Origin of the sequence: Vibrio cyclitrophicus, assembly GCA_023206055.1 — a bacterium.
Taxonomy (GTDB): Bacteria; Pseudomonadota; Gammaproteobacteria; order Enterobacterales; family Vibrionaceae; genus Vibrio; species Vibrio cyclitrophicus_A.
Genome location: CP065366.1, coordinates 2,422,198 through 2,479,868 on the forward strand (window position 1 = coordinate 2,422,198; position 57,671 = coordinate 2,479,868).

Annotated in this window: 45 protein-coding genes and 1 riboswitch (2 of these 46 only partly in view); of the genes, 30 read left to right on the top strand and 15 right to left on the bottom strand. The window is 43.4% G+C overall.

Features of this window, described 5'->3' with window-relative positions; all coding sequences use genetic code 11:
* Window positions 1-1,723 carry the 5' portion of a type I DNA topoisomerase gene (gene topA, locus ITG09_10630; protein UPR51162.1) on the bottom strand. Its footprint begins 908 nt before the window's first position, so the window shows 1,723 of its 2,631 coding nt (coding positions 1-1,723); its start codon is at window positions 1,721-1,723; the stop codon falls past the left edge of the window.
* Between the two features lie 438 nt (window positions 1,724-2,161).
* On the opposite strand from topA, the gene ITG09_10635 reads away from it, so the two are divergent.
* A complete protein-coding gene (locus ITG09_10635; protein UPR51163.1) occupies window positions 2,162-2,407 on the top strand; it encodes a YciN family protein in 246 nt (81 codons plus the stop codon).
* Window positions 2,408-2,468: 61 nt separating this feature from the next.
* On the opposite strand, the gene aroA is transcribed toward ITG09_10635, so the two are convergent.
* Together aroA and ITG09_10645 are read right to left on the bottom strand one after the other, a co-directional pair.
* On the bottom strand, window positions 2,469-3,749 hold the full coding sequence (gene aroA / locus ITG09_10640; protein UPR51164.1) for a 3-phosphoshikimate 1-carboxyvinyltransferase: 1,281 nt from the start codon (window positions 3,747-3,749) through the stop codon (window positions 2,469-2,471).
* Window positions 3,750-3,911: 162 nt separating this feature from the next.
* Window positions 3,912-4,367: a glycine zipper 2TM domain-containing protein gene (locus ITG09_10645; protein ID UPR51165.1), complete on the bottom strand. Its 456-nt coding sequence runs from the start codon at window positions 4,365-4,367 to the stop codon at window positions 3,912-3,914.
* Between the two features lie 53 nt (window positions 4,368-4,420).
* Between ITG09_10645 and aat the strand changes: the two genes are divergently transcribed.
* The 4 genes from aat to ITG09_10665 all read left to right on the top strand — a co-directional run bounded on the left by aat (window position 4,421) and on the right by ITG09_10665 (window position 7,452).
* Window positions 4,421-5,131: a leucyl/phenylalanyl-tRNA--protein transferase gene (gene aat / locus ITG09_10650; GenBank protein ID UPR51166.1), complete on the top strand. Its 711-nt coding sequence runs from the start codon at window positions 4,421-4,423 to the stop codon at window positions 5,129-5,131.
* Entirely contained in the window at window positions 5,131-5,829 is a 699-nt protein-coding gene (locus tag ITG09_10655; protein ID UPR51167.1) for an arginyltransferase, read from the top strand. Before aat ends, ITG09_10655 begins: the two co-directional genes overlap by 1 nt.
* Window positions 5,830-5,910: 81 nt before the next feature.
* Complete coding sequence (infA, locus tag ITG09_10660) at window positions 5,911-6,129, top strand: translation initiation factor IF-1 (GenBank protein UPR51168.1); 219 nt, start codon at window positions 5,911-5,913, stop codon at window positions 6,127-6,129.
* A gap of 148 nt (window positions 6,130-6,277) precedes the next feature.
* Window positions 6,278-7,452, top strand: a protein-coding gene (locus ITG09_10665; GenBank protein ID UPR51169.1) for an IS3 family transposase whose coding sequence is annotated in 2 segments (ribosomal slippage) — window positions 6,278-6,563 and window positions 6,563-7,452 — 1,176 coding nt in all. Because the reading frame shifts where the segments join, the coding sequence is not laid out codon by codon here.
* A gap of 179 nt (window positions 7,453-7,631) precedes the next feature.
* On the opposite strand, the gene clpA is transcribed toward ITG09_10665, so the two are convergent.
* Both clpA and clpS read right to left on the bottom strand, forming a co-directional pair.
* Window positions 7,632-9,905 carry an ATP-dependent Clp protease ATP-binding subunit ClpA gene (gene clpA, locus ITG09_10670; GenBank protein UPR51170.1) on the bottom strand — a complete coding sequence of 758 codons (2,274 nt, stop codon included), beginning with the start codon at window positions 9,903-9,905 and terminating at the stop codon, window positions 7,632-7,634.
* Between the two features lie 39 nt (window positions 9,906-9,944).
* Window positions 9,945-10,265, bottom strand: coding sequence for an ATP-dependent Clp protease adapter ClpS (gene clpS / locus ITG09_10675; GenBank protein UPR51171.1), 321 nt, complete (start codon window positions 10,263-10,265; stop codon window positions 9,945-9,947).
* Between the two features lie 585 nt (window positions 10,266-10,850).
* On the opposite strand from clpS, the gene cspD reads away from it, so the two are divergent.
* Window positions 10,851-11,072, top strand: coding sequence for a cold shock domain-containing protein CspD (gene cspD, locus ITG09_10680; GenBank protein ID UPR51172.1), 222 nt, complete (start codon window positions 10,851-10,853; stop codon window positions 11,070-11,072).
* Between the two features lie 330 nt (window positions 11,073-11,402).
* Here cspD and ITG09_10685 read toward each other — a convergent pair whose 3' ends face one another.
* Window positions 11,403-13,628 carry an NADP-dependent isocitrate dehydrogenase gene (locus ITG09_10685; protein ID UPR51173.1) on the bottom strand — a complete coding sequence of 742 codons (2,226 nt, stop codon included), beginning with the start codon at window positions 13,626-13,628 and terminating at the stop codon, window positions 11,403-11,405.
* Between the two features lie 319 nt (window positions 13,629-13,947).
* Here ITG09_10685 and ITG09_10690 point away from each other — a divergent pair, with 319 nt between their 5' ends.
* Window positions 13,948-14,676: a pseudouridine synthase gene (locus ITG09_10690; protein ID UPR51174.1), complete on the top strand. Its 729-nt coding sequence runs from the start codon at window positions 13,948-13,950 to the stop codon at window positions 14,674-14,676.
* Between the two features lie 93 nt (window positions 14,677-14,769).
* Here the strand turns inward: ITG09_10690 and ITG09_10695 are convergent, their stop codons facing one another.
* Together ITG09_10695 and ITG09_10700 are read right to left on the bottom strand one after the other, a co-directional pair.
* On the bottom strand, window positions 14,770-15,444 hold the full coding sequence (locus tag ITG09_10695; protein UPR51175.1) for a DUF2057 family protein: 675 nt from the start codon (window positions 15,442-15,444) through the stop codon (window positions 14,770-14,772).
* An 82-nt stretch (window positions 15,445-15,526) separates the two neighbouring features.
* On the bottom strand, window positions 15,527-16,591 hold the full coding sequence (locus ITG09_10700; GenBank protein UPR51176.1) for a porin: 1,065 nt from the start codon (window positions 16,589-16,591) through the stop codon (window positions 15,527-15,529).
* Window positions 16,592-17,104: 513 nt separating this feature from the next.
* On the opposite strand from ITG09_10700, the gene dinG reads away from it, so the two are divergent.
* The 5 genes from dinG (at window position 17,105) to ITG09_10725 (ending at window position 22,010) form a co-directional block, all read left to right on the top strand.
* The gene (dinG, locus tag ITG09_10705) at window positions 17,105-19,180 is read left to right on the top strand and encodes an ATP-dependent DNA helicase DinG (GenBank protein UPR51177.1); all 2,076 of its coding nucleotides are present in this window, start codon (window positions 17,105-17,107) and stop codon (window positions 19,178-19,180) included.
* Window positions 19,181-19,308: 128 nt separating this feature from the next.
* Complete coding sequence (locus ITG09_10710) at window positions 19,309-20,088, top strand: TSUP family transporter (protein ID UPR51178.1); 780 nt, start codon at window positions 19,309-19,311, stop codon at window positions 20,086-20,088.
* Window positions 20,089-20,110: 22 nt separating this feature from the next.
* Entirely contained in the window at window positions 20,111-20,659 is a 549-nt protein-coding gene (locus ITG09_10715) for a primosomal replication protein (protein ID UPR51179.1), read from the top strand.
* Window positions 20,649-20,819 carry a pleiotropic regulatory protein RsmS gene (gene rsmS, locus ITG09_10720; GenBank protein ID UPR51180.1) on the top strand — a complete coding sequence of 57 codons (171 nt, stop codon included), beginning with the start codon at window positions 20,649-20,651 and terminating at the stop codon, window positions 20,817-20,819. The genes ITG09_10715 and rsmS overlap by 11 nt, the downstream gene beginning before the upstream one ends.
* 57 nt (window positions 20,820-20,876) lie before the next feature.
* Window positions 20,877-22,010, top strand: a complete 1,134-nt coding sequence (locus tag ITG09_10725) for a cupin domain-containing protein (protein ID UPR51181.1) — start codon at window positions 20,877-20,879, stop codon at window positions 22,008-22,010.
* Between the two features lie 157 nt (window positions 22,011-22,167).
* Here the strand turns inward: ITG09_10725 and ITG09_10730 are convergent, their stop codons facing one another.
* Window positions 22,168-24,285: a methyl-accepting chemotaxis protein gene (locus tag ITG09_10730; GenBank protein ID UPR51182.1), complete on the bottom strand. Its 2,118-nt coding sequence runs from the start codon at window positions 24,283-24,285 to the stop codon at window positions 22,168-22,170.
* A 499-nt stretch (window positions 24,286-24,784) separates the two neighbouring features.
* On the opposite strand from ITG09_10730, the gene emrD reads away from it, so the two are divergent.
* The 6 genes from emrD to ITG09_10760 all read left to right on the top strand — a co-directional run bounded on the left by emrD (window position 24,785) and on the right by ITG09_10760 (window position 35,568).
* Complete coding sequence (gene emrD, locus ITG09_10735) at window positions 24,785-25,990, top strand: multidrug efflux MFS transporter EmrD (protein ID UPR51183.1); 1,206 nt, start codon at window positions 24,785-24,787, stop codon at window positions 25,988-25,990.
* 333 nt (window positions 25,991-26,323) lie between these two features.
* Entirely contained in the window at window positions 26,324-28,414 is a 2,091-nt protein-coding gene (locus ITG09_10740) for a S9 family peptidase (GenBank protein UPR51184.1), read from the top strand.
* Between the two features lie 169 nt (window positions 28,415-28,583).
* Complete coding sequence (xthA, locus tag ITG09_10745; protein ID UPR51185.1) at window positions 28,584-29,390, top strand: exodeoxyribonuclease III; 807 nt, start codon at window positions 28,584-28,586, stop codon at window positions 29,388-29,390.
* Between the two features lie 156 nt (window positions 29,391-29,546).
* Entirely contained in the window at window positions 29,547-31,232 is a 1,686-nt protein-coding gene (locus tag ITG09_10750) for an ATP-binding cassette domain-containing protein (protein ID UPR51186.1), read from the top strand.
* Complete coding sequence (locus ITG09_10755; protein ID UPR51187.1) at window positions 31,225-32,565, top strand: HlyD family type I secretion periplasmic adaptor subunit; 1,341 nt, start codon at window positions 31,225-31,227, stop codon at window positions 32,563-32,565. Before ITG09_10750 ends, ITG09_10755 begins: the two co-directional genes overlap by 8 nt.
* 12 nt (window positions 32,566-32,577) lie before the next feature.
* Window positions 32,578-32,661, top strand: a riboswitch (cyclic di-GMP riboswitch).
* A gap of 30 nt (window positions 32,662-32,691) precedes the next feature.
* On the top strand, window positions 32,692-35,568 hold the full coding sequence (locus ITG09_10760; GenBank protein UPR51188.1) for a hypothetical protein: 2,877 nt from the start codon (window positions 32,692-32,694) through the stop codon (window positions 35,566-35,568).
* Between the two features lie 104 nt (window positions 35,569-35,672).
* On the opposite strand, the gene ITG09_10765 is transcribed toward ITG09_10760, so the two are convergent.
* From ITG09_10765 to ITG09_10785, 5 genes are all read right to left on the bottom strand, one after another.
* Window positions 35,673-36,353, bottom strand: coding sequence for an ABC transporter permease (locus ITG09_10765; GenBank protein UPR51189.1), 681 nt, complete (start codon window positions 36,351-36,353; stop codon window positions 35,673-35,675).
* A 2-nt stretch (window positions 36,354-36,355) separates the two neighbouring features.
* A complete protein-coding gene (locus tag ITG09_10770) occupies window positions 36,356-37,096 on the bottom strand; it encodes an ABC transporter permease (protein UPR51190.1) in 741 nt (246 codons plus the stop codon).
* 79 nt (window positions 37,097-37,175) lie between these two features.
* Entirely contained in the window at window positions 37,176-37,946 is a 771-nt protein-coding gene (locus ITG09_10775) for an ABC transporter substrate-binding protein (GenBank protein ID UPR51191.1), read from the bottom strand.
* A gap of 124 nt (window positions 37,947-38,070) precedes the next feature.
* Window positions 38,071-38,841, bottom strand: coding sequence for an ABC transporter ATP-binding protein (locus ITG09_10780; GenBank protein UPR51192.1), 771 nt, complete (start codon window positions 38,839-38,841; stop codon window positions 38,071-38,073).
* A 243-nt stretch (window positions 38,842-39,084) separates the two neighbouring features.
* Window positions 39,085-40,572: a hypothetical protein gene (locus ITG09_10785; GenBank protein ID UPR51193.1), complete on the bottom strand. Its 1,488-nt coding sequence runs from the start codon at window positions 40,570-40,572 to the stop codon at window positions 39,085-39,087.
* A gap of 442 nt (window positions 40,573-41,014) precedes the next feature.
* Here ITG09_10785 and ITG09_10790 point away from each other — a divergent pair, with 442 nt between their 5' ends.
* The 9 genes from ITG09_10790 to ITG09_10830 all read left to right on the top strand — a co-directional run bounded on the left by ITG09_10790 (window position 41,015) and on the right by ITG09_10830 (window position 53,385).
* Window positions 41,015-42,556 carry a DUF3360 family protein gene (locus tag ITG09_10790; protein UPR51194.1) on the top strand — a complete coding sequence of 514 codons (1,542 nt, stop codon included), beginning with the start codon at window positions 41,015-41,017 and terminating at the stop codon, window positions 42,554-42,556.
* 306 nt (window positions 42,557-42,862) lie between these two features.
* Window positions 42,863-45,139, top strand: coding sequence for a formate C-acetyltransferase (pflB, locus tag ITG09_10795; GenBank protein ID UPR51195.1), 2,277 nt, complete (start codon window positions 42,863-42,865; stop codon window positions 45,137-45,139).
* A gap of 203 nt (window positions 45,140-45,342) precedes the next feature.
* Window positions 45,343-46,344 carry a lipid A deacylase LpxR family protein gene (locus ITG09_10800; protein ID UPR51196.1) on the top strand — a complete coding sequence of 334 codons (1,002 nt, stop codon included), beginning with the start codon at window positions 45,343-45,345 and terminating at the stop codon, window positions 46,342-46,344.
* A 164-nt stretch (window positions 46,345-46,508) separates the two neighbouring features.
* Window positions 46,509-47,249, top strand: coding sequence for a pyruvate formate lyase 1-activating protein (gene pflA / locus ITG09_10805; protein UPR51197.1), 741 nt, complete (start codon window positions 46,509-46,511; stop codon window positions 47,247-47,249).
* A gap of 220 nt (window positions 47,250-47,469) precedes the next feature.
* Window positions 47,470-47,970, top strand: coding sequence for a YfbU family protein (locus ITG09_10810; protein UPR51198.1), 501 nt, complete (start codon window positions 47,470-47,472; stop codon window positions 47,968-47,970).
* Between the two features lie 58 nt (window positions 47,971-48,028).
* Window positions 48,029-48,226, top strand: coding sequence for a hypothetical protein (locus tag ITG09_10815; protein ID UPR51199.1), 198 nt, complete (start codon window positions 48,029-48,031; stop codon window positions 48,224-48,226).
* 296 nt (window positions 48,227-48,522) lie between these two features.
* Entirely contained in the window at window positions 48,523-50,457 is a 1,935-nt protein-coding gene (locus ITG09_10820) for a PrkA family serine protein kinase (protein UPR51200.1), read from the top strand.
* Window positions 50,458-50,539: 82 nt separating this feature from the next.
* On the top strand, window positions 50,540-51,811 hold the full coding sequence (locus ITG09_10825; GenBank protein ID UPR51201.1) for a YeaH/YhbH family protein: 1,272 nt from the start codon (window positions 50,540-50,542) through the stop codon (window positions 51,809-51,811).
* Between the two features lie 11 nt (window positions 51,812-51,822).
* Entirely contained in the window at window positions 51,823-53,385 is a 1,563-nt protein-coding gene (locus ITG09_10830) for a SpoVR family protein (protein ID UPR51202.1), read from the top strand.
* A gap of 217 nt (window positions 53,386-53,602) precedes the next feature.
* Here ITG09_10830 and sohB read toward each other — a convergent pair whose 3' ends face one another.
* The gene (gene sohB / locus ITG09_10835; GenBank protein UPR51203.1) at window positions 53,603-54,670 is read right to left on the bottom strand and encodes a protease SohB; all 1,068 of its coding nucleotides are present in this window, start codon (window positions 54,668-54,670) and stop codon (window positions 53,603-53,605) included.
* 137 nt (window positions 54,671-54,807) lie between these two features.
* Between sohB and ITG09_10840 the strand changes: the two genes are divergently transcribed.
* The 3 genes from ITG09_10840 to ITG09_10850 form a co-directional block, all read left to right on the top strand.
* A complete protein-coding gene (locus ITG09_10840) occupies window positions 54,808-55,548 on the top strand; it encodes a YciK family oxidoreductase (protein UPR51204.1) in 741 nt (246 codons plus the stop codon).
* Between the two features lie 154 nt (window positions 55,549-55,702).
* Window positions 55,703-56,410, top strand: coding sequence for a translesion DNA synthesis-associated protein ImuA (imuA, locus tag ITG09_10845; protein ID UPR51205.1), 708 nt, complete (start codon window positions 55,703-55,705; stop codon window positions 56,408-56,410).
* Window positions 56,411-56,413: 3 nt separating this feature from the next.
* Window positions 56,414-57,671: the 5' portion of a DNA polymerase Y family protein gene (locus ITG09_10850; GenBank protein UPR51206.1), read on the top strand. 212 nt of this gene lie beyond the right edge of the window; 1,258 of the gene's 1,470 nt are visible here — the first part of the coding sequence; it begins with the start codon at window positions 56,414-56,416; its stop codon lies beyond the right edge, outside the window.

Below are 57,671 nucleotides of genomic sequence, written 5' to 3' on the forward strand. Positions count from 1 at the left end.
CTTCGAAGAAGTTATCTAGCACGCCTTTCCAACTTGCTTCGCCTTCAGCGATTTGGTCCAACTTCTGCTCCATACGAGCAGTGAAGTCGTAGTTCATCAGGTCATTGAAGCTGCCGTCTAGACGGTCAGTAACAATTTCACCCATCTTCTCAGCATAGAAACGACGCTGTTCAACTTTCACATAACCACGGTCTTGAATCGTCGAGATGATTGATGCGTATGTTGAAGGACGACCAATACCACGCTTCTCAAGCTCTTTAACTAGCGCCGCTTCAGTGAAACGAGCCGGTGGCTTAGTGAAGTGCTGTTTAGGGTCTAGCGCGATCAGATCAAGCTTATCGCCGATCTGAACAGCAGGAAGGATCGTATCTTCGTTCTTGCCCATTGGACGCTGGACGCGAGTCCAACCATCAAATTTAAGAATACGACCTTTCGCTTTTAAAGTGTACTCATCTGCTTTAACGCTTACTGTCGTTGAATCGTATTGAGCTGGCGTCATTTGACATGCTACGAATTGATTCCAAATTAGCGAGTAAAGCTTGTGTGCGTCTGCGTCTACGCCGTTTAGGTCTTCCGACTTAACATCCACACTAGAAGGACGAATCGCTTCGTGGGCCTCTTGAGCGCCCTCTTTGCTACCGTATACAAGTGCTTTAGGTGGAAGGTATTGCGCGCCGTACTCAGAACCAATGTATTCACGAGCGGCTTCTACAGCTTCTGAGCTCAAGTTGGTTGAGTCAGTACGCATATAAGTGATGTAACCCGCTTCATACAGGCGTTGAGCCAACATCATGGTTTTCTTTACGCCGTAGCCAAGACGCGTACTCGCCGCTTGTTGCAGCGTCGACGTGATGTAAGGTGCAGACGGCTTACTTTTTGTTGGGCGGTCTTCACGCTTACATACTTCGTATTGCGCCTTTTCTAAAACGCTAACAGCAGCTTGTGTTTGCGCTTCATTTTCAGGTTTAAACGCAACACCGTCTTTCTGCGCTACTTGCAGTCTAAAGTCGGTTTTTTCTGCTGTTTTAGTATCAGCATGCACATCCCAGAACTCTTCAGGGATAAAGGCGTTGATCTCGCGCTCACGCTCTACCAGTAGTTTTACCGCTACTGATTGAACACGGCCAGCGGACAGGCCTCGTGCTACTTTTTTCCAAAGCAGAGGTGACACCATAAACCCAACAACACGGTCCATAAAACGTCGTGCTTGTTGTGCGTTTACGCCATCAATGTTTAGCTCACCTGGAGTTTCGAAAGCTTGTTGAATAGCATTCTTGGTGATTTCGTTAAAAACCACTCGCTTGTATCGCGTTTCATCGCCACCGATGATCTCACGAAGGTGCCATGCGATAGCTTCTCCTTCGCGGTCCAAATCGGTTGCGAGATAAACATGGTCTGCGTTCTCAGCCAGTTTTTGCAATTCAGCAACGACTTTTTCTTTACCAGGTAGGATTTGGTAGTTCGCTTCCCACTCTTTATACGGGTTGATACCCATCTTTTTGATAAGAGCTTTGCGATCTTTTTCTTTCTTGATACGAGCTTTGTCTTCTGGGCTCATACCCTTGGTTGAAACTGCAGCAGCCTTTTGACCAGTACTTTGACCCGCCGTTGGTAAATCACGTACGTGACCTACACTCGACTTAACGACAAAGTCTTTGCCAAGATATTTATTGATAGTTTTAGCCTTGGCTGGCGACTCCACTATAACGAGCGATTTACCCATATTGACTCTAACGTCCTTAATCACGATGCTTAAGCACCAACAATTTAACTTGTGGGCTTTTACGCATGATATTCTAAATTCATTGCTTCTTTTTTTACTATTGTGCGAGATTACTAGAAGATCAACCGCTTTTTTCAAAATTGGATCTGATCGCTCGACAATTCGACGACTCATAGATAAAGGGTCACAATATAAAGAAGCTATAAAGTACTCACTAAGAATACTTGCAAGAGCCTATCCATCAGGCATTACGTCTAAACGGGCACATACTAAGCTTGTCCACGAATCTAACGCGAGCCCCATTCAATTATTTTTGCCGTAAATCACAAAATAAATTGTGGATGTTCGAAAAGACTCTCTTAATCGGTTGTGAAATCATTGAATTTCTAGTTCGACACCATACACTCAACGTTATATTCAGTTATCAGAGATAAACTCATGACAAAGAAAGTAATAGCAGAATTTGATTTACTGCTTATCGCAAACCAAATTATCCAATCACATGATGACTACATTGAAGGCATGCGCGCAAACAGCGTAGTAGAAAAAGACGATGTACTCATATTCAAAGGTGAATACTTCTTAGACAGCAATGGAATGCCGACCGAGAATACAACCGCGGTATTTAACATGTTTAAATACTTAGCGCACCACCTTTCGAAAGAATTTACAATTCAGCAATAATTAAAAAGCTTGCCATTTAGGCAAGCTTTTTTGTTCCTAAACCTTTACATACTAAGCATTTCTATAGACTTAGCATTTTCAGCTTGTCGAAATAATCAGGGAATGTCTTTGACGTACAACCTGGATCATTAATCGTCACAGGCGTATCGCTCAAGGCAACCAGCGAGAAACACATAGCCATACGGTGGTCATCGTAAGTATCAATCGCCGCGTGAGTCAGTTCAGCCACAGGGTTAACAATGATGTAATCTTCACCCTCTTCCACTTCAGCGCCGACTTTGCGTAGCTCTGTTGCCATTGCAGCCAAGCGGTCTGTCTCTTTCACACGCCAGTTGTAGACATTACGGATAGCCGTTGTGCCTTTCGCAAACAATGCGGTTGTCGCAATAGTCATCGCAGCGTCTGGGATATGGTTATAGTCCATATCAATGCCTTTCAGCTCGCCACAACGAGAGATAACGTAGTCGTCACCCCATTCGATTTCCGCACCCATTTTCTCAAGCGCATCAGCGAATTGGATATCACCTTGGATACTGTTTTTGCCAATGCCAGTGACCTTAATCTCACCACCTTTGATTGCAGCAGCTGCAAGGAAATATGACGCAGATGATGCATCTCCTTCAACCAAGAAATCACCCGGTGCCGAGTAAGATTGGCCCGTAGGAATCACAAACTCTTGGTAATCATTGTTAATCACGTCCACACCAAATTGCTTCATGATGTGCAGCGTAATATCGATGTAAGGTTTAGAAACTAATTCACCTTCAATTTTAATGGTAACTTCACCTTCAGCTAAGGGCGCAGCCATCAAAAATGCCGTCAAGAATTGACTAGAGATAGAACCGTCGATAGAAACGGTACCACTCTTCAGACCTGTACCTGTGATCTTCAGTGGTGGGTAGTTTTCATTTTCTAAGTATTCAACGTCAGCACCGGCTTCTCGCAATGCAGTTACTAAGTGACCAATTGGGCGCTCTTTCATGCGCGGCTCACCGGTAAGAACGTATTCTCCGCGACCTAAACATAGTGCAGCCGCCAGTGGACGCATCGCCGTACCCGCGTTACCTAAGAAAAGCTCTGCAGCTTTGTCACTTGAGAATGCACCACCAACACCCGTCACTTCACAAACGGTTTTGTCTACAGACAACTGGTAATCAACACCTAACTGCGTCAATGCATTCAACATATGACGAATATCATCACTGTCTAGCAAGTTTGTTAGGCGAGTGGTTCCCGTTGAAAGTGCAGCCAAAAGAAGTGCACGGTTGGAAACACTTTTTGAACCAGGCAGGTTAACTTCCCCGTTCACTTTTTGAATTGGTTGTAACGTAAGGCTTTCCATTAAATCTTCTAGTCCTTGTACCACCCGAAGTCACTGGCACGTATTTATTTTCGGGTGATGAATAATTCTTCGTACTTGCAGACTAACGAACTTTTCCAACGAACTCCAGAGCTAATCCCGCTCAAACCGGTGATTAATTAGCCAACCAATCGCATTCAAACACTAGTACGCGATATCAACTCGAACACCATCAGAAAAATACAGAATTCGTACATCATCACCTCGGTTAAACAACATGGAGTTGTCTACGTCTTGGATGATGTTTACTAACTTGTTGTCTTTGGTTTTGACCAGCAGTTCAACTAGCTTATATTCCACTCGATACTGCGTATTTCCTCGATTACGTGCGATTCCAGCCCCTGCTACGGCTCCAACAGCAGTAGCCACTTCTTTACCGGTGCCGCCGCCAAACTGATTACCAATCAAGCCACCAATCGCCGCACCTAATAAGGTTTCCCAACCATTCGCTTTCGACTCAACAATCTCTTGTTGAGTAATGTATCTGACCGTATCAATCTCACCATAAACCACCTCGTTCACAGGTCGAGCTTGATTTCTGTTGTAAGCTGCATTTGCCAACATGGGCAAAACAAGTAAAATCCAAAGCAACTTCTTCATGGTAAAACTCCTAAAGACCTCTTGGTCAGTGATTAATCTGTAATGCGGTACTTATGACTATATACCTAACTGAACTTGATACTACTAGTATAGAGTTTCCTTCGCCCTTCGACGCGCTTGATGAACCCAACGGTCTGCTCGCCTTCGGTGGTGATTTATCACCAATGCGAATTTTAAACGCTTATAGCCAAGGTATATTTCCATGGTATGGCCCAGGTGAGCCTATACTTTGGTGGAGCCCTGCACCGCGAGCGGTATTTAATCCTAAGACATTCGAACCGTCAAAAAGTCTTAAAAAGTTTCAAAGAAAACACAATTATAAAGTCAGCATCAACCAAGCGACAGACCGAGTAATTGGTTATTGCTCTTCACTTAGACCCGAAGAAGAGACCTGGCTAAACAACGATATGCAGTCAGCCTACCGAAAACTCGCTTCATTAGGTTTCTGCCACTCGGTTGAGGTTTGGCAAGATGATGAACTGATCGGCGGACTTTACGGCTTACAAAGAGGCCAAGTCTTTTGTGGTGAATCGATGTTCAGCCTAAAGACCAATGCCTCTAAAATTGCGCTGTGGTACTTTTGTGAACACTTTACACAATTCGGCGGACAACTGATTGATTGCCAAGTCATGAACCCTCACTTGGAATCCTTAGGCGCTATCGAGGTTGATAGGAATGAATTCCTAGGTACTCTGCAATTACTCAAAGAATTTTCCGTTAACGATGCATGCTTTCAAACCCAATGGCTAAAGGAAATGCCTTAATGAATCCAGATTTACAACAAATCAGAATTGGATTAACAGACAATCACGCTTGCAGTTATTTACCACACCTTGAAGAAAGAGTGGCAGTCACGCTTGATGAGCACATGCATACTTCCGACAATTATGAAGTTCTGCTAGCAAACGGATTTCGTCGCAGTGGAGCGACAATTTATAAGCCACATTGCGACAGTTGCTCTGCGTGCCAAGCGATTCGCCTTTCGATTCCCGAGGTTAAGTTTTCCAAAAGCCAACGTCGAACCCTCAACAAGGCTAGAACCTTTCGCTGGGAATTAAAAGACGCGATGGACGACAACTGGTTTGATTTATATAGCCGTTACATCACCGCCCGTCATCGTTCGGGAACCATGTATCCACCCAAAAAAGATGAATTCCTACAATTCTCAAAAAATGAATGGCTTGCTACAAAGTTCATGCACATCTATGATAGCAACCAATTGGTCGGCATCGCCGTCACTGATGTGATGTCAAACTGCACCAGCGCATTTTATACCTTCTTCGATCCTGATATCGACATCTCTATGGGAACACTCGGTGTTCTGTTTCAGATTCAGCATGCCCAGAAAGAACAAAAACAGTGGTTATATTTAGGTTATCAGATCGATGAATGCCCTGCGATGAACTATAAAGTACGATTTCAACGTCATCAAAGGCTAGTAAATCAGCGGTGGCAAGGGTAGAATACGCGACAACTTTACATATTTTGATTTTAACGGCACAATCAAGCCGTTGAAAACCGCCAAATTTCGAAAGAGGATTAGATGGCTAAAGAAGACGTAATCGAGATGCAAGGCACTGTCCTTGATACTCTACCAAACACAATGTTCCGTGTTGAGCTTGAAAACGGTCACGTAGTGACAGCACACATCTCTGGTAAAATGCGTAAGAACTACATCCGTATTCTTACTGGTGATAAAGTAACTGTTGAGATGACTCCATACGACCTTTCTAAAGGCCGCATCGTCTTCCGTGCTCGTTAATTTTTTATTAGCGAATACAATAAGAGACGGAGCTTAATGCTCCGTTTTTTATTGCCTGAACTTTTTACTTCACAAGCACATCAATCTCACATCTCGCATCTGATGTGACCCCCTAAAAGTAGACACTTAATACAGAGCATTGAGTGTCATGAAAGTAAAATCACAAAGGCAATATACAGACGAATTTAAACGAGAAGCTGTTCAGCGATCTCTCGATTCTTCTGACACCGTTAAGTCAGTAGCACTATCCTTAGGAATATCGCCGGTGCTACTTTCTAAATGGAGATGCCAAATGACGTCGAAGAAGACTAATAACTCCCTCCCAATACCTAACCACGGTCCCGAAAAATCCGTTGCACAACTGGAGAAAGAGATCCGTCAATTGAAAAAGAAGCTTGAGATGGCAGAGCTGGAGAATGATTTCTTAAAGGAAGCGAAGGCTTTCTTCGACAGCCAAAAAGAATAAGGTTCGAGTATATCCTTAAGAAGGCCAGTGTGAAGTTTCCTGTCATTCGACTATGCAAATGGTTAGGCGTTTCTAAAGCGGGTTATTACAAGTGGCTAACAAGGAAACCATCGAAGCGAGAGACAGACAATGAGTCTTTAAGTCACTACTTGAGGAGAGAAAGCAAAGCTCAGTATTGTATTCCAGGCTATCGAAAGCTTTGGGAAGCAGCAGTCGCTAACGGCTTTATTTGCAATAAGAAGCGAGTACAGAGGCTTCTACAGAATATGGGCTATCGCTCTTGCGCGAGTAAGAGGCGATATGGACGAGCGCCAAGACAAAATGCTCTTATACCAGCCTATAACATTCTTGCCCGTCAATTTAAGGTGGATAAACCCGATCGAGTTTGGGTGTCTGATATAACTCAGGTGCGCTGTACGGATGGCTGGCAATACCTGTGCGTCGTCTTAGATTTGTTTTCACGCAAAGTGATTGGTTGGTCAACAAGTCGCATTAATAACGCAAAGTTAGTGCTAAGAAGCCTGGATAAGGCTTGGGAACAAAGGCAGCCCTTAGGTCACAAGCTTTTGTTTCACTCCGATCAAGGTATACAGTATCGAGCGTTGGAGACGATCCGTTGGCACCGTAAACGAAAGATTAAAGTCAGTATGTCGAGAAAAGGAAACTGTTGGGATAACGCTTGTTCCGAAAGCTTCTTTGCGCAATATAAGAAAGAGTGGGTGAATAACTTAGATCAGCTTTCACGACAAGAAATGACGATGCAGAGTCGCATTTATATCGATACCTATTATAATCCAGTAAGAAGACATGGGACTCTAGGTGGAGTGAGTCCCATGGACTTTGAACTAATCAACTAAACCCCTGTGTCTACTTTTTAGGGGCCATATCACATCTCGCATCTCGCATCTCGCATCTCGCATCTCGCATCTCGCATCTCGCATCTCGCATCTCGCATCTCGCATCTCGCAAGCATAAAAAAACGCACAACCTAAGTCATGCGTTTTATAGTTAAGCTTTTGAACTATCCATCAGTTAGTTAGTGCATAACCTCTTCTTTCGCACCAACGTAGATGAAGTCAAGTTCGTCTTTCTTCAGAGATACTTTCACCGTACCGCCATCAACCAAGCTACCGAACAGTAATTCATTCGCAAGTGGTTTCTTAAGCTTCTCTTGAATCACACGCCCCATTGGACGAGCACCCATGGTCTTGTCATAGCCTTTATCAGCTAACCAGTGACGAGCATCCTCAGAAACCTCTAAAGACACGCCACGTGCGTCCAGTTGAACCTGAAGCTCGACAATGAACTTATCAACAACTTGGCTAATCACACTTGGATCAAGGCTGTTGAACCAAATGATATTATCGAGACGGTTACGGAACTCCGGAGTAAAGACCTTCTTGATTTCACCCATCGCATCTGGTGCATGATCTTGTTGGATCAGGCCGATCGATTTCTTCTCGGTTTCAGCCACACCTGCGTTGGTCGTCATCACTAAAATCACATTGCGGAAGTCCGCTTTGCGACCATTGTTGTCAGTTAGCGTGCCGTTATCCATTACCTGCAGTAGCAAGTTAAAGATATCTGGGTGAGCTTTTTCGATTTCATCCAGTAACACTACGGAGTGCGGGTTCTTAATTACGGCATCTGTTAGCAGACCACCTTGATCGTAACCAACATAACCAGGAGGCGCACCAATCAAGCGGCTCACAGAGTGACGCTCACCGTACTCAGACATATCAAAGCGCAGTAGTTCAATACCCATCAATTTAGACAGTTGAACAGTCACCTCTGTTTTACCGACACCAGTAGGACCTGCAAACAAGAATGAACCAACAGGTTTATTGTCTGCACCCAATCCAGCACGGGTTAGCTTAATCGCTTCACTCAATACATCGATTGCAGGGTCTTGTCCGAATACCAACATTTTCATGCGGTCATCCAGTTTCTGCAGCGTATCTTTGTCTGAAGACGATACTGACTTCTCAGGAATACGAGCCATTTTCGCAACCATTGACTCAATATCAGCCACGCTTACCGTTTTCTTACGACGGCTTGCAGGAGCCAAACGGCTACGAGCGCCCGCTTCATCGATTACGTCAATTGCCTTATCTGGAAGGTGACGTTCATTAATGTATTTAGCAGACAGCTCCACAGCGGCACGCAACGCTTTGTTGGTGTAGCGCACTTCGTGGTGAGCTTCGTATTTTGGCTTCAAGCCAATCAGAATCTTGGTAGTATCGTCTAGAGATGGTTCAATAATGTCGATTTTCTGGAAGCGACGAGCTAAAGCACGCTCCTTCTCAAAAATACTGCTGTACTCTTGGTAGGTTGTTGAACCGATGCAACGTAATTTGCCGCTGCTTAGTAACGGTTTAATTAAGTTTGCCGCATCAACCTGACCACCAGAGGCTGCACCCGCACCAATAATGGTGTGGATTTCATCGATGAACAGAATCGCGTCTTCTTCTTTTTCTAGTTGCTTAAGAATCGCTTTAAAACGTTTCTCAAAGTCACCACGATATTTCGTTCCCGCAAGCAGTGAACCGATATCTAGAGAATAAATTACGCTACTCTGAATGATTTCAGGCACTTGCCCTTCAACGATACGCCATGCAAGACCTTCCGCAATGGCAGTTTTACCTACACCCGCTTCACCCACTAACAGAGGGTTGTTCTTGCGACGACGACACAGAACTTGGATAGTACGTTCTAGCTCTTTGTCACGACCGATTAATGGGTCAATGTTGCCCTGCTTCGCTACTTCGTTAAGGTTGGTGGCAAAGTTTTCTAAACGATCTTCTGAATTAGCTTCTTCAGCATTTTCTGCACCACCAAATGAATCCGATGACGAAGGACTGTCGCCTTCATTACTGGCTTTGGTAATACCGTGTGAGATGAAGTTAACAATGTCTAAGCGACTAATGTCGTTTTTCTTAAGAAGATATGCCGCGTGAGATTCTTGCTCACTAAAAATAGCTACAAGTACATTAGCACCTGTTACTTCGCTGCGACCTGAAGATTGAACATGGAAAACAGCGCGTTGAAGTACTCGTTGAAAGCTCAACGTAGGCTGAGTTTCACGAGTTTCGTCGCTTTCAGGGATAAGTGGGGTCGTTTGATCGATAAAAATATCGAGCTCATTGCGAAGAGCATCGAGATCAGCCTGACAAGCTTGGAGCGCTTCCTTGGCCGCATCATTTTCTAATAATGCTAGTAGGAGGTGTTCGACAGTCATAAATTCATGTCGCTTGTCACGCGCACGAGCAAATGCGCCATTTAAACTCGTCTCTAATTCTTTATTTAGCATAAGTACCTCCTAAGGGAACAACAGTGTTGTTCGAGCAATTTATACTTGCTCCATTGTACATAGTAGCGGATGCTCATTTTCCTTTGAGTACATCGTGACCTGCGCTACCTTTGTTTCCGCTATCTCAGCACTGTATGTGCCGCATATAGCTTTACCTTCATAATGAACCTTGAGCATCACTTCCGTTGCTTTTTCGATATCTAGTGAGAAGAATCGCTCTAGGATCTCGATTACAAAGTCCATGGGCGTGTAGTCATCGTTATTTAACACAACGTTATACATAGCCGGTGGCTTTACTTTTGTTGCTTCTTTCTCCAGTAAATCTGAGCCTGGAGATGCCCATTCAAAGTTTCTGCTCATATCGCTTTGCTAAGGGTTATTTTTCGGAAGTCGTGAGTGTTTACCTAACTCAAATTTACCACATTCACGCTTTACGGTGTACTAGGAAACTGCACCGAGAAACAGTACCAAAAAATATTCCTCTATACTGAGCCTAATCCACCATTTCCATCGCTGCAAATAAAAGATCTCGATTAACAGGATTAACATATGTGATTGATTAAAAAGACGCCACAACTATTGATATTAACGATAAGATCACCACTAAGTTACTATTTAGTTAATAGTTTGCGGTTAATCTCGAATGTGATTTGTTATTAAAATTGATCACTTTTATACCAATTTGCTATTGACTGTGCTCAATCATTAGCTACATTGGAGCTAAAAGGTTTTTCAATACATTTTTGCAACATGATTTAAAATCAGTAACACGCTTCAAAAATTAACAATAAGGAATAATTACGCAGGGTAGCGTTAATTTCCGTAAGCAATGTACGAGATTCAAGCTATTAGCTGAAATTCTTTAGCTAGTAGGAATGATATCAATCGCACTTACAACAATTGATATAACAACGTTAGTAACAAAATGCATGAGGGATGTATAGCATGGCTACAGGTACAGTAAAATGGTTTAACAATGCCAAAGGGTTTGGCTTTATTTGTCCAGAAGGTGAAGACGGCGATATTTTCGCGCACTACTCCACAATACAAATGGAAGGTTACCGAACCTTGAAGGCTGGTCAGCAGGTCGACTATGAAGTAGAAAGTGGACCCAAAGGCTCGCATGCTAGCTCCGTTGTTCCTGTAGAAGGCAGCGCCGCAAAATAAGCGAATGCCAACTCATGTTAACCTTCATCAGTTGTAAATGAAGGCTGGCAGGTAAACAGAATATTGAAACCGCTCATTTAATACCTCTAATACAGGATTACGTGAGCGGTTTTTTCTTTTTTGGAGCTCGAAGATTGCTCACTTAACAATGAGTTCGAGCATGTGTTCCTATTAAGCTAGGTCTTAGGGGGATTACAAAAACACAAAAAAAGACGCTTTAACGTTATCGTTAAAGCGTCTTTTGTTTTGTCTTTACCTGTGACTTAGTTGTCAGACTAAGCAACTCGTTAGCAAATCACGTTCATGACTTACTAACGATGAGTCCGAGCACTATGCATCAATAAATGCGTTTAGTGTTGAGCTTGGACGCATTAATGCTGAAACCAGTGCGTCATCAAGTAAGTAGTAACCACCTAAATCGCCAGCAACACCTTGAGCATTGTTCAGCTCTGCAACGATCGCTTTTTCACTTTCAGCCAGTTGACTTGCCACACCTGCGAACTCAGCAGCAAGATCAGCGTCAACTGTTTGCTCAGCAAGCGCCTTAGCCCAGTAAGCTGCTAGGTAGTAGTGGCTACCACGGTTATCAAGCTCACCGACTCTACGTGAAGGAGACTTGTTGTTATCAAGGAACTCACCCGTCGCTTTATCAAGCGCGTCCGCTAGAACTTGTGCTTTAGCGTTACCTGTTACTACGCTCAGGTGCTCTAGAGATGCAGCCAATGCCAAGAATTCGCCTAGGGAATCCCAACGTAGGTGGTTTTCTTTCTCTACTTGTTGAACGTGCTTAGGAGCAGAGCCGCCAGCACCTGTTTCAAACAAACCACCACCGTTCATTAGTGGAACAATCGATAGCATCTTAGCTGATGTACCAAGTTCTAGAATCGGGAACAAGTCTGTTAGATAATCACGTAATACGTTACCTGTAACCGAAATAGTATCTAGGCCTTCTTTGATACGAACCAGTGAGTATTGAGTCGCTTCAAGTGGAGCAAGGACCTTAATTTCAAGACCATCGGTATCGTATTCAGGAAGGTACGCTTCAACTTTCTTGATAAGCTGAGCATCATGCGCACGTGACGCATCTAGCCAAAATACAGCTGGAACACCCGATGCACGAGCACGAGTTACCGCAAGCTTAACCCAGTCTTGGATTGGCGCATCTTTAACCTGACACATACGGAAGATATCGCCTTCCTCTACGTCTTGCTCAAGAAGTACTGCGCCAGAAGCATCAACCACTTGAACCTGACCAGCAGCTTCTAGGATGAAAGTCTTATCGTGAGAACCGTATTCTTCTGCTTTTTGAGCCATCAAGCCAACGTTTGGTACGCTACCCATCGTTGTTGGATCGAACGCACCGTTCTCTTTACAGAAATCAATAACAGCTTGATAAATGCTCGCGTAGCTACGATCTGGGATCATTGCTTTGGTATCTTTTTGCTTACCTTCTGGATCCCACATTTGACCAGAAGAACGCAGCATTGCAGGCATAGATGCATCCACAATGATATCGCTTGGTACGTGTAGGTTAGTGATACCACGGTCCGAATCAACCATCGCTAGTGGTGGCTGAGTCTCGTATACCGCTTGTAGATCAGCTTCGATTGCTTCTTTCTGCTCTTGAGGAAGCGCAGAAATTTTTGCGTATACATCACCAATGCCGTTGTTAACATCAACACCTAGCTCGTCGAACAGCTGACCGTGTTTAGCAAATACGTCTTTGTAGTAAACTTTAACTGCATGACCAAAGATCACTGGGTCAGATACTTTCATCATCGTCGCTTTCATGTGAAGAGAAAGCAGTACACCTTGCTCTTTAGCCGATGCGATTTCTTTTTCGAAGAATGCAACCAAAGCGGCCTTGTTCATCACTGACGCATCAATGATCTCTTTATCTTGCAGTGCAAAAGCTGGCTTCAATGTTTTCTTCGCGCCATCTTTACCAACGAATTCAATGCTAACTTCTGTAGCACCTTCAATCGTTACTGACTTTTCGCTACCAAAGAAGTCTTTGTCGTCCATACTTGAAACGTGAGACTTAGAATCTGCTGACCAAGCACCCATCGAGTGTGGGTTCTTCTTCGCGTAGTTTTTAACAGAAAGTGGAGCGCGGCGGTCAGAATTACCTTCACGCAATACAGGGTTTACTGCACTGCCTTTGATTTTGTCGTAAGTCGCTTTAACGGCTTTCTCTTCGTCTGTGTTTGCTTCTTCTGGATAATTAGGAAGCGCGTAACCTTTTGATTGTAGCTCTTTGATTGTTGTTTGAAGCTGAGGTACTGATGCAGAGATGTTTGGAAGCTTGATAATGTTCGCTTCTGGTGTCTTAGCCAATTCACCTAGTTCTGCTAATGCATCACCAATACGTTGCTCTTCGTTCAAATAGTCAGGGAAGTTGGCAATAATGCGCCCTGCAAGTGAAATGTCGCGAGTATCAACGTTAATACCAGAAGAAGCTGTAAAAGATTGAATGATAGGCAGCAGAGAGTAAGTTGCTAGCGCCGGAGCTTCGTCTGTAATGGTATAGATGATCGTTGGTTTTTCAGTAGGCATGAAATTTCCCTATAGTTCTTACAAGCTCATTTAAAGTAGTGAGCATGTTATAAATTGACCAGTAAGCGACTCTAAGAGTGAAAACTGCTTACTCGATACGTACTCTATCTTATTTTTCATGCAATCTTGATAACAGCATGAACCAAATCCGTGAGTGCGTTGTTATAATAAAACACGAAGGTATAATTAAACAAATCAGGCTTAAGAGTCCATCAACTTGTTCTATTTTGTGTCTTTTAGGCGCGCAAATGATAGCTCAATTCCGTTTCAGTGAAAACTTTTCAGCACACTTCGTTTACATTTTTGCAAGGTAGTTAACATGTCTACTCGCTCACGCAGCGCATCTCGTTCAGACAAACCGGCTCGTTCTGGTGCAACATTAAAACAAAGCGGTAATAGACAAAGTCGAAGCAGTGATAAGAATAACACTGGCAATTCGCACAACAAATCTCACTCCAGTAAGCACCGATATAAAGGCAAGCCTATCAATGCAAAACCTAAGGTTGCACTCGAAGATCGCAAAGTAATTTTGTTCAACAAGCCTTTCGATACTCTAAGCCAATTTACAGATGGCGAAGGAAGAAAAACGCTAGCGGATTTTATTCCAGTGAAAGACGTTTATGCTGCAGGTCGCCTGGACCGCGACAGCGAAGGGTTAATGGTCTTGACCAACGATGGTATTTTTCAAGCTAAGCTAACTCAACCAAACTCAAAATCTCCAAAGACCTACTGGGTACAGGTTGAAGGCGCTCCTTCTGAGGAAGATTTAGATAAATTGAGAAAAGGCGTCAAACTAAAAGACGGCATGACACTACCTGCAAACGTGGAATTGATGCAAGAACCTGAAGTGTGGGATAGAAATCCTCCAGTGCGTTTCAGAGCCGCGATACCAACAACATGGTTGGCTATTACAATCATTGAAGGACGTAACCGTCAGGTAAGACGAATGACAGCCAATATCGGCTTCCCTACCCTACGTCTTATCCGCTATTCAATGGGCAATATGAATGTGGGGCAACTGCAACCTGGTGAGTGGAAAGAGATCTGATTCTGCCGGAATCAAACTCTGAAATTAAAAAGTAAAAAAGCGAGGTCTTCTAAAACAGACGCTCGCTTTTCTCATCAATTTTGTTCAACTTCATTAATCTTGATCGATCATCCACTTGCGGAATTCTTTACGATCTTCTTTTGAAGTCTTCAGGTACCAAGCTTTAAGCTGTTCTAGCTCTTCTGATTGAACCTTATCCATACTCTCAACAGGAAGAGCTAAAGTCTCAACTATTTTGTCAGGCTGTGCTACTGCTTGATTATCAATGGCAACATAAGAAACAGCGACAGCCGCCACCCCACCATTAATATTATACTCTCGAATCTCTTCAATATAGTTTCGGCCTAATTGAACTCCATTTGATTTAAGCTCATCAACAACCTTATCTACCTCAACACCATGTTGATCAACAATCTTAAACTCCAGATTTTTTAAACCTTTCTCAGCAGAGCGAACTGAACGATAAGTAGGCATTAAAAATTCAACATCTTGATCAGCATTTATATTGAACGTAACAATCTGGTTTTTGCCATAAACTTTTTTACGATCACCTGATTTTTCTATTACAGGTTCGTATTGAAATACAACTTGGTTCTGACCTGTATTTAAAGTAACAACAGTAGATGCTTTGAAGGCCTGACCTGAGGTTTCAGGCTTTTTCATATTAACAGCTAAAAGGTCTACTGTATCTTTAACAGTTAGAGATGCCGAGATTCCAGGCATACTAACTAACATGGCAGACATTAATGTAATTGCTTGTATTTTCATAATAATCCATCAAGTACAAAAAAGCCCAGCTTACGCTGGGCTCTATAATTTAGTCAAACTAATATGTTATTAGTCTAATATATTACCAGTAAACACGTACGCCAGTTGCGAATGCTAGAGCACCGTCTGCGATAGTTGGCTCATTAACAAAAGAATCAGATTCTTTGTTTGTGAAACCTAGAGTACGACCGTCTAGGTAAGCAGCTTCAACATAAATACGAGACCAGCTGTTAAAGTGGTAATCAGTACCTACATAAATAACTGTAGAAGTGTCTTCTTCACCAAACTCACCAACTACGCTGATGTTACCAGTATCTTGATCTGTGTATTCGTAACCCGCGTAAGCTGTTGCGTTGTCAGCCCATGCATATGTACCTGCCAATGAGATACCATCGATAGTTACTTTATGCTCTGAGTTCTTGATTTCTGTATTGTAGTATGTGAAACCAATACCAGCTTTACCAAATGAGTACTCAACAGTTGCTTGGTAGTAAGTATCTTCTACTTTATCAGCACCAGTTTCATCTGTCGTTTGACCGAAACCAACGTGACCACTTAGATCACCAGCAGAACCACCGACAAAAATTTCAGCAAGCTCTTGATTGCTATCATTTTCATCTAGACCGTAGTTAGCAGCAACAAAAAAGTTATCAGCATCGTAGTTGTATTTGATCATTGAGTCGTGAGCTGCACCATTAAGCTGAGAATAACCTAGAGCAGAACCACCGTAGAAGTAAGAGTAATCAGCACCGTAGATATCATCGGCAATAGTCCATTGCTGACCGATTTTAATTGAACCAAAATCACCAGCGAAGCCTAGTATATGTTGGCGGATTTTCATTTCATCTTCTTTAACAGAAAATTCAACTTTACCAATAATGTCTAGAGAGTCATTAAGTGCATATTTTGCATCAACACCTGCACGTGAAGAACCAGCACCAATAGTTGTTTTACCTTCCTGAACTGTACCAACGAACATGTCAGTACCTTGGTCATAAGCATATTCTTTTGTGTCATCAGAAATTTTCAGCTCAGTACGTAGTTGACCGTAAAAGTCTACTGAACCTTCATCCGTTTTAAAAATTTCTGCTGCGCTTACTGAACCAGCTGCTGTCATAACTGCTAGTGCTAATAGAGTCTTTTTCATAATAAATCCACTGCCTTTTCTAAGAATGGGAGATCCTTGCCCGGTTCCCTTTTATTTTTATGACTGGTCATTACCACTCTTTGTTGGTTAATCACCGTCACTAAATTTCGAGGTCTAGATTGCAAAAGATTATCCTGCGTGTCAAATAAACTAAAAACAAACCTAAAAAAAACACAAAACATTCAAAATCAATAACTTACATTTTTTGTCATCATTTTACGAGCAACTTATCCTTAGTTTTATCAGGAAATATAATAATCCAAAAAACGTAACAAACAGAATTTAAACCCAAAATATAGACACAAACAAATCAATAATCAGAATTTAACACCTACGAGCCAGTCTTTTTTGATATTTATATTTCGCAACATAAATAAAATAGTTAAGTTCCTGATGGTTCAGTTTTTTTTTGTGAACCAGATCTACCTTTGATTCAAAAGCAAGCTATTTCACCGTAAATGTACCGACTAGTGATATGTGCTACTATCCTCGCTCCGTTACGTAGGTCACAGTATGCTAACTACTAAAATTCAAAAATCTATTCGCACCAGCTATCAAAACCTCCAAGATCAGTTGGACAACTTTGTACCTCGACGTGCTCAAAATTACCTTGTTGCAGAAATAGCGAAGACACTTTGTGGTCAATACCACAAAAGTAATCGCATGATTGTTGCAGAAGCGGGGACAGGGATCGGGAAATCACTGGCTTATTTAATGGCTACTATTCCTGTATCTGTGCTCAATAATCGAAAAATCGTCATTTCAACGGCGACGGTTGCGCTACAAGAACAGCTCGTCAATAAAGATCTCCCACTATATAGAAGACTGACTGATAGAGAGTTTTCTTTCATATTAGCGAAGGGCAGACAACGTTATTGTTGCTCCGAAAAGCTAGCTGCTGCTTGTGGGGTTGATGGTGGTCAGATGGCTATGTTCGAATCCAAGCCAAAGCAAAAGGACATCGAACAATTACAAACCATGTACCGCAGTTTGACTCAAGGTAAATGGGATGGTGACCGTGATTCATGGCCGAAACCAATCGACAACATGATTTGGCAGATGATTGTCAGTGATAAGCACAGCTGTAACAACAGTATGCCTACGCATAGAGATTGCCCTTTCCAAAAAGCACGTTCAGAGCTAGATAAAGCAGACGTGATTATCGCTAATCACAGTTTAGTAATGGCTGATGCTGACTTAGGCGGCGGCGTAATACTGCCTGAACCAGAAAACAGCATCTATATATTCGATGAAGCTCACCATTTACCGCATGTAGCGAGAGATCACTCTTCTGCAGCTGCGAGCTTAAAAGGTGCCGCTTCATGGTTAGAGCGTTTGAATCAATCAATCACTAAGCTTTCGGGTTTGGCGGATGAAAAACGAGTGGGTCGATTCAGAAATGAATTGCAAGATTCTGTACAGCAGCTAATCCCGACCCTTACTCAAATGAGCAAACAGTTTGATGCTAGCCACTTTGAAGACGGCTTGTATCGCTTCGAACATGGCGACTTACCGGAGTGGCTAGAGAATGAATCAAAAGATCTCAAGCAACTCACACAAAAGGCAAGCCAAGCCGTTGCGAAGATTGCAGACCTAATTGCAGAACGAGTTAAAGACGGAGAGCTTTCAGCAAAGCTTGCAGAGCCTGCGCTGGCAGAAATTGGCTTCTATATACAAAGAACAGAGAACCTTGCTCAAGTTTGGCGCTTAATGGCTGAACCTAAGAGAGAAAAAGGTGCTCCTTTGGCTCGTTGGCTCGAACTGAATAAAGAGAGTGAAGGCGATTTCGTTGTGAATGTTTCGCCACTCGAGGTTGGGTGGCAACTGGATCAGCAAATCTGGAGCCGCTGTGTGGGCGCCGTATTAGTATCTGCGACCATGAGAGCACTCAACTCTTTCAGCTTTTTCTGTCATCAAGCAGGTATCAGTCAAAAAGCAGAAGATGGCGTACAATTTTTGGCTTTAGCATCACCGTTTGATTACCAGAATCAAGCGGAACTGATCGTTCCGGCAATGAAGTACGAACCACAAGCACCTCAGTTTACCGAATATCTTATTGAAATTTTGCCTAAGGTAATAGAAGACAAAAAAGCCAATCTCGTTCTATTCTCTTCTTACTGGCAAATGAACAAAGTTGCAGAGGCTTTAGCAACAGATTTCGTTAAAAAGTCGTGGGCATTGCAGGTTCAAGGTGATACTTCACGAACTGAAATCCTAAAAAAACATAAAAAGCTAATAGACCAAGGTAAAACCAGCGTTCTTTTTGGAACTGGCAGCTTTTCTGAAGGTCTTGACCTACCGGGTGAGCTTCTTGAAAACCTCGTTATTACCAAGATTCCTTTTGGTGTTCCTACCTCTCCTGTAGAGCAAGCACATTCAGAATATATTGAATCACGCGGTGGTAACCCTTTTATGCAGATTACTGTTCCAGAAGCGAGTAAAAAGCTTATTCAATCTGTGGGTAGACTACTGCGTAAGGAACGAGATTCTGGTAAAGTCACGATCCTTGATAGACGCATAGTAACGAAGCGATACGGAAAGTCCCTACTCGATTCACTACCGCCTTTTAAAAGAACAATAAAATACTAATATCCCCTGCCCTTGAGGTAGTTATGGGCCTTCATCGCTAGGCCCTTGCATTCACAACCCAACATGACGAATCCATCGATTTGTCATGTGGCTGCCCTATCAGCCGACAACGAGAACACTAGCTATTTATGGAAATGATTGAGCCAACCATGTTGGTCATACTTGCTCTGGTTGCATTTGCAGCAGGCTTTATTGATGCTGTCGCAGGTGGCGGAGGGATGTTAACCGTCCCCGCTTTGCTGTCGCTTGGTCTACCGCCACACATCGCATTGGGTACTAACAAGCTTGCGGCAACCTTCGCTTCATCTACAGCAGCATTCACTTACTACCGTAAAAAGCTGTTCAAGCCTGAGTGTTGGGTCAATGCATTCATATCTACTTTAATAGGTGCGACAATCGGCACACTCACTGTTGATGCCATTAGCACCGAGTGGTTAGAGAAGGTATTGCCGTTAGTCATTCTTGCCGCAGCGGTCTATACCATTTTTCATAAGACTCCAGATGTGAGCCATAACGTGTCTCCTAAGCCTTGCCCTGTGCTTAAGAGAAAACAAAAGTACCAAGGATTCATTCTTGGCTTTTATGATGGGGTTGCTGGCCCAGGAACTGGAGCGTTTTGGACGGTAAGCTCTATGGCGCTTTACCGCTTAAATATCTTGCTTGCCTCTGGCCTATCCAAAGCCATGAACTTTACCAGTAACTTTACGTCTTTGGTTACCTTCGCAATTCTTGGTCATATTGATTGGGTTCTCGGCTTAACCATGGGTCTTTGTTTAATGGCAGGTGCATTTGTTGGCGCTCACTCCGCTATTCGTTTCGGTGCTACATTTATACGACCTGTGTTTGTTACTGTAGTAAGCGTACTTGCGATTAAACTTGCATACGAAGCTTGGTTTGTGAACTTATAGACAGCAACAAACGGGAAGTAAGATGAATCAATTTTCAAAACTCAAAAGTGTCATTGACACCCTAATTGGCCATTGCTCACAGGTTGACAAATCTCGAGCTGCTTATCATCAAGCCTTGTTTGACCGAGCCTTATTTAAATGTGGCGCCTCTGTTTTGCTTCCCTATGCACTTGAAACTCAAGCAACGTACCGGACCATTGTACGTGAACAAACCACAAACCAACTGACCGCGTCCAGAGCCAACTACCTGACGGAAAAGCTGACAAATCAGATTGCAGCAATCCAAAGAGAGTTAGCCAACCATGATTTACGTTTAGATCGAAAAAGTAAGTCAGGGAAAAACCTTAACGACCTATACAACGAACTCGCTCAGCACCAAGATTGGCAAAAGCGATTGGTCGATTTAGTACGAGTACGAAAGTTAGCGTTTGATTCTGCGCCTCGCCACAGTAAGAAAAAAGCGGAAGAGGCTTGGCAGTTAGCCAAAGAACGATTAGAACGCTGTGAAGACTCAATGAAAAATATTGAGAGACTGATTAACTTAGAGAACCCTAAGCGAAATGAACACTGATAACACACCATCACCACTGGATAACGCACCAGAAGAAGTTAAGTTAGCTGTCGACCTGATCTATCTGCTCGAAAGCAACGAAATCAATCCAAAAGTCGCGTTAGAAGCAATCAAAATTGTTCAGCAAGATTTACAAGCCAAACTAGCATCTAGCATCTAGCATCTAGCATCTAGCATCTAGCATCTAGCATCTAGCATAAAAATATACAGGATTCACATGTACCAACTTAGCTTTTCTATGCCCGAGTTTCTTGAAAACTACTGGCATAAAAAACCAACCATCTTAAAGGGTGGCTTCCAAAACTTCGTCGACCCAATTTCGCCGGAAGAACTTGCTGGTTTATCGATGGAAGAAGAAGTGGATTCTCGCTTTGTCTCTAACCTCGACAATCAGTGGACTGCAGAACACGGTCCATTCTCTGAAGAAAAATTTGGCGAGTTGACTGAAACTCATTGGCAGTTAATCGTTCAAGCAGCGAACCACTGGCACCAAGGCGCAAATCAGCTGACTGAGGCGTTCCAAGCGTTACCAAACTGGTTATTCGACGATCTGATGATCTGCTACTCAGCACCAGAAGGCGGTGTTGGCCCTCATATTGATCAATACGATGTTTTTATCATTCAAGGTCAAGGTAAACGTCAATGGAAGGTTGGCGCGAAAGATGTTGGCCAATACAAAGAGACAGTTCAAGCTTCTGCACTTCGTCAAATTGAAGGTTTTGACCCGATCATTGATGAAACTTTAGAGCCGGGCGATATCCTTTATATCCCACCAGGCTTCCCACATGAAGGGAATACGTTAGAGCCGTCAATGAGCTATTCTATTGGCTACCGCTCCCCTAAAGAACAAGAGCTGATCAGCAACTTTGCCGACTTTGTGCTTGCTCATGATATGGGTGACGTACACCTGCATGATCCAGAATTCAAAACGCAAGAAGGCTACGGCAAGATTCGTTCGTCAGATTTAAGTAATCTCACTGACATGTTGAAATCTGCACTAGAGCAACCTGAAACCATCAGTGAATTTATGGGTTGTCTGCTAAGCCAATCACGCCACCAGCTTGATATCGTTGCTCCAGAGCCATTATGGACAGCAGAAGAGATCGCTCAACACTTAGAGTCTGAAGGTGAGATTCACCGAGTATCAGGCTTAAAAGCGCTCTACCACGAAAATGAAAGCAACACGGCTTACATCAATGGTGAAGTGGTTAAAGTTGAACAGGCGGATTCACCACTACTCAACATACTTTGCGATGAGACCGTGATTACCTCGGCTACTGCCCTATCTCCTTCAGGGGTAACAGTCGTGACGGAATTGGTAAACAAAGGCTATTGGTTTATCGAAGACTAACTTCGTTAATCGGTTTCGGTGGATATCATCGATGATCTAAAGCCTTAGAACCGAAGAAAAACAAAAGGGACACATGAAATCTTCATTTGTCCCTTTTTCTATTCAACCGTTAGCTAGCCTTATACTGCTAAGTCTTAAACCGCTAAACCTTAAACTACTAGACCTTGAATTGATTCACCAATTTCTGTTGCTGTTGAGATAGTTGCTCGATTTCGCTGCCCACTTGCTCAGAAGCTGCAGCTTGTTCCAAAATTTTCGCACTTAAGTCGCGAATGTTAACCACACTTTGATTCACTTCACCGGAAACGGATTGCTGCTCTTCAGCGGCTCGAACGATCTGACTGTTCATATCACTGATCGCCTCAATAGAAGTAAAGATCGAACCTAGATCTTCAACCGCTTTCTGAACGTGTAGTGCTGTGTCATTTGCAAGTATGTTGCCTTCTTGTATCGCTTCGACAACATCTTGTGTTCCAGCATGAACCTTGTCGATCACCGCTCTGATCTCACCAACCGATGACTGTGTGCGACTTGCGAGGTTTCTTACCTCATCCGCAACAACAGCAAAGCCTCGACCTTGTTCGCCAGCACGAGCCGCCTCAATAGCAGCATTCAAGGCTAGCAAGTTAGTTTGCTCAGAGATCCCTTCAATAACACTTAAGATCTCGGTGATATTACCGTTATTTTTTGCCAATTCTTCAACGATAGGAACAGCACTCGACATACGCTCCACCAACTTTCTCATTTCACCGGCTGAAAGTTCGATAACTTGCTGCCCTTGTTGAGCTGAACGATTCGCTTCGCACGCAGCATCAACGGCCACTTCTGCATTTTGTACTACTAAACCTGAGGTTTGAGTCATCTCTTCTGCCGCTGTTGCCACAAGATCGACTTCTTTAAATTGAGATTCACTGCTTTCTCGAGTGCTTGATGCGGACGCTTTAGCCTGACTCGTCGTACTCGCCACTTGCTCAGTGGTGTGAATGACTTCTTTTATCGTGTGTTGTAGCTTGTCTAAGAATAAGTTGAACCCTTTAGATAACTGGCCAATTTCGTCTTGAGATTTAACCTCTAAACGCTGCGTCAAATCACCTTCACCAGAAGCAATATCGTTCAGTCGCTCGACCACTTGTCGAATAGGCTTAACAATTGAAAGTGAAGCAAATGCGATAATGGCTAAACCGAACAAAATGAATACAGTACCTGCAATCACTTCCGTCTTAATGCCTTCACTTAATTTAGTGCTAATGATGGAATCCAATTTGTTGGCATCGGCGACAACGCTCTCTTTTGGGATCTCAAACAACACACCCCAAGTTTGGTTAGCCGCAACAACAGGCGCAAAGGCAAGTAACCACTCACCGTTTTCGCTCCATTGCGTTGTCACTTCGCCGCCAAATATAAAGTCGGTCATCAAATCGCTGTTAGTGTTGTCGCTTTGGAAGGTCGAACCGACTGCAATACTTGAATCATCCGAAGCGATAACCGAGCCATCTAGGCTAACGACATAAACCGCGCCAGCTCCATCAAATAAGCTTTGGTCAGATTGCGAGACCACACTCGTTAAACCATCGAGTCTTAAATCAATACCAAGAAAACCAATAGCAACGTCGTCAACCAAAATAGGGACTGATATTGAAGAAGTCAGAAGTGCGGTACCACCGCTGTTCACGATTCTCGGCGTACTAATACACGTTTGCCCTGAAGACAAAGGACAGTAAAAACGTTCGCTATTGCTGTCATCATTCAGGATAGATTCTGAAAGAACGTTTGCTAGAACATTTTCACCGTTATCCGCCACCTTCCAGTAAGGAGCAAAACGACCTTTTTCGTTAGAGCCAACATAGCCCGCATCGACATAATTCGCATCTTCGCTATCAAGCAAATCAGGCTTGAAAACTAGATAGGCACCTTGGATTGAGTCGAAGTTTAAAACCGAGCGACGAACCATTTCATCCAAGGCGGTACGAAGCTCTTCACTTGGCGTAAAGTTTTCGTCCGCATTGTTCTTGAGAAACTGAGCACTGGCCGCAAGCATCTCTGCGCGGTAAATAGCTTCGTCTACATAGCGTTGAGTTTCTTGAGCATTGAGCTGAGAAACAGACGCCAGCAACTGCTGAGTTTTATTGATAACCGATTCTGAACTTTGAGATTTGATAACTTGTTGATTACTCGTCGCGTTGTAGATCGAGAAACCAATAAGAGACAGTGACGTGATGATTAGACAACAACCTGCTAAGAGGGTTATTTTCCACTGTACCGATAGAGAGCGCATTTAATATCCTTATTTAAGCCAAAAGACTTCCATAACCATAACTATCACATCGACAACGAATTGCTGTACAAAATGTAATAAGTTAGACGAATAGCTTAGCGGATAATTACAGCACAAATTGCTTACATATAAAACGAAAGTTTATACAAATGTTAATAGAGCGTATTTTCTTCCTGTTTTTTGTGATTTCAAATAATGTACTCATATAATCATTGGCTATGTTGCTTTGATTCTAACGCTTTGAGCATAACCAAAACATCGATATTTAAAGGAAGTCCACCCCACCCTCTCCCTCTTTAAAATGTAGCAATTTCGGATTAGTTTTTATAATCCAAACTATAGATTTTTATCTTGATCAACTTCACACTTTTTGATTGCTAAGTCGCCATCCAAGCTCTAATATCTCGCGCCTAGATTCCCTGAATACTTTTATTTATTTGGCTTTCCTCAATGGAGCGCTAAGGCTTTTTACGTCTTTAATTTTTGGAGAGATACGCAAATGTCCGCCTCATTTCCATTAGCGAAACTTACCTTTTTAATCGCTATTCTGACTGCCGTAGGTCAAATGACCCAAACGATGTACGTACCTTCTATCGGTCATATGGCGGGTGAGTTCTTAGTTTCGGCCTCTTCACTGCAAGCGGTGATGGCGTGTTACTTGATCCCTTACGGTCTGTCGCAATTTATCTACGGCCCACTTTCTGATCGCTTAGGTCGTAAACCGATCATCGTTATTGGTTTGATCATCTACATCATGGGCACTCTGGTGGCATTGTTCGCTCACGAATATGAATGGTTCTTAGCGGGTAGCTTTATCCAAGGTTTGGGCATCGGTTGTGGCGGTGCGATGTCTCGTACATTGACTCGCGACTGCTTTGAAGGCGCAGAGCTGCACCGTGCAAACAGTTTAATCAGCATGTGTGTGATTTTCTCACCACTGATGGCTCCTGTTCTAGGTGGTTACCTAACAGAAGCTTTCGGCTGGCGTTCTAGCTACTTGTTCCTTGCGCTGTTTGGTATCGCCGTTGTGATCACTATGATGACGAGCATGATGGAAACACTACCGAAAGAGCGACGCAAAAACGAATCGGTTGTAAACAGCTATAAATTCGTTCTGTCTGACAAACGCTTCCAAGGTTACTTATTAGTATTAGTCGCAACCTTTGCGGGTGTAGCCGTATTTGAAGCAGCGGCAGGTGTGTTGCTTGGCGGCGTACTTGGCTTACCTGCAACGACAGTAAGCTTGTTGTTTGTCTTGCCCATTCCAGGTTATTTAGTGGGTGCTGGCTTATCTAGTTACATCGCACAACATCGCAGTGAGCGCCGCGCACTGAATGTTGGTCTGGTTGCTATCTTGGTAGGCTCAACAGTGGTGTTAATACCGGGTTTATTTGGTCAAACAACAGCATTAACCTTGATTGGCGGCGCAACCATTTACTTCTTGGGCGCTGGTATCTTATTCCCAGCAGCAACGACAGGGGCACTTTCGCCATTCCCATACCACGCTGGTACTGGAGGCGCGATCTTAGGTGGCATGCAAAACCTAGGTGCTGGCATCGCAACCCTATTAGCATCGTTCTTCCCAGCTCAAGACCAACTGCCACTCGGTTGCCTGATGATTGCAATGTCGTTCATCGCTATGCTGGGTTTACGTTGGGTTAATCGTAAGCCTGACCACTCAAACGAAATGCCATTGGCTATTTAACGTAAAACTCGAATCCGACCAAACAAAGGAAAGGGACATACTGAAAAGTGTGTCCCTTTTTGTTGTACATTTCTTCCACTCTCACGTATCAGTAATTTCATTTAACATTGCTTTGATTTTTTGAAAACAATAACAGACACTTACGATGAAAGTGCATATCCAGAATCCAATTATAAATAACAATCACTGGACGAACACCAAAGTACCTAATAAGGATGCTGGCATTAAAACGAGTAAGGTGCACACTAAGGATATATAGATGCGTATCGCTTTAACTACATTAGCCGTATCGGTCGCGCTTGCAGCCGGATGCAGTAACAAGGAATTACAACCATGAACCACTACTCTCCATCGCAACTCGTCGCTCAGCAAAAACAAGCTCCTGTTGCTAAGAAAGTCCCTCATACAATGACGATTCATGGTGATACCCGAATCGATAATTACTACTGGATGCGCGATGATGAACGCCAAGATCCAGAGATCTTGCAGCATCTTGAACAAGAGAACCAGTACGCAGATACCGTGCTCAAACATACAGAAGCGTCACAAAAACAGTTGTTTGAAGAGATCAAAGGCCGAATCGCGAAAGACGACAATTCGGTACCAGTTCGCAAAGGCAGTTACTACTACTCAAATAAAGTCACTGGTGACAACGAATACCCAGTTCACTTGCGTGAAAAAGATTTTTTAGGCACAGACAAGCAAGTCATCTTAGACGTTAATGAACTATCAAAAGGCCATGAATTCTTCAGTATTGGCGGCTTAACAATCAGCCCAGACGAAAACTTGTTGGCCTATGGCGAAGATACGCTGAGCCGCCGCATTTATACCATCAAGATCAAAGACCTCACGACAGGTGAATACCTAAATGATGAAATTGAAGGCGCTTCGAGTGCGATCGCGTGGCAAAACGACAACCAAGCCTTCTATTACATAAAAAAAGATCCACAAACATTGCTCGGTTATCAAGTTTACCGCCACGTTTTAGGCACAGATCAGGCAAGCGATGAGTTAATCTACGAAGAAACCGATAGCGCTTACTACACCTCTTTGAGTAAAAGCAAAGATGGTGAACAGGTCTACATTTGGCACTCGAGCACAGAAACCAGCGGTGTTTCAGTCATAGATGCCAACGATCCAAAGGCTACGGCTGAGGCTTTCTACCCAAAAGAGACCGGCATAGAGTACAGCATCGCTAAGCTAGGTGATTGGTATTACATCTACACCAACTACCAAGCGGTCAACTTCCGTTTAATGAAAGTCACAACCGAAGACATGCATGACCGCTCAAAATGGGTCGATGTTATCCCAGCAAACGATAATACTCAGCTTGTTGATTTCGAGTTGTTTGATGACCATCTTGTTTACGAGCAACGTGCGGGTGGCTTATCGACAGTGAAAGTTCGCCAACTCTCAACAGGCAACGAGTTCCCACTTGAATTCAACGACACCGCATTTGCCGCTTACCTAACGAATAACTATGAATTAGATAACTCAAAAGTTCGTATCTATTACAGCAGCTTAACCACACCAGGTACTTATTATGATTTCGACCTAAGTACGGGTGAGTCTGAAATCAAGAAGCAAACACCCGTATTAGGTGATTTCGAAGCAGATAACTATCAATCAGAGCGAATCATGGTTACGGCTCGCGATGGTAAGCAAGTACCTGTCTCTTTGGTTTATCGCAAAGACTTGTTCAAGAAAGACGGCACTAATCCAATCTACCAATATGGTTACGGATCTTACGGATCTACTATTGAACCGACCTTCAGCTCAACTCGCCTAAGCCTACTGGATAGAGGTTTTGTTTATGCAATCGCACATATCCGCGGTTCAGAAATGCTTGGTCGCCCTTGGTATGAAGATGGCAAAAAACTGACCAAACAAAACACGTTCAACGACTTTATTGATGTAACCAAAGGGCTTATTGAAGAAGGCTACGGCGCAAAAGATAAAGTGTTCGCTGTTGGTGGTTCTGCTGGCGGTCTATTGATGGGAGCAATCATCAACCAAGCACCAGAACTGTACCGTGGTATTGGTGCACATGTTCCGTTTGTAGACATTGTGACAACCATGCTTGATGAATCGATTCCGCTAACCACCAACGAGTATGATGAATGGGGCAACCCAAACGATAAAACCTACTACGATTACATGTTGGGTTACTCACCATACGACAATATAAAAGTGCAAAGCTACCCGAACATGTTGGTAACGACAGGCCTCCATGACTCACAGGTACAGTACTTTGAACCAATGAAGTGGGTGGCGAAACTGCGTGAAATGAAAACAGACAACAACGTGTTGCTATTCAAAACCGATATGGAAGCCGGTCACGGTGGCGCTTCTGGTCGATTTAAGCGATTGAAAGAATACGCACTTGAATACGCTTTCTTTTTAGATTTACTAAAGACTCAATAGATTCTGCGTAACTGTAAGTATTCACATCATTTAATGTCGCCACTTTGTCTCTACAAAGTGGCGACATAAATTATTAAGCATGGTTAAATACGATGAACCATGAAATCCACCAAATCAAAAACCTTTAAAGACAAGCAGTGACAAAGGTTTACGAGAGGTATAAAAACAAATGAAAGTAATTAGCTTCAACATCAACGGCCTTAGAGCCCGCCTTCACCAACTGCAAGCTATTATCGACAAACACCAACCCGACGTGATTGGTCTGCAAGAGATAAAAGTACACGACGAAGCCTTCCCAATTGCTGATGTTGAAGCAATGGGCTACAAGGTTTACTTCCATGGCCAAAAAGCGCACTACGGTGTGGCTATGCTGTGTAAGCAAGAACCTATATCTGTACAGAAGGGGTTTCCTACTGACAATGAAGACCATCAAAAGCGTATGATTATGGCGACGTTTGAAGATGAAAACGGTGAAAAGGTTACCGTGCTAAATGGCTACTTCCCTCAAGGGGACAACATCAAGCACGAGACCAAATACCCGTACAAACGCCAGTTCTACAAAGACTTGATGACTTACCTAAATGACTACCACAACAAAGACGAACAAGTCATTGTGATGGGCGACATTAATATCAGCCCTACCGATATTGATATCGGTATTGGTGAACCTAATGCGAAACGTTGGTTAAAAACAGGTAAATGTTCTTTCCAACCAGAAGAGCGTGAATGGTTGAAAACATTGATGGATTGGGGTTTTGTGGATAGCTTCCGTTTACTGCACCCTGAAGTAAACGACCAGTACTCGTGGTTTGATTACCGCTCGAAAGGTTTCGTGGACAACCGCGGACTGCGTATTGATGTAGTACTTGCGACTCAGAAGCTTGCTGATAAATGTACTGAAGCAGGCATCGATTACGAACTGCGTGGCATCGAGAAACCGTCAGATCACGCTCCGATTTGGTCGACGTTTAAATAAAATCCAAATTAAATTTTAAATCGAAAATGCACAAGTTTTTGTTTAGCTTGTGCATTTTTTTTACCTAACTCAAATCCACTCAAAAAACTGGAGATAGTTCACATTCTCGCCATTGTCCATCTATACTATTTGGACAATCAATGGAGAGAGTTTTGTATGGATGCAAAGCCTTGGGCTGGTATAAATCCAATTAATCTGCGTAGTTTACTTCCGATGATGGTGGTCAGCGGAGCGATCAGCTTGTTGATGTTAGTCGTCCCCTTATTCAGCCTTCAAGTGTTCGATAGAGTCCTCTCAAGTCAAAGTTTAGATACGCTTCTATTTTTGGCCTTCATTGCAGTTTTCCTGCTTACAGCCCAAGCGTTCCTTGACGCATCTAGAGCCAAGTATGCGCAAAAGAAAGCGATAAAATTTGAATTTGTCGCGTCTCAGCAGCTCTTTGAACAAACCTCCTTCTCATCGAAATCAAAAGAAAAGCATCTGTTCAACGATATCAGCGAGGTAAAAAGCCTGCTCTCTTCGCCTGCCTACTTTGTCATGTTTGATCTGCCATTCACTCCCCTGTTTCTTATTATTATGTTTGCGATTCATCCATATATCGGATTAGTCGGTGTGTGTGCCGTTGTTTTTATTCTCATGACAACATTGCTTTCTCATTGGGTTAAATCTAAGCACTTTAAAACCACGTACTTAAGCCAGCTCGCAACACAAAGAAAAAACGACGAGTGCTTTCAAAAACACGCCACGATCTTTAGTCAACATCAGCAACAAGGGTTAAGTCAAACCTACCAAGAAATATTGGCGGAAAAAAGCTGGTCTCGCAGCCATTTAGATCAAGCCACCTGTTCACTGAGTGCATTTTCTCGTTACATACGCATGGTGCTTCAACTTATCATCATGGCTGTCGGAGCGAGTCTTGTTATTCAAAATGCCATGTCTGCCGGTGGTATGATCGCGGGTTCTATCTTAATGGCGAGAGCACTCCAGCCAATTGAGATGCTCTCTAGCGGTATTCAAGCATGGAAAACTGGTTTGGATGCAAACAAACGCTTAGCTAAGGAATTTGCATCTCATACTAAACATACCGAGCGAACCGAGTTAGAAACCATTAAAGGTGATTTAGTCATCGACAACGTCACATGGTTCGCCTCTGACTGCCTTAACAAGCCAACGCTTAATGGTTTAAAGCTAAGACTGGAATCTGGAAATCGAGTCGCATTGATAGGCCCTAGCGGATCAGGTAAGTCTTCCATATGTAAAATGATCACTAACGGCATATCGCCTTCGAAAGGTGGTATTTCTATTGATGGACTCAATGTCGAGTTGTGGAATCAGAATCAGTTCAAACACACCGTCGGTTATGTCCCTCAGCACATCGACTTTTTGCATGGCACTGTCAAACAAAATATCGCCAGATTTGATTCCAACGTTACGGATAGCCAAATAGTCAGATCCGCTATTCAAGCCGGTGTGCATGACGCTGTTGTCGCCTTACCGAATGGATATGAAACGATTATAGGTTCTTTTGGTCATCAGTTATCTGGTGGACAAGCACAGAAACTAGCCATTGCAAGAGCATTGGTTTTCTCACCTAAACTACTTGTGCTTGATGAGCCAGATTCACACCTCGACAGAGAAGGCGAAGAGTTTCTTGTTTCGCTATTACAATTGGCGAAAGAGAAATCCATTTCTGTCGTAATGGTAACGCATAACCCAAGCTTACTCAGACATGTCGATTGGGTTGTTGAATTGAAAAACGGACAGATAACGCAAGCAGGCGAAGCAAGTAAAGTTGTCCGGTCGCTCTTCAATGTCGCCTCTTCGGAGGTTTCGAATGGCTAATATTCATCATGACGACAAAGGTATTCACTTCGACGATGGTAGAAAACTGATCTTTTCTACCTTCAAAATACAGATGTTTATCTGGTTAGTCCTTGTGACCACTCTTGGTGGCTTTGGAGCTTGGGCTTACTTTGCTCCCCTATCTTCAGCCGCCATTGCTCCTGGTGTGATTATCGTAGAATCAAAACGGAAACCCATTCAACATTTAGAAGGTGGGATTGTAGAAATCGTCCATGTTTCTGACGGCGACCATGTCCAAAAAGGCGAACTACTCATCACGTTAAGTCACACACAAGCTCAAGCATCGCTTCTAAGGCTAAGAGCTCAGTGGCAAAGTGATTTAGCGCGGCTGAACCGCTTGCAATCTGAGTTAGCGAGCCATCAAGAGATTCAATTTGATATGAGATTACTCTCCCTTATGAGTGACCCAAACGTATCAAGCTTACTTGATACGCAGAGTAAACTTTTCAGCAAAAGACAATCGTTAAAATCCGGTGAATCCGATGTGTTACAGCAAAAAGTGGAGCAATCAAAACTGGATCTTCAAGGGTTCCAACAACGATTCTTAGCCGGAAATCGAAGCCTAAAGTATCTAGAAGAACAGGTACAAATGCACCAAGACTTACTTGTTTCCGGTAACACATCTAAATCTCGCTTATTGGATTTACAGCGAGAACGCTCTCAATTACAAGGTGATGTTGCAGACCTCAAAGCTAGGATTGGACACGCAAAACGTACCATTGCAGAAGCAAAATTAGAGCTTATCAACGCGGATTATACTTACGCCAAAACGCTCGGCGAAGAGATTCAAGACTTAGAACGAAAGCTGAATGAAACCAGAGAAGCTATGGTCAACGCCCAAGATATACTCACCCGAGTTGAAATTAGAGCACCTCAGAGTGGTGTGGTGGTTGGACTTAATATTGTGTCTGAAAATGCCATTGTTCCTCCGGGTGAAACCTTAATGGAATTGGTTCCTCAAGATGATGAGCTAATTGTTGAAGCATTAGTGAAACCAGAAGACATCGAAGCCTTGAGAATTGGCTTAGATACCCAAGTAAGGCTTACCGCATACAGCTTCCGTAAAACGCCACCGATTCGTGGAAAATTAGTCCATATTTCGGCTGACCGCATTAGCGATCAAGCCACAGGATCTTCTGCTTACTTAGCGAGAGTATCGTTAGATAAGTCTGAGCTAGAAGCATTAGAAAACATCTCATTGTATCCGGGCATGCCCGCAGAAGTGATGATATTACTTGAGCAACAAACACCGCTCGAGTATCTACTCAACCCACTCTCTGTGAGCGCCTATAAGGCAATGAGAGAAATTTAACCAAGCGCACAAAGAAGATAAAGCCAAACTCATCGTGAGGTGAGGACGGAAAGCTCCAGATCTCAGGGATGAAGCCGAGATGGCTGGGCTGCCTCTATGTATCGAATGATATGTGAGGAAAAAACGATGGCAGAAGTAACCAATACAGCAGCAGGACTGAAAAGTAATGGTAGCAATGATACCAATATACTAGTTGATGGTCCTAACCTCCCCACCCCAGAATCTAGAGATGTCAACAATGACCTTTCTAACCTCAGCGGCGATAACCTCGAAGTACGAGCCGGTAAAGGCGACGACATTGTGCATGCCGGCAGCGGCGATGACTTTATCGCAGCTGGACGTGGATCAGACACAATTAAAGCAGGTGCCGGAAACGATGTGGTTGAAGCTTGGAATCATTCGCTCAATGCTGGTGATGAAGCCGGCGTTAACCGCGACTTAAGCGCGGCACGCGATAAAGATTTAGAAGCGCTAGGAGAAGAGTGTGTTGACGACATTGTGGTTGCAGGTGCCGGTGATGATTACGTTGAAGGCGGTGCGAACAATGACATTATTTATGGTGACAGAGGCGCTGGTGCAGAATTTGGCGAAAACCTAATCAGCGATGGTGATTTTGAAGCTTTTGACCTTGGCAATACGTGGGGAACAGCGCCAAGCGCCGGTGCATGGAGCGCCGAGGTTGGCAGTATCGAAATTCAAGAACAACTGCATGGCGGTGTCCCAGCTGATGGTTACGGGACTGATATCGCCAGTGGTCACTTCCTAGAATTAGACTCGCATGGCGCGAATTCAAATTCAACCGTCTCCCAAACATTTACGGTCGATGACGACGGTATATATCAACTCGATTTTTCCTATGCTTTCCGTAATAAAGGAGGCGATAGCACCACTGCCCCTTTCACAGTTCAAATAATGGCAGGCACCGACGTTGTATTCGAAAAGTCTTTCCAAGACATTGACGGCATAGATGATGATTGGGATCTGTTTAGCGAAGATGTCGATCTCTCTTCAGGAAATTACTCACTCAATTTTATTGCCGACGGTGCAGAAGACACCTTTGGGGCCCTGATTGATAACGTGTCATTGAAGCAGGTACTGCATAACGATGTGCTCATTGGTGATAACGGGCCAGACGCTGCAAATGAAGGTGCTGCTGGGAATGACTTGATTCGAGGCGGTAAAGGGAATGACGTAATTATCGGCGATAACTTTGAAGCGCTGTCGTTTAACGAAGGAACCGGCGAGTTCGAATTAGCAGAGCCAACGACATCCGTCGACCTATCAGCAAATTCAACTGCCTACAATGCTGACGGCTCTGTCGGTAGCGTAGATACAGGTAATGCGAGTTCTGGCGGTACAGGTTATGGCGTAGAAGGCGCTAGCGAAAGTGGTGTATTGGCTCAAATCGGCTTTAGCTACGACGGCGGTACCGGTGAAGGTGCATCAGAGATGTTTTCTGTCTGCTTAGACGAACATACGATGATTGCTAAAATCGGCATTTCCAACCTCTACTTAAATGAAGGCGACAATGGCGTAGATGAGGCTGGCCATTGGGCAGCATATCGAGAGGGTATTCTGGTCGCTGAAGGTGATTTCATTGCGAGCGATTTAGCGGATGGCAATAACAACAGTGGTTATCTAAACATCGGTCCTGAAGACACGGGTTTTAAAGCCTTTGATGAGCTTCAGTTTACTGCCGTTGGTCCTGCATTTGACAAAAACGGAAACGCTAACGCCGACTCTAGTGACTACTACGTCACTTCTGTTACCACCGATGGTCTAACGGGTGACGGCACCGATATATTGCGCGGTGGTCGTGGGGACGATGTCATTCTTGGTGGCGACAACGCGAAGGGTGGCGTACCTGAACTCGATCCTGATACGGGTTACTACGATGTAAGTAACTTCAGAGGGACTATTGATGTCACAATGGAAGGCACCGAAGCGGGCTTCGAAAACTCGTTTGGTTACTTCACAAAAGACACTGAAGGCAATGTAAACGCCGAAGTCATTTGGGGTAATGTGAAGGATCACCTTCCAGACTCTGAAGCTGGCAACAGCTTTAGTCTCGATTTAGGACAATGTGATGATTGCGTTGATACACTCGGGTTCTTCATTATCCCAGATGGTGGGAATGATGGTTTCGTCTCAGGGGAAAGTATTGAGATTGACTTAAACACTCAACAAGCGACAAGCTCCAATAACAGTGACCACCCCTTCTTGCTAGGTGTACAAGATTTAGTCGGTAGTAACGGCAACCTTACCTTAGATGTTAGCGGTATTGACAACTTCAACCCGGGTACAGAACTCGGAAATCAGTTCTGGAATGACAACCCTGGTGGTGATGGGGACTTCGATGATGTGGTAACCACAGTTGAAATAGACGACCAACCAGAGCAACTGTTCGGTGGTAAAGGCGATGATTGGCTTGATGGAGGTGACGGAATCGACCATATCAAGGGCGGTAAAGGTGATGACATCATCATTGGTGGTGGGGGTGCAGACGAAATCCGTGGGGGTAAAGGTAACGATACAATAGCCTTTGATGCAGAAGATACCTTAATCCATGGTGGTAAAGGGTTCGATGTACTGGTCGCTAATGATAAAGATGTCCCAGAAGGAGAGACCGGTGTCACCTTTGACTTAATGGGTAAAACGACCATTAAAGGGATGGAAGCTGTCATCGGTACCAGTGGAGATGATACGTTGCAACTCAACTTAAACAAAGTTGCTCGTCAAACCCAAGATGTAGATGGTAATGATGGTAACGCATTCTATGCACTTGGCGTCGAAAACCTTGAGCTAAGAGAGAATGGCTACACCGACGCCATGAAATCAGAAGTTGATTACTCAGCATTGGATCCAACGGTCCGAGCTAACCTAGGTTTAGAGGGGGTTGAGGGGGAACTCTACTGCTATACATTTACCAATGAGGATAACGAAGCAGTTCAAGTATACACTGACGTTTGTTGGGATGATTACATCACTCTATCAGAAGTCTAAAGTAACAATTGATTAAAAAGAGCGCCAAATTGGCGCTCTTTTACTGTGTTTTAACCTTAGTCGCCATATTCTTTCACTCTGACTTCAGTGAATAATTATAGCAATTAAGAATCTAACGGCCTCATATACGCTAGGAAACGTTTCTCTGCGAATTTGAAAATCGCGATGATGATGAACGTTAGTGCCATGTAGAACAGACCTGCCGTTAGGAAAGACTCGAATGGGGCGTAGTAACGAGAGTTAACCAAACGCGCTGCACCTGTTAAGTCCATAATGGTTACGATACCAGCTACCGCAGAGCCGTGAAGCATGAAGATAACTTCATTACTGTAAGCCGGTAATGCTCGACGAAGAGCACTTGGCAGAATGATACGGCGGTATGTCTTCGGTGTACTCATGCCATATGCTTTTGCTGCTTCAACTTCACCTTTCGGTAATCCGTTAATTGCACCACGGATGATTTCAGCGGTATAAGCCGACGTATTCAGAATAAACGCAACCAATGCACAGAACCATGCGTTTTCCCATAGTGTGTCTTTTACTGGAAAGAACTGGTCCATACCGTAGTAAATCAGGTACAACTGCACCAGTAGCGGCGTACCACGGAAGAAATAAATGAACGACCAAGCCGGAGCGTTAATCAGCATGTTTGGGCTGTTACGAGCGATCGCTAATGGTATGGCTACAAATAAGCCAATAATCAAAGCGACACAAACCATCCAAGCCGTTGTCCATAAACCATCAAGGTAAATCGGCAGGCTTTCAATTATCAATGAAAAGTCCATAACTACCTCGCGTGGATACTGAATTTACGTTCAACCAACTTAAGTAAGCCCGTCGAAACGCTGGTGAAGAATAAGAAGATAATCGCTACTGTCATATAGAAGGTAAATGGCATTTTGGTTGAACCTGCCGCTAATGCGCTAACACGTACCATGTCTTCTAGGCCAATAATCGAAACCAGCGCGGTAGTTTTAAGTAAAACCAGCCAGTTGTTACCAAAACCCGGTAGTGCGTGACGAATCATTTGCGGTAATAGAATACGGCGGAACGCTAAAACGGGGCCCATGCCATAGGCCTTTGCTGCTTCCATTTCACCGCTGTCAACCGCCATGATTGCACCACGGAAAGTTTCGGCCATGTAAGCGCCAAAGATGAAGCCAATGGTTAAGACACCAGCAATAAATGGGCTGACATCAATATAATCAGGTAAGTAAGAGGTCCATTCGTGGTTAGGATCACTTGATGTGAACCACTCGTTGAGCCACTCATTGATGGAATACAAACTGTTGTTTAAAAGGATTTGCCCACCAAAGAAAATCAGCATCATCAAGACGAGATCAGGAATGCCGCGAATAACGGTTGTGTAGAGGGTTGCAATAGCACGAGCCCAGCGATAAGGCGCTAGCTTTGCTAAGGCACCTAGCATACCAAGAACCATAGCTAAAATTAGCGACAGTAAGGCAACTTCGATTGTAAGCACCGCCCCTTTCAGGATCGACGCTTCATATCCTTGTAAATCAAACATAATGAATTCCAACAGAACTGCGAAAAAGTTGGTAAGACAGGGAGAGGAGAACCTCTCCCTTAAGAAGTGATGCTAGAGATTACTCACCGTATACGTCGTAGTTGAAGTATTTAGCAGCGATATCTTGGTAGATGCCTTTTTCACGTAGTGAAAGGATTGCCGCATCTAATTGCTTAGTCAGATCTTTGTCTTGCTTACGTAGAGCAATACCAAAACCTTCACCGAACCACTTAGGATCTGTTAGTGATGGACCAACAAACTCGTAGTCTTCACCACCAGCTTTGTTTAGTACGCCTTCTTCTAGAGCTGATGCATCACCCAGTACAGCAGCAACACGACCGTTAGCTAGGTCAAGGTAAGCTTCATCGAATGAACCGTAACGAACGATTTCTACTGTGTCACCGTAGTTGTCTGTTAGGTACTTATCGTGAGTTGTTGCACGTTGAACGGCAATCTTTTTACCACTTAGATCATCAAAGTTAAGGTCTGCACCTTTCTTAGCGATGAAATTGTTTGGGATAAGTGCGTATTTACCAGTGAAGTCGATCTTTTTCTTACGCTCTTCCGTGATAGACATTGCCGCGATGATTGCATCATATTTGCGAGCAAGTAGAGAAGGAATAATACCATCCCAATCTTGTGCAACGATCTTACACTGCACCTGCATTTCAGTACAAAGCGCGTTAGCCATATCGACATCGAAGCCTTTCAGTGAACCGTCAGCTTCTGTCCAGCTAAACGGAGGGTAAGCACCTTCAATACCGAAACGTACTGTTTTCCATTCTTTTGCTTGAGCTACGCCCGTTGCAGCAGTTGCAGCAAGTGCCGCGACTAATAACCACTTTTTCATATCCCTACTCCTGTGATTTAGGTTTTTATGTTTTGCTAGTTTTAATATTGTGTTTGTTGTTACTTGTTGTGTTTTATTGTTCACACCGTCGCTGTTTACCTTGGCAACGGCATTTCAATTCTGATTAGTAAATCGATGAGATAAATTGTTGTAAACGCTCAGATTCAGGTTCCGTAAACAGTTTAGCTGGATCGCCCTGCTCTTCCACTAAGCCTTGATGCAAGAACATCACATGGTTTGATACGTCACGAGCGAAAGCCATTTCATGTGTTACCACAAGCATGGTTCTTCCTTCTTCTGCTAGATCGCGCATTACACCAAGCACTTCGCCTACTAACTCAGGGTCTAGTGCCGATGTGGGTTCATCAAACAGCATCACTTCAGGGTCAACCGCTAGCGCTCGCGCAATCGCAGCACGTTGTTGTTGTCCACCTGATAAATGACCTGGGTAGTAATCTTTGCGCTCATACAGGCCTACTTTCTTCAGTAGTAACTCTGCATTTTCAATCGCTTGTGCTTTAGGTACACCTAAGACGTGAACAGGCGCTTCGATAACATTTTCGAGAACGGTCAGGTGAGACCACAGATTGAAACCCTGAAAAACCATCGCTAAGCGAGAACGGATTCGCTGTACTTGTTTTTCATTGGCAGGAACAGATACACCTTGGCGGTTGTTTTTCATTTGAATTAATTCGCCATTAACCCAAATCTCGCCTGCGGTTGGTGTCTCTAAAAGGTTGATACATCTAAGGAAAGTACTTTTACCCGACCCTGAAGATCCGATAATCGATACTACATCGCCTTTATGCGCAGAAAGTGAAATTCCCTTTAAAACTTCATTTTGACCAAACGTTTTGTGTAGATCCTTTATGTCCAGCGCTGGTACATCTTTCATGCGCTTTCTCTCCCAAGTTTGTGAAAATGCAAGGTACTCCGACCTTTTCATGCGATACAAACTAGCACCACACGAAACAACATGCAACAAATTATTAACCTAATAAACTGGAATAAATAGCGATTCACTCTGACTTATTATGCAAAAGGTAGCGTTTTCGCCTCAATGATATGAATATCGCTTATAAAAAAGCCCCGTTCAACGGAGCTTATTTGTTTAAATTATGTTAAGCAAGCCTATTATTTATCGTTCTAATGATAAGAATTTAGTACTTTTACTCATTGCTTCTAATTCAATACGAGTACTTTCTTTCAAGACTAATCCGTGAGCATCATATTTAGCATCTGTGAGTGCAGTGCTGTAGAAACCGTTTTGTACATATCGGAAGTCAATATCTTCATCATTTTCCGAAAACCAGTAGTTTTGTTGTAAATCAAAGCTACCTAAATCTGATGAGTCGATAGATTCAATGTTAGGAATAATTACTTGTTCATTAGTAAATCCATATACGGTGTGAAGCTGAGTTGCGGCGCTTCCTAAGTTAGGCTTTAAGCTTACACGCTGAATACCTTTCTCTGTCGTATCAATAGAAATACTATTAGAAAGATCAACTATCAGAGCGTTAGCGGGGTTATTGCTTCTGTTGGATATCGCAGGGTCCAAGTCAGCTAATGTCGTAACGTTAAATACGTCATCTTCGTTTACGTCCAAATCCCATGTGTCATCTAATGGGATATTCAGCTCTGCGCTCCAATTAGTAATAGGAGTGCCAGTTGTTCTAGCAAACCATTGCTCACCATTACGCAGCATATCCGTATGGTAATATTCGCGGACAGTATTTGCCTGAGTCACCAGAATCTTATTGGTATTCTTATATGCAACACCTATATCTAGATCCCCATACGAAACAGTAGAACCGCGCATGATAGATTTTTGGTTCCCCGTGTATGACAGCTCAATACTGCTGCTAGACCAGTCATCAAACCCATATTGGAATAAACTACCGTCTGCACGATACTGAGTCGCTAGAGTAATGTCATTGCTTAATGCTTGGAATCCAGTACTCGTATCTATTTCAGGATTGTTTGACGTCTCTTGATCAATACTAGAAGTGAAAACATAAGGGAAAACAGCTGAGTCTCCTGACGTATCATCACCGGTGTTTATGTAACGGATATTGTCTTGCGTTACTTCAGACAAATTTGTACCAGTAATGCAAGATAACGAAGGAATTGGAGTGACAACGGTGATGAGCATTGTCGACATATTAGACGCATTAGCTTCTAGAAGTTTCTGAGAGAAAGATGTGACGTACAAGTCGAATCCGACTTGTTCTTTGATACTAACGAAACCATTTTTTGGAATATCGTCAACAATAATCTTAACTTTACCGTTGCTTACTGTTTCTTCTGATTCAGCGACAACCTCACCGTCGTCATCAAGGTAAACAATAGAAAGTAAACTATCCAAAGCATCTTCAATTGGCTTTGCTACCAATACTTCTGTGGTTACATTCTCAGTACCGCTATTATTAGTTACCGTTCTTTCTCTATCATAATATTGGCAACTTCCAGCCGTTGAAGCATCTACTTTATCTACTTTAACAAATTCAAGTTGAATGCTTGTTTTGACAGGACCACCGCCACCACCGCCGCCGCTGCTTCCACCGCCACAACCAACTAGTAACCCTGAAACCATTGCCGCTAGTGGCAACATTAATGTCTTTTTCATCTATTCTCGTCCTGTTTGTGGCAACAGCTCGCCAAAATTAAATATCTATTAGCGATTAAGCAAAAAGTAAGCCAATCATTAAAAATGGAATTTATATAGGATAAGAACTGTGACAAGACGATGAAAACGACAGTTTGTGAAAACTAATTACATAATTCATCAATGATAAGTTAATGAATCGCTGCGTTTTGTAGCTTTCTTTCACATAAACTCATAAAGTGATCAAGATCAATCACCCTAAAGGGTAAGCTTGTTAGACTCCTCAGCAAAGAATAAGGCATTAAAAATGCCAAACATTTCTTTTAACTTAGCTACATAAAGCACATCAAAATCGTGCAACATAATGTTAATGAGTTATAACTAAGAAATAACGCAATTACGCAATTACGCGAACTTATAGAATTCAATTTTAGAATTACTAACATAAAAATATGAGGAATCTATGTCAGACGTTGTGAACAATGCGAACTCTGAAGTAGAAGAGAAAAGCTACAAAGAGCTACACCGCCCTGCTTCTGAATTTGAGAGCCGCTCAGATTATCTAGATCACGAACTTCAAATCATGAAGCCTCGCCGCTTCGGTTTAAACCTTCCAGGCCGTGACTTCCGCTTTGAACTTGAAGATCTTGTTCCTGCACTTGCTGGTACCATTGGTATCATTGCGATGTACTCTGCAGTAATGATGTCTTGGGCTGATGGCCTAACTCAAGCTTGGGATCACGTAAACCTAGGTAAAGACTTCGCAATTGAAGTTGCTCGTGTAGAAATGCTTATTCCTGCACTACTGTTTTGTATCCTTGCTTCTGGTTTCTTTAACCCTAAAGCAAACCTTGCCGGTAACCACGGCCCAATGATCCCTCTTATTGGTACCATCGCTCTCGCTGGTGCTCACCCTCTTGCATTGGCAATCCTTATCGGTGTCTTCGGTCTAATCCTAAGTTTCCTAAAAGGCGGCTCCAAGTTGGTTAACCTTACTTCGGAAGGTACCGCTGGTGGCTTGCTCATTTTCTTAGGCCTAACGGGTACAATGAGCCAAATCAACTCAATTCAAGAATGGGCTGTTGGTCTTCAATCTTCTACTGTTGAAGCGGGTAGCATGGGTTACGTTGGTTTAATCGTTCTTGCTATTACTATTGCTATCTACGCTTTTCTAGCAAAAGTGAACAAGCGCTGGTTAGCTATCCCAGTTTGTGCATTCACAGGCCTTGCGATTGCTTTAGCACTAGGTGCTGGTTTCGATATCGTATTCGAAACCAAAATGGGTATTCCAAACCTAAACCCAGTTTACTGGTGGGGTTCTACTTCTGAAGGTTGGATGCTTGGCTTGCCAAATGTTGAACACTTCATTGCATCTCTACCATTTGCAATCCTTGCTGTAGCAATGTGGTCTCCTGATTTCTTAGGTCACCGTATCTTCCAAGAACTTAACTACCCTAGACGTTCTGAAAAAGTTCTGATGGATGTGGATGACACTATGACTATGTGTTCAGTTCGTCAAATGGTGGGTACTGCTGTGGGTGGTGGTAACATCACATCTTCTTGGGGTACTTACATGATCCCAGCAGCAATCGCGAAACGCCCAATTCCTGGCGGCGCAATCTTGCTTGGTTCTCTATGTATTATTGTTGCAATCCTTGGTTTCCCAATGGATGTTGCGGTTTGGCCACCAGTAATGCGTGTTGCTCTACTTGTAGGTGTATCTCTACCTCTACTTGAAGCGGGTATGCAAATGGTTAAGGATTCAAAAGATTCTCAAGCGGCTGGTATCTGTATCTTCGGTTCAGCAGTTGTTAACCCTGTATTAGCATGGGCACTAACTATGCTTCTTGATAACAATGGCTTTATTGGTGATAAAGAACGTGCGAAGCGTCTATCATTTGTAGACAAAATTGTTATCCCGGTTGGCGTTTTAGTTATCTGTCTAGTAGCAATGCTTGCAGTTGGTATGCTAGAAAGTCAATATGGCCTAAAAGCTTGGCTATAATAGTCTTAACTACACAAAAGTAGTATTGAGACTAAAAAAAAGTTTGGGTGGCAACCCCTGCCACTCAAATTTTTTCAACTTTTTTTGGTATTTATTGATTTAGTTTAAGGTTTGCAGGAATTTTTTAGCGTAGTCTTGAATTCATAGAGTAAAGACAACATATAAAAAGTAGTGACAATATATATAACCATATGACGCTTATATGCTCATATATATTGTTATTAATAAGAGTGTACTACCCTTACGAGGGGCGCTGGCTCAACAGTGTTAAGTACGAATTTTTTCTACTAAAAAGGTAGGTATGTCATGGCAGAGCAATTTGCTAAAGCTTGGGAAGATTTTGCTGCAGGTGAGTGGCAAAGCGAAGTAAACGTTCGTGATTTCATTCAAAAGAACTACACGCCATATGAAGGCGACGAGTCTTTCCTAGTTTCTGAAGGTACTGAAGCGACTAATACGCTTTGGGCTTCGGTAATGGAAGGTATCAAACAGGAAAACGCAACTAAAGCACCTGTAGATTTCGATACTTCTGTTATCTCTACCATCACTTCTCATGATGCGGGCTACATCCAAAAAGACCTTGAAACAATTGTTGGTCTACAAACTGAAAAACCACTAAAACGTGCAATCATCCCTAACGGTGGTGTACGTATGGTTGAAGGTTCTTGTAAAGCATACGGTGAAACTCTTGACCCGATGGTTTCAAAAATCTATTCAGAATACCGTAAAACACACAACGCTGGTGTTTTCGATATCTACACGCCTGATATTCTGAAATGTCGTAAGTCTGGTGTTCTGACTGGTCTTCCAGATGCATACGGCCGTGGTCGTATCATTGGTGATTACCGTCGCGTAGCACTTTACGGTATTGATTTCCTAATGAAAGACAAAGCAGCTCAATTCGCTTCTCTACAAGAGCGTTTCGAGAACGGCGAAGATCTTGCAGCTACAATGCAACTGCGTGAAGAGATCTCTGAGCAACACCGTGCTCTAGGTCAAATCAAGCAGATGGCAGCGTCTTATGGCTTCGATATCTCTGAGCCAGCTCAATCTGCTCAAGAAGCTATTCAGTGGACTTACTTCGGCTACCTAGCTGCTGTTAAATCTCAAAATGGTGCTGCAATGTCTCTAGGTCGTACTTCGACTTTCCTAGACATCTACCTAGAGCGTGATATCGCTGCTGGTAAAATTACAGAAGACCAAGCTCAAGAAATGATCGACCACTTCGTAATGAAGCTGCGTATGGTTCGTTTCCTACGTACTCCTGAGTACGATGAGCTATTCTCTGGCGACCCAATCTGGGCAACAGAGTCTATGGGTGGTATGGGCATCGACGGTCGTACGCTAGTAACGCGTTCGAACTTCCGTTTCCTTAACTCTCTATACACAATGGGTCCTTCTCCAGAGCCAAACATCACGGTTCTTTGGTCTGAGCAGCTACCTGACGGCTTCAAACGTTTCTGTGCGAAGGTATCTATCGATACTTCTTCTATCCAGTACGAAAATGATGACCTAATGCGTCCTGACCTTGAGTCTGATGATTACGCTATCGCTTGTTGTGTATCTCCAATGATCGTTGGTAAGCAAATGCAGTTCTTCGGTGCTCGTGCTAACCTTGCGAAAACAATGCTTTACGCAATCAACGGCGGTGTGGACGAAAAACTTAAGATGCAAGTTGGTCCTAAAGAAGCTCCAATGACTGACGCTGTTCTTGATTACGATAAAGTAATGGACCGTCTAGATCACTTCATGGACTGGCTAGCTAAGCAATACGTGACTGCACTAAACAGCATTCACTACATGCACGACAAGTACAGCTACGAAGCGTCTCTAATGGCTCTTCATGACCGTGACGTTCGTCGTACTATGGCTTGTGGTATTGCTGGTCTATCTGTTGCAGCTGACTCATTGTCTGCAATCAAGTTCGCGACTGTTAAACCAATCCGCGACGAAGATGGCATCGCAACTGACTTCGAAATCGAAGGCGATTACCCTAAATACGGTAACAACGACTCTCGTGTAGATGACATTGCTTGTGAACTAGTTTCTACGTTCATGAACAAGATCCGTAAGCTTAAAACTTACCGTAACTCTATCCCTACACAGTCAGTTCTTACTATCACGTCTAACGTGGTTTACGGTAAGAAAACAGGTAACACTCCAGACGGTCGTCGTGCTGGCGCTCCTTTCGCTCCTGGTGCAAACCCAATGCACGGTCGTGATGAGAAAGGCGCTGTAGCTTCACTAACGTCTGTAGGTAAACTACCGTTTGCTGACGCACAAGATGGTATCTCTTACACGTTCTCTATCGTGCCAAACGCACTAGGTAAAGAACAAGACAGCCAACGTGCTAACCTTGCAGGCCTAATGGATGGTTACTTCCACCACGAAGCTGGCATTGAAGGTGGTCAACACCTTAACGTTAACGTTCTTAACCGCGAAACTCTTGAAGACGCAGTTAAGCACCCTGAGAAATACCCTCAGCTAACAATCCGTGTATCTGGTTACGCTGTTCGCTTTAACTCTCTAACTGCAGAGCAACAAGCTGACGTAATCGCACGTACATTTACTGAGTCTCTATAAGCTCACCGCTTAATCGACCAGTAAATAATATTAGCCTCGCCAATGTGCGGGGCTTTTTTATATCACTCATAAATTCATTATTTCGCTTTCACTTATACGAAACGTCAGATTGAGCAAAAAAACCGTCATCTATTCACTTTTTTTTCACACCTAAACTCTAATTACGGTACTATCTTGGTTCATAATTTAAGAGTAACTGCTCCATGAAATACCTGCGTTGTTTACCCCTGATTCTTCTCTCTTTCTCATCTCTAGCCTCTGAGCGTTCTACGCTAACTTTTGCTTTAGATAATGATGGTATTTTTGGTGTCGACCAAGACTATACCAACGGCTTATTTCTGGGTTACACATCGTCAAGTATTACGCCATACAATTGGGTGAAACCATTGAGTCTTTCCTATTGGGGCGCAAGCTCTTTAGATAAGTGGGAAATAACCATTGGCCACAAGATGTATACGCCTTCCGATATTGAAGCAGAAGAACCCCTTGCCAATGATCGCCCATACGCTGGCTACCTGCATACAGAATTCAACTACATCAGCTTGAACCCACAACAAGCTCAACGTTTTAACATCACGTTTGGTACAACAGGCGAACGTGCATTGTCTGAAGATGCTCAAAAGTTGGTTCACTCGATCACAAAATCGGATGAGCCTATGGGTTGGGAATATCAAATTGATGATGAGTGGGCGGGGAGCGTTGGTTACCTAAGCCATTTCAACCTAATGCGTAATCAAGCTCTAGCGAACACCGACTTCGAAATATCAAATATCTCAGAAATTAATGTGGGTAACTTTAGAAGTGATATCCAAACGGGCTTCATGTTCCGTTGGGGTACCGACCTAGGTGGTAACTTTGGTGCGGCTAACATCAGCACTGAAAACCCATTTAAAGCTGGCATGATTGGCGCATCCAACTCAGGTTGGTTTACCTATGCTGGCCTTGAAGGTCGTTACCGATTCAATGACTTGACTATCGAAGGTGATCGTTCAGGTGTGGACGAATACGCTAATAAAGTAGGAGATGACCCTGCTATCTACGATGTGACTTTAGAGAATGTTCAAGCAACGGCAGTGCTAGGTGTGGCTTGGTATAACCGATACATTGGTGCCTCTTTCGCGCTAACCGCAAAAACGCCAGATTACGAAGAAGCAAAAGAGTCAATGTACACCACTGGTGGTATCACAATGTTCGCTTTCTTCTAGCCACCAATAAGGGCTTTCGTCCTTTACTTTTCAAGTTTAATAAAGGCAATCATCTTCACAGGTGATTGCCTTTATTTTTAAAGGTCTCGTTACCATTTGACCCTATTTTATGTGCCGTTTTTGTAATAAAATAAACGGTATAAATTCCTCTACGAGAATAGCTCATGTCTACAACTGGTCGCATTCACTCATTCGAATCTTGTGGTACTGTCGATGGCCCTGGTATCCGCTTTATTGTGTTTCTTCAAGGCTGCTTAATGCGTTGTATGTACTGTCATAACCGCGATACATGGGATCTTCATGACGGAAAGGAAGTTACGGTCGAAGAGATCATCAGCGAAGCAAAATCATACCGTCATTTCATGAAAGCCTCTGGTGGTGGTATCACCTGTTCTGGTGGCGAAGCGATGCTACAACCTGAGTTTGTTCGTGACTTTTTCCGCGCGGCTCAAGCTGAAGGCATCCACACTTGTCTTGATACTAATGGCTACATTCGTAAGCACACTGAAGTGGTTGATGAAGTACTCGAAGCCTCTGACCTAGTGATGCTCGATCTTAAGCACATGCGAGATGAGATTCACCACGATTTCATTGGTGTATCAAACAGACGTACTCTGGATTTTGCACGCTACCTACACAAAATCGGTAAGAAGACGTGGATTCGTTATGTGATTGTCCCTGGCTACACAGATACACCTGAAGATGCTCATCTGCTAGGTGAATTCATTAAAGACATGGATAACATCGAGAAAGTAGAACTGCTTCCATACCATAAACTTGGTGCACATAAGTGGGAAGCGCTTGGTTTTGACTACCCTCTTGAAGGTACAAATCCGCCAAGCAAAGAGAAAATGGACGAGATTGTTGCTGTTCTAAGCCAGTACCATTCAAACGTAAAATACTAATATAGATTTACGTTCATAATGTTTTCAAACGCCTCAATTTCAATTGGGGCGTTTTCTTTTCTTGTTGGAATATCCTTTCACTTTTCTTTACAACTTTTGTTTATCAATTCAAAAAATCATATTAAATCCGTGTTGAGATCATGTTTCCACTCGTAGGAATGCTGTTACTCTTACTGCAACAAAAGAATACAACATTTAGTTTTTTAGTGAGGCTCCTCCCATGGAAATGACCAATGCTCAGCGTCTAATTCTATCAAATCAATACTACCTAATGTCTCAAATGAATCCTGAGAACTCAGCTAAATACCAACGTCTACAAACGATTGTAGAACGTGGTTACGAACTCCAAATGCGTGAGCTTAACAAAGAATTTGGTTGTTTGACTGAAGCAGAATGTCGCGAAATTATCGACATCATGGAGATGTACCATGCAATGCAAGAGTCGAACAAAATGCTTGCAGAACAAGAACGTGCTGAAGTTGACCAACGTCGCCTGCAGTTCTTAGGTTTTGATATCGCTTCTGAAGCACAGGCCGTACACTACGTACGTTTCCTTGTGGATTCTGAAGGTCTTTACCCTCAATTCGACAAAGCCGATCACCACTTCAATAGCCAAATGCCAATGCTAGAGAAATACCGTCGCATGCTAACAACATGGCGCAACTGCCCTCGTCAGTACCACCTATGTGCGACAGAGCTATCTCAAATCTTTAGCGCTTAATACGTTAATAGATCAGCGATAACTTTTTAAAAAGTTTCAAGAAAAAGGGTTACTCATCATGAGTAACCCTTTTTTAATGTTCGTACCAAAGAGAAAAACAAAGCAACTAGAAAACGTAAGCCACACCAACGTTCTCGGCCAGGTTGATGCCAGTAACGCAGCACTGATAGCCACTATTTTTGACCCATGGTTCTTCACTACATCTACCGATTTATTGAGCAATTTTCAATCACGCCGCGCACTATATGGTACTTAATTCCGACAAATCAATTGAGCCCAGCTATACATCTAACACACATAAATCCAGCATGGGTATTGTTAAGCGATCTAAAATCGCAAAACAAACGGCCAGATCCCCTCGAATGTAAAATAATTTGATTCTACGCACCTCAAGTTGCCTATTGCGCTCACCACGTTTTTCACACGCAAAATTGTAAATAAATACATAATTGTTAAGCAAAATTGTGGAAGCGGGTCTAACCTTAAAATGTAGGGAGAGCCTATTTTTCAATCGCTCGTCAGTTTTGACTGGTTAACAAGGGGAATGTGACTATGAGTATTTTTGACCACTATCAATCACGTTATGAAGCAGCCAAGGAAGAAGAGCTGACATTGCAAGAGTTCTTAGGGCTGTGTAAAGACGATAAAAGTGCTTACGCTAATGCTGCCGAGCGCTTATTACTAGCCATTGGCGAACCGGAGGTCATTGACACAGCTCAAGACCCTCAACTGAGTCGTATTTTCTCGAACCGTGTCATCTCACGATACAGCGAATTTAAAGATTTCTACGGCATGGAAGATGCGATTGAACAGATTGTTTCTTACTTAAAACACGCTGCGCAAGGTTTAGAAGAACGTAAACAAATCCTTTACTTACTTGGCCCTGTGGGCGGCGGTAAATCTTCTCTCGCAGAAAAACTTAAAGCCTTGATGCAGAAACTACCAATCTATGTATTGTCTGCTGACGGTGAACGAAGCCCAGTAAACGATCACCCATTCTGTCTATTCGATGTTAACGAAGACGGCGACTTATTGAAGAACGAATACGGCATTGAGAAACGCTACCTTCGCTCGATTATGTCTCCGTGGGCAGCGAAACGTCTGCACGATTTTGGCGGTGATATTTCCAAATTCAAAGTCATCAAACTGCGCCCTTCTATTCTCGATCAAGTTGCGATCGCGAAGACAGAGCCTGGTGATGAAAACAACCAAGATATTTCGTCTCTGGTTGGTAAAGTCGATATTCGCAAACTTGAGCACTTCTCTCAAGATGATCCTGATGCCTACAGCTACTCTGGTGCGTTATGTAAAGCCAACCAAGGTGTGATGGAATTCGTGGAGATGTTTAAGGCACCAATTAAGGTATTACACCCTCTACTAACAGCAACACAAGAAGGTAACTTCAACGGTACCGAAGGGCTTTCTGCACTGCCATTTGACGGCATGATTCTCGCTCACTCGAACGAATCCGAGTGGCAGACCTTCCGTAACAACAAAAACAATGAAGCCTTCCTCGACCGTGTGTACATTGTAAAAGTCCCTTACTGTCTGCGCGTCTCTGAAGAAGTTAAGATCTACAAAAAACTACTGGAACACAGTGAGCTGTCCAAAGCACCTTGTTCACCAAGCACACTCGATCTGCTATCGCAATTCAGCATCCTTTCGAGACTGAAAGAGCCTGAAAACTCTTCTCTGTTCTCAAAAATGCGCGTTTACGATGGCGAAACTCTAAAAGACACAGATCCAAAAGCGAAGAGCTACCAAGAGTACCGAGATTATGCTGGCGTTGACGAAGGCATGTCTGGGCTATCAACGCGTTTCGCCTTTAAGATTCTGTCTCGCGTGTTTAACTTCGACCAAGCCGAAGTGGCCGCGAACCCAGTGCACTTGTTCTACGTTATTGAACAACAAATCGAACGTGAGCAGTTCCCTCAAGAGACCGCCGAGAAGTACCTAGAATTCTTGAAAGGATACCTAGTGCCGCGCTACGTAGAGTTCATCGGTAAAGAAATTCAAACCGCTTACCTAGAGTCTTACTCTGAGTACGGTCAGAATATCTTCGACCGCTATGTCACCTACGCAGACTTCTGGATTCAAGACCAAGAGTACCGCGATCCAGAAACAGGCCAGCTATTTGACCGTGCTTCTCTGAATGGTGAACTAGAGAAAATCGAGAAAACCGCCGGTATCAGTAACCCTAAAGACTTCCGAAATGAGATTGTGAACTTTGTGCTTCGTGCCAAAGCCAACAATAACGGTCAAAACCCAGTTTGGACGAGCTACGAGAAACTGCGCACTGTGATTGAAAAGAAAATGTTCTCCAACACAGAAGAGCTACTTCCTGTTATTTCGTTCAATGCTAAGACCTCAACGGATGATCAGAAAAAACACGACGACTTCGTTGCTCGTATGATGGAAAAAGGCTACACCGAGAAACAAGTTAGACTGCTATCCGAGTGGTACCTAAGAGTTCGTAAATCCTCATAACCAAACTGTACTGAGCTGTTCAAGTGAGCAGCTCGTACATAATAAAAAATAGGATCGCGACATCAGCTGAGAGGGAGTTCTTATGGCACAATTTATCGATCGGAGGCTCAATGGCAAAAATAAGAGTGCTGTGAATAGACAGCGTTTCTTACGACGCCATAAAGAGCAAATCAAAGAATCTGTGGCCGATGCAGTCAACCGACGCTCAATCACCAATACTGAAACCGGTGAAGACGTCACTATTCCCCATAAAGACATCAAAGAGCCAAGCTTTCACCAAGGTCAAGGCGGCGTAAGAGAACGCGTTCACCCAGGTAATGACCAGTTCATCACGGGCGATAAAATTGAACGTCCTAAAGGTGGCGGTCAAGGTGGTGGCTCAGGCCAGGGTGACGCAAGCCCTGATGGCGAAGGCCAAGATGAATTTACCTTCCAAATTTCAAAAGATGAGTATCTTGATATTCTCTTTGAAGATTTAGCTCTGCCTAATCTAGAGAAGAATCAGGTCAACAAAATCACCGAATGGAAAACTCACCGATCTGGTTACCAAAGTGCGGGGATTCCGTCCAACATCGCTATTGTTCGTTCACTGCAGCAATCTCTGGCTCGTAGAACTGCGATGACAGCAGGTAAAAAGCGCGAGCTTAACCTACTGATGGAGCAGCTTGACCAAGTTAAAATGACAGAGCCGGCACAACCTTTTGAAGAAGGTCGCCTCAAAGAAGAAATTGCCGAGTTACGTAAAAAAATTGAAAGTGTGCCGTTCATTGACACCTTCGACTTACGTTTTAAAAACTACGAGAAGCGCCCTATTCCATCTAGCCAAGCGGTCATGTTCTGTCTAATGGATGTGTCTGGGTCAATGGATCAGGCCACAAAAGATATTGCGAAGCGCTTTTATGTCCTTCTGTATCTGTTCCTAAACCGCACCTACGAAAACGTCGATGTTGTGTTTATTCGCCACCATACTCAGGCTAAAGAAGTCGACGAACATGAGTTTTTCTACTCACAAGAAACCGGTGGCACCATTGTTTCGAGTGCATTGAAACTGATGAAGGAAATTGTCGCAGACCGCTACCCTGCTAATGAGTGGAACATCTATGCTGCACAAGCCTCTGATGGCGATAACTGGGCTGATGACTCTCCTCGTTGTAAAGAGCTATTGGTCAATACGCTTCTGCCAACTTGCCAATATTACTCTTACATCGAAATAACACGCCGCTCTCATCAAACACTTTGGCACGAATACGAAAAACTCGAGAGCAGCTTTGACAACTTCGCCATGAAAAACATTAAAACGGTGGATGATATTTTTCCTGTGTTTAGAGAACTGTTCCAGAAAGAGACAGCGTAAGGGAGTTTGCCATGACAGCGAAATCAAACGTTGCAGAGAAAGATAAAGCTGCACAGAAAAAAAACGACAAGATGCTGCCTGACGGTCCAGATTGGACGTTCAACCTCTTGGAGAAATACCACGTAGAAATTAAGCGCGTGGCGCAGCATTACCGTTTAGATACTTACCCAAACCAAATCGAAGTAATTACTTCAGAGCAGATGATGGATGCATACTCAAGCATTGGTATGCCAATCAATTACAACCACTGGTCATTTGGTAAAAAATTCATTCAAACTGAACAAAACTACAAGCATGGCCAAATGGGATTGGCGTACGAAATCGTAATCAACTCCGATCCTTGTATCGCTTATCTGATGGAAGAGAACACGGTCACGATGCAGGCGTTGGTAATGGCTCACGCTTGCTATGGTCACAACTCTTTCTTTAAAGGTAACTACCTGTTCCAAACATGGACCGATGCCAGTTCTATCATCGATTACTTGTTGTTCGCTAAGAAGTACATTAGTGGCTGTGAAGAGAAATATGGTGTCGCAGAGGTCGAGCAGCTCCTTGATTCTTGCCATGCATTGATGAATTACGGCGTAGACCGATACAAACGCCCTGAGAAGATTTCCATTGCAGAAGAGACAGCAAGACAAGAAGAACGCGAAGCTTATCTGCAATCTCAAGTGAATGAGCTTTGGCGAACCGTTCCTCAGAATAAAAGTAAGGAAGAAGAGACCAAGATCCGTTTCCCTAGCGAGCCTCAAGAAAATATTCTCTACTTTATCGAGAAGAACGCACCACTACTTGAACCTTGGCAGCGCGAGTGTGTTCGTATTGTTCGCAAGGTAAGCCAATACTTCTACCCTCAGAAACAAACTCAAGTGATGAACGAAGGCTGGGCAACCTTCTGGCATTACACCATTCTTAACCATCTTTACGACGAAGGCTTGGTGAGTGATAAGTTCATCTTAGAGTTTCTACACAGTCACACCAGTGTGGTTGCTCAACCCGCCTACAACAGCCCTTATTTCAGTGGGATAAACCCTTATGCACTTGGCTTTGCGATGTTTAGAGACATCCGACGCATCTGTGAAGAGCCAACTGATGAAGACAGAGAGTGGTTCCCTGAATTAGCAGGAAGTGATTGGTTAGAAGCGGTGCATTTTGCTATGCACAACTTCAAAGATGAAAGCTTCATCAGCCAATACCTTTCTCCAAAAATCATTCGAGACTTTAAGCTATTCTCTGTACTTGATGATGACCGTAAAAACACCATTGAGATAAGTGCTATTCACGATGACCCGGGCTACCGCCTAATTCGTGAGAAGCTTGCAGCGCAATACAACCTAAGTAACCTTGAACCGAATATTCAGGTGTTTAACGTCGATGTTCGTGGTGATCGCTCAATGACGCTGCAGTATGTACCTCATGACCGCATCCCACTTGATAAGGGCTACGATGAAGTAATGAAGCATCTCTACCGTTTATGGGGCTTCGATGTAATTTTGGAAGAGGTAAAAGACACGGGTCATAGAGAAATTCTAACCACTTGTCCAAAACGTAATGATTACGGAGCCAAGATTTAAGACCCATCACAGTGAGTAGATGATGGGTATAAAACTCCGCTCCCCCTACAACATAGTGGTCAACCCGCTCGGAAGTGGAGCAATAAAAAAGCGCATAAGTCTGATGACTTATGCGCTTTCTTTTTAAGGCTCAAACGTCTGTAAATGAACGCAAAGCACGAAAACTAGAACTAGAACTAGAACTAGAACTAGATACTAGTGCTAAAATGGAACAAGCTTAAACAATCGGCTTTTGGCCGCGTTCAATCAGCTTCATCAGCACACTGTCTGCAGATTTACCTGCCACGCCCGCTAGTTTGTCTGAAAGCTTTTTCTTCTGTACGTAGTGAATCGCTAGAACCGTTTTGTCTTTACATGCTGCTACGACTAAATCATCAGAAGTGCTGATCTCATCCACAAGCCCAAGTTCATGTGCTTGTGTACCAAACCAGTGCTCACCGGTTGCTACTTTTTCAAGATCTAACGCAGGACGATGGTCACGTATGAAGTCTTTAAACAAACCATGAGTTTCCTCTAGCTCTTCTTTAAACTTCTCGCGTGCTTTATCACTGTTCTCACCAAACATAGTAAGCGTGCGTTTGTACTCACCTGCCGTTAACTGTTCAAACTCAATGTCGTGCTTTTTAAGCAGCTTGTTGAAGTTTGGCAGTTGAGCGATAACACCAATAGAACCAACAATAGCAAAAGGTGCAGATACGATTTTGTCTGCGATACATGCCATCATATAACCGCCACTGGCTGCTACTTTGTCTACTGAGATAGTCAGAGGTAGACCTGCCGCTTTGATACGATCAAGTTGAGAAGACGCCAAACCATAGCCGTGAACCATACCACCGCCAGATTCCAGCTTAAGCAATACTTCGTCACCTTCGCGAGCAACAGCTAGAACCGCCGTTACCTCTTCACGTAAAGAAGCCACTTCTTTAGCATCAATGCTGCCATTAAAATCGAGAACAAATAGGTGTGGTTCACGCTTGCTATCAAGCTCACCCTCTTTCGCTGCTTTCTTCACTTCTTTGCCACGTGATTTTACTTTCTCTTTTTCCGCTTTCTTTTCTGCTTTATCACGTGCTTTGATGAAAGCATCATCATGCAAATGGTGCTCTAGTTGTTCAATCGTTTGTTTGTGGTGCTCAGATAGGTTCGTGATTTCCAGCTCACCTTTAATTGCGCTTGATTTTCCACCCACAGATTTAGCTATCACTAAAATTGCAATGATGGCGATTACAACGGTCGCAATCTTGGCTAAAAACAAGCCGTAGTCCAACAAAAATTCCAATGTCATATCCCCTATTGTATGAATTAGTGTATTGTAACCATCTTGTCACGATTACCAAGAATTTCTCATCATTCCGGTGGTTATCTGTGTGATTAAACATCAATGGAATGACGAACATAATAAAAGAAAGAAGGATAAGCACAGTGGATTACCCAATCTCTACAGATGCCCTCAAAGATAAAGTAATTTTGGTTACAGGTGCCGGTGCTGGCATTGGTCGCCAAGCTGCACTAAGCTTCGCTCAACATGGCGCTACTGTCATTCTGTTAGGCCGCAATGTCAAAAACCTAGAATTCATTTACGATGAAATCGAAAGTTCTGGTTACCCGCAACCTGCGATTATCCCATTGGATTTAAAAGGCGCGACGAAACAGAACTACATCGACATGGCTGAAACCATTGAATCTCAATTCGGTCGCTTAGATGGTCTACTGCATAACGCAGGTGTGCTTGGTACGTTAAGTCCGTTTGATCAAATCGATGAAGAAACGTTTGATGGCGTCATGCAAATCAACGTTAAAGCTGAATTTCTAATGACTCAAGCATTACTGCCAATCATTAAGAAAGCAGAAGCAGGTCGTATCGTATTCACCTCTTCAACCGTTGGTCACTCTGGCCGTGCATTCTGGGGCACTTACGCGATTTCTAAGTTTGCGACTGAAGGTATGATGCAAATCTTAGCCGATGAGCTTGAAGGCACAAACATCCGTGTTAACGCGATCAACCCAGGCGGAACTCAAACACGCATGCGTGCAAAAGCGTACCCAGGTGAAGATGCGAACAAGCTAAAAACACCACTCGACATCATCCCGCTGTATCTACACTTAATGAACCCAAGTGTGTCAGACATTAATGGCCAATGTATCGACGCTCAACCTAAATAGCTGATATTATGAGCAATAACAAGAAGTCGCTTTAATAGCGGCTTTTTTTGTATCTAAATCAATCAACTAACACTTACTTCCGCTAATTTTCGTCATTTTGCTTTGCATCTTTTTCATTGTTAAATATACTGTATAAATATACAGGTATTTAATTATGCATGAACTCATAAAAAACTTACAAGACCGCCAGTTAATCTGGAGAGGGCTACAAGTAACAACGCAAGGAAGTACCACTTCGACAGGCTATCCGCAATTGGATAAACAGCTTGATGGTGGCTTTCCTACACACGGCGTTATTGAAGTTGAATCACAACAAGGGATCGGCGAACTTCGTCTGCTTACCCCCTATTTAGCTCAGCAAAACTCACAGAAGTTGGCCATATTCATTAACCCGCCAGGGAAGATCTGTGCCGAGTTTTTTAGCAGCCAAGGGATTGAACTCGATAACATCTTGGTGATCGAGCCTCAACGCGACCTCGATGCATTATGGGCTGCCGAACAGTGTCTCAAGAGTGGTGCTTGTCATTCTGTATTGTTATGGGGAGCCGATCTCGAAATCCACCAAACCAAACGCCTACAAGCAGCAAGTGAAACCGGTAAGTGCCTGCAATTTCATTTTAAAGCCACCAGCCATAATCAACTATCCCTGCCCGTATCCTTAAGCATGAAACTGTCTTCTCACGCCCAAGGGTTGAAGGTAGAGGTAACAAAAAGAAAAGGCAGTTGGTCGTATGGCAGCTTTATTCTAGACATGACACACAACTGGCCGTTACTCACAGAGAAAGTTGTTTATGAAGACAATTTAGACCGGGCTTTGTCCGGTAACACTGTGCTGGCTTTTCCTATTGCGAAGCAAGGCTAACGTATGTTGTGGCTTTATCTGCACTTTCCGTCTCTGCAGTTGGATACCTTGTTTGACTCTAATGAATTGGGTTCGAACGAAGACTCACGCAAGCAACCTATTATCATCGTAGATGAAAAAGATCACCGTGTACTGCAAGCTAACCCAGCTGCGCTGCAATCGGGAATTTCGCTTGATATGGGCTTAGGGTCTGCGGCGGCGCTTTGCCATCACTTACACGTCCACCCTTACAGTATTGAACTGGAGAAAAGTAAGCTCAAAGAGATCGCTCAATGGGCGTATCTAATCACTTCCGACATGGCGTTATTGCCACCTAATGGTTTGCTGATTAAAGCCTCTAACATGCTGTCACTTTACGATGGGCTAGATAACTACTGGCATGAGCTCAAAAGGCACTTAGAAACGCTCAATATCCAGTTCAGCTTTGCCACAGGTTATTCGCCGCTTTCTGCAATCCTTTTGGGCAAGCAAGCCATCAACCAAGCGACGAACAATGTTGAGCAGATGAAAGCTTGGGTAAGTAAGCAGACGCTGAGTTCAAGCGAGCTACCAACTAAGCAAGTTGAACGCCTAAATCGTGTTGGTATTAATGTCGTAGAAGACCTATTAAAGCTGCCTTTGCAAGATGTCGCGCGCCGCTTTGATATCGACTTGGTGAACTATGTGGGTCGTCTTAATGGGCAGTTCAAGCACCCTATTGATTTCTATCATCCACCAGAGAGTTTCCAACAATATTTGGAGCTGCTGTTTGATATTGAAAACATTCTATTTATCGAAAAGCCACTACTGAAATTGTTGAACCAACTGGAATGCTTTTTGAAGCTACGTGACCGAGTAGCTTTTGAGTTAACACTAACTCTGCACCTTAGGGATAAAGACGATCACCCTATATCTTTCTATTCGGCGCAGGGCGATTATCTTGCTCGCAAATGGGCGAACCTAACGCATCTCACCTTAGAGTCACTGAAGATCACAGCCCCCGTTCAAGGGCTCACTCTCTCGTTAACTCGTCATGGTGAGCCTCAAATGGACTACCATGATCTTTTCGATGGTAATACCGGAACACTTGCCGCGTTAGATTTGCTCTCACTACTGCAAGCAAAGCTTGGGCAAGCCTGCATTCAAACACCGAAAATACAGTACGATCCAAGGCCAGAAAAGGCCAATCAGTATTCGATCCCCACACTGAGTAAGTTTGTAGCAAAGAGGCAAACGCCCACAGGGTTCGAGCAACAAGCCACTGCTTTCAACATCAACCAAC

Excerpts from the sequence above, each read along its gene's own strand:
- ITG09_10635 (UPR51163.1), top strand. The coding sequence starts at position 2,162 with ATGACAAAGAAAGTAATAGCAGAATTTGATTTACTGCTTATCGCAAAC.
- aroA (UPR51164.1), bottom strand. The coding sequence starts at position 3,749 with ATGGAAAGCCTTACGTTACAACCAATTCAAAAAGTGAACGGGGAAGTT.
- ITG09_10645 (UPR51165.1), bottom strand. The coding sequence starts at position 4,367 with ATGAAGAAGTTGCTTTGGATTTTACTTGTTTTGCCCATGTTGGCAAAT.
- aat (UPR51166.1), top strand. The coding sequence starts at position 4,421 with ATGACTATATACCTAACTGAACTTGATACTACTAGTATAGAGTTTCCT.
- ITG09_10655 (UPR51167.1), top strand. The coding sequence starts at position 5,131 with ATGAATCCAGATTTACAACAAATCAGAATTGGATTAACAGACAATCAC.
- infA (UPR51168.1), top strand. The coding sequence starts at position 5,911 with ATGGCTAAAGAAGACGTAATCGAGATGCAAGGCACTGTCCTTGATACT.
- clpA (UPR51170.1), bottom strand. The coding sequence starts at position 9,905 with ATGCTAAATAAAGAATTAGAGACGAGTTTAAATGGCGCATTTGCTCGT.
- clpS (UPR51171.1), bottom strand. The coding sequence starts at position 10,265 with ATGAGCAGAAACTTTGAATGGGCATCTCCAGGCTCAGATTTACTGGAG.
- cspD (UPR51172.1), top strand. The coding sequence starts at position 10,851 with ATGGCTACAGGTACAGTAAAATGGTTTAACAATGCCAAAGGGTTTGGC.
- ITG09_10685 (UPR51173.1), bottom strand. The coding sequence starts at position 13,628 with ATGCCTACTGAAAAACCAACGATCATCTATACCATTACAGACGAAGCT.
- ITG09_10690 (UPR51174.1), top strand. The coding sequence starts at position 13,948 with ATGTCTACTCGCTCACGCAGCGCATCTCGTTCAGACAAACCGGCTCGT.
- ITG09_10695 (UPR51175.1), bottom strand. The coding sequence starts at position 15,444 with ATGAAAATACAAGCAATTACATTAATGTCTGCCATGTTAGTTAGTATG.
- ITG09_10700 (UPR51176.1), bottom strand. The coding sequence starts at position 16,591 with ATGAAAAAGACTCTATTAGCACTAGCAGTTATGACAGCAGCTGGTTCA.
- dinG (UPR51177.1), top strand. The coding sequence starts at position 17,105 with ATGCTAACTACTAAAATTCAAAAATCTATTCGCACCAGCTATCAAAAC.
- ITG09_10710 (UPR51178.1), top strand. The coding sequence starts at position 19,309 with ATGGAAATGATTGAGCCAACCATGTTGGTCATACTTGCTCTGGTTGCA.
- ITG09_10715 (UPR51179.1), top strand. The coding sequence starts at position 20,111 with ATGAATCAATTTTCAAAACTCAAAAGTGTCATTGACACCCTAATTGGC.
- rsmS (UPR51180.1), top strand. The coding sequence starts at position 20,649 with ATGAACACTGATAACACACCATCACCACTGGATAACGCACCAGAAGAA.
- ITG09_10725 (UPR51181.1), top strand. The coding sequence starts at position 20,877 with ATGTACCAACTTAGCTTTTCTATGCCCGAGTTTCTTGAAAACTACTGG.
- ITG09_10730 (UPR51182.1), bottom strand. The coding sequence starts at position 24,285 with ATGCGCTCTCTATCGGTACAGTGGAAAATAACCCTCTTAGCAGGTTGT.
- emrD (UPR51183.1), top strand. The coding sequence starts at position 24,785 with ATGTCCGCCTCATTTCCATTAGCGAAACTTACCTTTTTAATCGCTATT.
- ITG09_10740 (UPR51184.1), top strand. The coding sequence starts at position 26,324 with ATGAACCACTACTCTCCATCGCAACTCGTCGCTCAGCAAAAACAAGCT.
- xthA (UPR51185.1), top strand. The coding sequence starts at position 28,584 with ATGAAAGTAATTAGCTTCAACATCAACGGCCTTAGAGCCCGCCTTCAC.
- ITG09_10750 (UPR51186.1), top strand. The coding sequence starts at position 29,547 with ATGGATGCAAAGCCTTGGGCTGGTATAAATCCAATTAATCTGCGTAGT.
- ITG09_10755 (UPR51187.1), top strand. The coding sequence starts at position 31,225 with ATGGCTAATATTCATCATGACGACAAAGGTATTCACTTCGACGATGGT.
- ITG09_10760 (UPR51188.1), top strand. The coding sequence starts at position 32,692 with ATGGCAGAAGTAACCAATACAGCAGCAGGACTGAAAAGTAATGGTAGC.
- ITG09_10765 (UPR51189.1), bottom strand. The coding sequence starts at position 36,353 with ATGGACTTTTCATTGATAATTGAAAGCCTGCCGATTTACCTTGATGGT.
- ITG09_10770 (UPR51190.1), bottom strand. The coding sequence starts at position 37,096 with ATGTTTGATTTACAAGGATATGAAGCGTCGATCCTGAAAGGGGCGGTG.
- ITG09_10775 (UPR51191.1), bottom strand. The coding sequence starts at position 37,946 with ATGAAAAAGTGGTTATTAGTCGCGGCACTTGCTGCAACTGCTGCAACG.
- ITG09_10780 (UPR51192.1), bottom strand. The coding sequence starts at position 38,841 with ATGAAAGATGTACCAGCGCTGGACATAAAGGATCTACACAAAACGTTT.
- ITG09_10785 (UPR51193.1), bottom strand. The coding sequence starts at position 40,572 with ATGAAAAAGACATTAATGTTGCCACTAGCGGCAATGGTTTCAGGGTTA.
- ITG09_10790 (UPR51194.1), top strand. The coding sequence starts at position 41,015 with ATGTCAGACGTTGTGAACAATGCGAACTCTGAAGTAGAAGAGAAAAGC.
- pflB (UPR51195.1), top strand. The coding sequence starts at position 42,863 with ATGGCAGAGCAATTTGCTAAAGCTTGGGAAGATTTTGCTGCAGGTGAG.
- ITG09_10800 (UPR51196.1), top strand. The coding sequence starts at position 45,343 with ATGAAATACCTGCGTTGTTTACCCCTGATTCTTCTCTCTTTCTCATCT.
- pflA (UPR51197.1), top strand. The coding sequence starts at position 46,509 with ATGTCTACAACTGGTCGCATTCACTCATTCGAATCTTGTGGTACTGTC.
- ITG09_10810 (UPR51198.1), top strand. The coding sequence starts at position 47,470 with ATGGAAATGACCAATGCTCAGCGTCTAATTCTATCAAATCAATACTAC.
- ITG09_10815 (UPR51199.1), top strand. The coding sequence starts at position 48,029 with ATGAGTAACCCTTTTTTAATGTTCGTACCAAAGAGAAAAACAAAGCAA.
- ITG09_10820 (UPR51200.1), top strand. The coding sequence starts at position 48,523 with ATGAGTATTTTTGACCACTATCAATCACGTTATGAAGCAGCCAAGGAA.
- ITG09_10825 (UPR51201.1), top strand. The coding sequence starts at position 50,540 with ATGGCACAATTTATCGATCGGAGGCTCAATGGCAAAAATAAGAGTGCT.
- ITG09_10830 (UPR51202.1), top strand. The coding sequence starts at position 51,823 with ATGACAGCGAAATCAAACGTTGCAGAGAAAGATAAAGCTGCACAGAAA.
- sohB (UPR51203.1), bottom strand. The coding sequence starts at position 54,670 with ATGACATTGGAATTTTTGTTGGACTACGGCTTGTTTTTAGCCAAGATT.
- imuA (UPR51205.1), top strand. The coding sequence starts at position 55,703 with ATGCATGAACTCATAAAAAACTTACAAGACCGCCAGTTAATCTGGAGA.